The organism is Pseudoalteromonas sp. APC 3691, assembly GCF_030408135.1.
Lineage (GTDB): Bacteria > Pseudomonadota > Gammaproteobacteria > Enterobacterales > Alteromonadaceae > Pseudoalteromonas.
In genome coordinates this window covers 1-57,671 of the sequence record NZ_JASDCB010000004.1, presented here as the reverse complement: position 1 = coordinate 57,671, position 57,671 = coordinate 1, and the positions used below count along the sequence as shown (strand labels likewise).

At 38.3% G+C, this 57,671-nt stretch carries 47 protein-coding genes (1 of these 47 running past the window's edge); 9 read left to right on the top strand and 38 right to left on the bottom strand.

Features of this window, described 5'->3' with window-relative positions; translation table 11 throughout:
- From QL998_RS02335 to fur, 4 genes are all read left to right on the top strand, one after another.
- A protein-coding gene (locus QL998_RS02335; protein WP_002962930.1) for a DUF2788 domain-containing protein crosses the window boundary here: on the top strand, window positions 1-85 show its 3' end. It extends 137 nt beyond the left edge of the window; 85 of the gene's 222 nt are visible here — the last part of the coding sequence; its start codon lies off the left edge, out of view; its stop codon occupies window positions 83-85.
- A gap of 2 nt (window positions 86-87) precedes the next feature.
- On the top strand, window positions 88-366 hold the full coding sequence (ybfE, locus tag QL998_RS02330) for a LexA regulated protein (RefSeq protein ID WP_002962928.1): 279 nt from the start codon (window positions 88-90) through the stop codon (window positions 364-366).
- A gap of 14 nt (window positions 367-380) precedes the next feature.
- Window positions 381-908, top strand: a complete 528-nt coding sequence (fldA, locus tag QL998_RS02325) for a flavodoxin FldA (RefSeq protein WP_007586856.1) — start codon at window positions 381-383, stop codon at window positions 906-908.
- Window positions 909-1,094: 186 nt separating this feature from the next.
- The gene (gene fur / locus QL998_RS02320) at window positions 1,095-1,538 is read left to right on the top strand and encodes a ferric iron uptake transcriptional regulator (protein WP_007586857.1); all 444 of its coding nucleotides are present in this window, start codon (window positions 1,095-1,097) and stop codon (window positions 1,536-1,538) included.
- 308 nt (window positions 1,539-1,846) lie between these two features.
- Here fur and glnS read toward each other — a convergent pair whose 3' ends face one another.
- Window positions 1,847-3,505, bottom strand: a complete 1,659-nt coding sequence (gene glnS, locus QL998_RS02315) for a glutamine--tRNA ligase (protein WP_024604823.1) — start codon at window positions 3,503-3,505, stop codon at window positions 1,847-1,849.
- A 218-nt stretch (window positions 3,506-3,723) separates the two neighbouring features.
- On the opposite strand from glnS, the gene QL998_RS02310 reads away from it, so the two are divergent.
- On the top strand, window positions 3,724-4,794 hold the full coding sequence (locus QL998_RS02310; RefSeq protein ID WP_024604822.1) for a DUF3083 family protein: 1,071 nt from the start codon (window positions 3,724-3,726) through the stop codon (window positions 4,792-4,794).
- A 59-nt stretch (window positions 4,795-4,853) separates the two neighbouring features.
- On the opposite strand, the gene sucD is transcribed toward QL998_RS02310, so the two are convergent.
- The 8 genes from sucD to sdhC all read right to left on the bottom strand — a co-directional run bounded on the left by sucD (window position 4,854) and on the right by sdhC (window position 14,715).
- Entirely contained in the window at window positions 4,854-5,726 is an 873-nt protein-coding gene (gene sucD, locus QL998_RS02305; protein ID WP_024599573.1) for a succinate--CoA ligase subunit alpha, read from the bottom strand.
- Entirely contained in the window at window positions 5,726-6,892 is a 1,167-nt protein-coding gene (sucC, locus tag QL998_RS02300) for an ADP-forming succinate--CoA ligase subunit beta (protein WP_024599574.1), read from the bottom strand. Before sucC ends, sucD begins: the two co-directional genes overlap by 1 nt.
- Window positions 6,893-7,069: 177 nt before the next feature.
- A complete protein-coding gene (gene odhB, locus QL998_RS02295) occupies window positions 7,070-8,581 on the bottom strand; it encodes a 2-oxoglutarate dehydrogenase complex dihydrolipoyllysine-residue succinyltransferase (protein ID WP_182194872.1) in 1,512 nt (503 codons plus the stop codon).
- A gap of 3 nt (window positions 8,582-8,584) precedes the next feature.
- Entirely contained in the window at window positions 8,585-11,404 is a 2,820-nt protein-coding gene (gene sucA / locus QL998_RS02290; protein ID WP_024604821.1) for a 2-oxoglutarate dehydrogenase E1 component, read from the bottom strand.
- Between the two features lie 95 nt (window positions 11,405-11,499).
- Window positions 11,500-12,216, bottom strand: coding sequence for a succinate dehydrogenase iron-sulfur subunit (locus QL998_RS02285; protein WP_007375751.1), 717 nt, complete (start codon window positions 12,214-12,216; stop codon window positions 11,500-11,502).
- Window positions 12,217-12,226: 10 nt separating this feature from the next.
- On the bottom strand, window positions 12,227-13,999 hold the full coding sequence (sdhA, locus tag QL998_RS02280; RefSeq protein ID WP_024594659.1) for a succinate dehydrogenase flavoprotein subunit: 1,773 nt from the start codon (window positions 13,997-13,999) through the stop codon (window positions 12,227-12,229).
- On the bottom strand, window positions 14,000-14,347 hold the full coding sequence (gene sdhD, locus QL998_RS02275) for a succinate dehydrogenase, hydrophobic membrane anchor protein (protein ID WP_007586873.1): 348 nt from the start codon (window positions 14,345-14,347) through the stop codon (window positions 14,000-14,002). It lies immediately after the preceding gene.
- On the bottom strand, window positions 14,338-14,715 hold the full coding sequence (gene sdhC, locus QL998_RS02270; protein WP_076914908.1) for a succinate dehydrogenase, cytochrome b556 subunit: 378 nt from the start codon (window positions 14,713-14,715) through the stop codon (window positions 14,338-14,340). The genes sdhD and sdhC overlap by 10 nt, the downstream gene beginning before the upstream one ends.
- Window positions 14,716-15,134: 419 nt before the next feature.
- On the opposite strand from sdhC, the gene QL998_RS02265 reads away from it, so the two are divergent.
- The 3 genes from QL998_RS02265 (at window position 15,135) to QL998_RS02255 (ending at window position 18,213) form a co-directional block, all read left to right on the top strand.
- Window positions 15,135-16,421 (top strand): citrate synthase, encoded by a 1,287-nt coding sequence (locus tag QL998_RS02265; protein ID WP_024594661.1) that lies wholly within the window; start codon window positions 15,135-15,137, stop codon window positions 16,419-16,421.
- Between the two features lie 115 nt (window positions 16,422-16,536).
- On the top strand, window positions 16,537-17,763 hold the full coding sequence (locus QL998_RS02260) for a SufS family cysteine desulfurase (RefSeq protein WP_182194869.1): 1,227 nt from the start codon (window positions 16,537-16,539) through the stop codon (window positions 17,761-17,763).
- Between the two features lie 33 nt (window positions 17,764-17,796).
- Complete coding sequence (locus QL998_RS02255) at window positions 17,797-18,213, top strand: SufE family protein (protein WP_007586879.1); 417 nt, start codon at window positions 17,797-17,799, stop codon at window positions 18,211-18,213.
- Window positions 18,214-18,219: 6 nt separating this feature from the next.
- Here the strand turns inward: QL998_RS02255 and tcdA are convergent, their stop codons facing one another.
- The 7 genes from tcdA to QL998_RS02220 are packed head-to-tail and all read right to left on the bottom strand — an operon-like array spanning window position 18,220 to window position 25,681.
- Window positions 18,220-19,017, bottom strand: a complete 798-nt coding sequence (tcdA, locus tag QL998_RS02250; RefSeq protein WP_024603405.1) for a tRNA cyclic N6-threonylcarbamoyladenosine(37) synthase TcdA — start codon at window positions 19,015-19,017, stop codon at window positions 18,220-18,222.
- A complete protein-coding gene (locus QL998_RS02245; RefSeq protein WP_024604817.1) occupies window positions 19,018-19,698 on the bottom strand; it encodes a TIGR01621 family pseudouridine synthase in 681 nt (226 codons plus the stop codon). It lies immediately after the preceding gene.
- On the bottom strand, window positions 19,695-20,456 hold the full coding sequence (kdsB, locus tag QL998_RS02240) for a 3-deoxy-manno-octulosonate cytidylyltransferase (protein ID WP_024594728.1): 762 nt from the start codon (window positions 20,454-20,456) through the stop codon (window positions 19,695-19,697). Before kdsB ends, QL998_RS02245 begins: the two co-directional genes overlap by 4 nt.
- On the bottom strand, window positions 20,444-20,641 hold the full coding sequence (locus QL998_RS02235) for a Trm112 family protein (protein ID WP_002961789.1): 198 nt from the start codon (window positions 20,639-20,641) through the stop codon (window positions 20,444-20,446). Before QL998_RS02235 ends, kdsB begins: the two co-directional genes overlap by 13 nt.
- Window positions 20,631-21,611 (bottom strand): tetraacyldisaccharide 4'-kinase, encoded by a 981-nt coding sequence (gene lpxK / locus QL998_RS02230; RefSeq protein ID WP_024594729.1) that lies wholly within the window; start codon window positions 21,609-21,611, stop codon window positions 20,631-20,633. The genes QL998_RS02235 and lpxK overlap by 11 nt, the downstream gene beginning before the upstream one ends.
- The gene (gene msbA / locus QL998_RS02225; protein WP_290192072.1) at window positions 21,608-23,353 is read right to left on the bottom strand and encodes a lipid A export permease/ATP-binding protein MsbA; all 1,746 of its coding nucleotides are present in this window, start codon (window positions 23,351-23,353) and stop codon (window positions 21,608-21,610) included. Before msbA ends, lpxK begins: the two co-directional genes overlap by 4 nt.
- A gap of 60 nt (window positions 23,354-23,413) precedes the next feature.
- A complete protein-coding gene (locus QL998_RS02220) occupies window positions 23,414-25,681 on the bottom strand; it encodes a DNA internalization-related competence protein ComEC/Rec2 (protein WP_024604815.1) in 2,268 nt (755 codons plus the stop codon).
- Here QL998_RS02220 and QL998_RS02215 point away from each other — a divergent pair.
- Complete coding sequence (locus QL998_RS02215) at window positions 25,661-26,167, top strand: DUF2062 domain-containing protein (RefSeq protein ID WP_007586895.1); 507 nt, start codon at window positions 25,661-25,663, stop codon at window positions 26,165-26,167. The genes QL998_RS02220 and QL998_RS02215 overlap by 21 nt on opposite strands.
- Before the next feature lie 119 nt (window positions 26,168-26,286).
- Here QL998_RS02215 and QL998_RS02210 read toward each other — a convergent pair whose 3' ends face one another.
- From QL998_RS02210 to QL998_RS02105, 22 genes are all read right to left on the bottom strand, one after another.
- Window positions 26,287-28,032, bottom strand: coding sequence for a DUF3466 family protein (locus QL998_RS02210; RefSeq protein WP_182194864.1), 1,746 nt, complete (start codon window positions 28,030-28,032; stop codon window positions 26,287-26,289).
- Window positions 28,033-28,043: 11 nt separating this feature from the next.
- Window positions 28,044-29,957, bottom strand: coding sequence for an ABC transporter ATP-binding protein (locus QL998_RS02205; RefSeq protein ID WP_024599586.1), 1,914 nt, complete (start codon window positions 29,955-29,957; stop codon window positions 28,044-28,046).
- 15 nt (window positions 29,958-29,972) lie between these two features.
- Window positions 29,973-30,212 carry a glutaredoxin family protein gene (locus QL998_RS02200; protein WP_024599587.1) on the bottom strand — a complete coding sequence of 80 codons (240 nt, stop codon included), beginning with the start codon at window positions 30,210-30,212 and terminating at the stop codon, window positions 29,973-29,975.
- The gene (gene rlmKL, locus QL998_RS02195; protein WP_182194860.1) at window positions 30,205-32,322 is read right to left on the bottom strand and encodes a bifunctional 23S rRNA (guanine(2069)-N(7))-methyltransferase RlmK/23S rRNA (guanine(2445)-N(2))-methyltransferase RlmL; all 2,118 of its coding nucleotides are present in this window, start codon (window positions 32,320-32,322) and stop codon (window positions 30,205-30,207) included. The genes QL998_RS02200 and rlmKL overlap by 8 nt, the downstream gene beginning before the upstream one ends.
- 91 nt (window positions 32,323-32,413) lie before the next feature.
- Window positions 32,414-32,944 carry a cell division protein ZapC gene (locus QL998_RS02190; RefSeq protein ID WP_007586900.1) on the bottom strand — a complete coding sequence of 177 codons (531 nt, stop codon included), beginning with the start codon at window positions 32,942-32,944 and terminating at the stop codon, window positions 32,414-32,416.
- A gap of 117 nt (window positions 32,945-33,061) precedes the next feature.
- Window positions 33,062-34,072: a quinone-dependent dihydroorotate dehydrogenase gene (gene pyrD / locus QL998_RS02185; protein ID WP_024604811.1), complete on the bottom strand. Its 1,011-nt coding sequence runs from the start codon at window positions 34,070-34,072 to the stop codon at window positions 33,062-33,064.
- A 120-nt stretch (window positions 34,073-34,192) separates the two neighbouring features.
- Window positions 34,193-39,034, bottom strand: coding sequence for an NAD-glutamate dehydrogenase (locus QL998_RS02180; protein WP_290192071.1), 4,842 nt, complete (start codon window positions 39,032-39,034; stop codon window positions 34,193-34,195).
- Window positions 39,035-39,242: 208 nt separating this feature from the next.
- Window positions 39,243-41,564, bottom strand: a complete 2,322-nt coding sequence (locus QL998_RS02175) for an MMPL family transporter (RefSeq protein WP_024604809.1) — start codon at window positions 41,562-41,564, stop codon at window positions 39,243-39,245.
- Window positions 41,564-42,559 carry a YCF48-related protein gene (locus QL998_RS02170; RefSeq protein WP_024604808.1) on the bottom strand — a complete coding sequence of 332 codons (996 nt, stop codon included), beginning with the start codon at window positions 42,557-42,559 and terminating at the stop codon, window positions 41,564-41,566. Before QL998_RS02170 ends, QL998_RS02175 begins: the two co-directional genes overlap by 1 nt.
- A gap of 132 nt (window positions 42,560-42,691) precedes the next feature.
- Window positions 42,692-44,056 (bottom strand): DUF1329 domain-containing protein, encoded by a 1,365-nt coding sequence (locus QL998_RS02165; RefSeq protein ID WP_165743183.1) that lies wholly within the window; start codon window positions 44,054-44,056, stop codon window positions 42,692-42,694.
- A gap of 13 nt (window positions 44,057-44,069) precedes the next feature.
- Window positions 44,070-46,169, bottom strand: a complete 2,100-nt coding sequence (locus tag QL998_RS02160) for a DUF1302 domain-containing protein (protein WP_182194849.1) — start codon at window positions 46,167-46,169, stop codon at window positions 44,070-44,072.
- 253 nt (window positions 46,170-46,422) lie between these two features.
- Window positions 46,423-46,644, bottom strand: a complete 222-nt coding sequence (locus QL998_RS02155) for a DUF2835 family protein (protein WP_033011738.1) — start codon at window positions 46,642-46,644, stop codon at window positions 46,423-46,425.
- Window positions 46,645-49,239, bottom strand: coding sequence for an aminopeptidase N (gene pepN / locus QL998_RS02150; RefSeq protein WP_182194847.1), 2,595 nt, complete (start codon window positions 49,237-49,239; stop codon window positions 46,645-46,647).
- Between the two features lie 47 nt (window positions 49,240-49,286).
- On the bottom strand, window positions 49,287-50,750 hold the full coding sequence (gene nhaC, locus QL998_RS02145) for a Na+/H+ antiporter NhaC (RefSeq protein WP_182194844.1): 1,464 nt from the start codon (window positions 50,748-50,750) through the stop codon (window positions 49,287-49,289).
- Between the two features lie 181 nt (window positions 50,751-50,931).
- On the bottom strand, window positions 50,932-52,956 hold the full coding sequence (prc, locus tag QL998_RS02140) for a carboxy terminal-processing peptidase (RefSeq protein ID WP_182194841.1): 2,025 nt from the start codon (window positions 52,954-52,956) through the stop codon (window positions 50,932-50,934).
- 26 nt (window positions 52,957-52,982) lie between these two features.
- Window positions 52,983-53,633, bottom strand: a complete 651-nt coding sequence (gene proQ, locus QL998_RS02135; protein ID WP_002961909.1) for an RNA chaperone ProQ — start codon at window positions 53,631-53,633, stop codon at window positions 52,983-52,985.
- A 15-nt stretch (window positions 53,634-53,648) separates the two neighbouring features.
- Entirely contained in the window at window positions 53,649-53,927 is a 279-nt protein-coding gene (locus tag QL998_RS02130; protein WP_002961910.1) for a hypothetical protein, read from the bottom strand.
- The gene (locus QL998_RS02125; RefSeq protein ID WP_002961911.1) at window positions 53,927-54,385 is read right to left on the bottom strand and encodes a GAF domain-containing protein; all 459 of its coding nucleotides are present in this window, start codon (window positions 54,383-54,385) and stop codon (window positions 53,927-53,929) included. Before QL998_RS02125 ends, QL998_RS02130 begins: the two co-directional genes overlap by 1 nt.
- 128 nt (window positions 54,386-54,513) lie before the next feature.
- Window positions 54,514-54,894, bottom strand: coding sequence for a hypothetical protein (locus QL998_RS02120; protein ID WP_002961912.1), 381 nt, complete (start codon window positions 54,892-54,894; stop codon window positions 54,514-54,516).
- 173 nt (window positions 54,895-55,067) lie between these two features.
- Complete coding sequence (locus QL998_RS02115; protein WP_182194839.1) at window positions 55,068-55,313, bottom strand: hypothetical protein; 246 nt, start codon at window positions 55,311-55,313, stop codon at window positions 55,068-55,070.
- Window positions 55,314-55,326: 13 nt separating this feature from the next.
- Window positions 55,327-56,154, bottom strand: coding sequence for a CPBP family intramembrane glutamic endopeptidase (locus QL998_RS02110; protein ID WP_290192070.1), 828 nt, complete (start codon window positions 56,152-56,154; stop codon window positions 55,327-55,329).
- A 118-nt stretch (window positions 56,155-56,272) separates the two neighbouring features.
- Entirely contained in the window at window positions 56,273-56,650 is a 378-nt protein-coding gene (locus tag QL998_RS02105) for a LytTR family DNA-binding domain-containing protein (protein ID WP_259365572.1), read from the bottom strand.
- Window positions 56,651-57,671 lie beyond the last annotated feature (1,021 nt).

The window sequence follows — 57,671 nt, the reverse complement described above, 5'->3', positions numbered from 1 at the left end:
CTGGGGCGTGCTCTTTTTAGGTTGTTCGGGCTTTATTGCTAAAGGGCTGATTCAAGTATTTTGGCAAGGCGCAGGTGTAGGTTAAGCATGGCGAAGTCAGAAACAGATAGAACTACACTCGATTTATTTGAATACGAAAAACGCCCAGGCAGACCTAAAACCAATCCCCTTTCACGGGATATGCAGTTAAAGGTAAATAAACGTAATCAAATAAAAAGAGATAAAGCACGTGGTTTAAAGCGTGTTGAATTTAAAGTTTCATCGCAGTTATATCAAGCATTGAGTGATATGGCAGATGCACAAAATATTAGCCGCAGTGCGCTGATTGAAACAATTTTACAAGAAAGATTGGCTATTGATACATAAAAGGTTTTAAATCCATGGCAAGTGTAGGCATTTTTTTCGGAAGTGACACAGGTAACACAGAACACGTAGCAAAAATGATCCAAAAAGAATTGGGTAAAAAGCTAGTGGCTGTTCATGATATTGCAAAAAGCTCTAAAGAAGAGATTGCTGAATTTGATTTGATCTTATTCGGTATCCCTACTTGGTACTACGGCGAAGCACAATGTGACTGGGATGATTTTTTTCCAGAGCTCGAAGAAGTAGACTTTGAAGGTAAACTTGTCGCTATTTTTGGTTGTGGAGACCAAGAAGATTACGCTGAGTACTTTTTAGATGCTATGGGCATGATCAACGATATCGTTACTGAGCGTGGCGCTATTGTGGTTGGTCATTGGCCGAGCGAAAGCTATGATTTTGAAGCATCTAAAGGCATGGCTGATGATAAGCACTTTGTAGGTTTAGGTATCGACGAAGACCGCCAACCAGAGCTTACAGAACAACGTGTTAAAGCATGGTCTGCCCAAGTATATGAAGAAATGTGTTTGAGTGAGCTAGCTGACTAATTTACAACATATATCGCTAACTGTTTAAATAATTATCAAACAGTTAGCGTTTTAAGCTTTAGTGGCAATATAAATCAATTGTTCTTTGCACTTAACGCTTAGGCACGTTATCCTGTTTGTTGCTAATGTGTCGTGTACATCTTTGCAAGATGTCTAGTATAACCAAATAAAATTGAGACAGATTTAATGACTGATCATAACTTGGAACTTAAAAAAGCCGGTTTAAAAGTAACTTTACCGCGTATTAAAATATTAGAGATTTTACAATCTCCAGATAACCAACACATCAGCGCTGAAGATGTTTACAAAATTCTTTTGGATTTAGGCGAAGAAATTGGTCTTGCAACTGTATACCGCGTACTTAACCAATTTGATGATGCGGGTATTGTAAGCCGTCATCACTTTGAAGGTGGCAAATCAGTATTTGAACTTTCTGGAAGCACACACCACGATCATTTAGTGTGTTTGAAATGTGGCAAAGTGGTAGAGTTTGAAGATGAGATGATTGAACGTCGTCAACTTGAAATTTCTGAAGAAAATGGTATTACACTTACAAACCACTCTTTATATTTATACGGTGAGTGTAATGATAAAGCAGCGTGTAAAGAATTTAGCGACGCTAACAGCTAATACCGCTTTTAAAAAGCAATAAAAAACCTGCTGAGTGCAGGTTTTTTTGTGTCTAAAATACGCTTGTAATAAACATACCCAGTAAAAACTGGGGATATTAAACCTGAACTCTGGTTAAGAGATTTACCAACGTATTGAATCATGGTGATATTTAAATTTATTTTCTCTAGCCAGAGATTTTAAGTGAAAACAAGGCGAATTCACGCGTCAATAGCTGGCCTATTGCAAGTAAATTCAACGCAGTTAGCGCTGAAAATAGTTGCTCGAGATAGATTTATTATCCAGAGTTCAGGTTTTTTAGATATTACTTATTGAGTTTTAGACCATGAATCGCGAAGACCCACTGTTTGGTTAAATACAACGTTCTCTGATTTAGAATCACGAGAGAAATAACCTGTACGCTCAAACTGAAAGCCCTGCTCTGCTTGTGAATTGGCAAGCGATGGCTCTAATTTAGCGTTTGATAAAACAACCAGTGACTCAGGATTTAATGTTGTTTCAAATTCCTCTGCAGCTGCTGGGTTTGGCACACTAAACAAACGATCGTATAAACGAACTTCTGCCGTAATACACTCTGGTGCTGAAACCCAATGAATAACACCTTTTACTTTACGTCCGTCACTTGGATTTTTACCAAGTGTTTGAGCATCGTAAGTACAGAAAATAGTTGTGATTTCGCCGTTTTCGTCTTTTTCAACACGCTGTGCTTTAATAACATAAGCGCCACGTAAGCGTACTTCTTTATCAAGCACTAAACGTTTAAACTTGTTATTCGCTTCTTCTTTAAAGTCTTCTCGTTCTATATAGATTTCACGAGTAAATGGTACATCACGGCGACCCATTTCTTCTTTATTTGGGTGATTGGCCACAGATAAAACCTCAACCTTGTCTGCATCGTAGTTTTCAATAACAACTTTAACAGGATCGAGTACGGCCATTACACGCGGTGCATTTTCGTTTAAATCTTCACGGATACACGCTTCAAGCATGCCCATTTCAACCATATTCTCTTGCTTTGTTACACCAATGCGCAAACAAAACTCACGAATTGAGCCAGGTGTATAACCACGGCGACGTAAACCTGCAATTGTAGGCATGCGTGGGTCATCCCACCCTTCTACATGGTTATTTACCACTAAATCGCTTAGCTTGCGCTTAGACATAATTGTGTATTCAAGATTTAAACGTGAAAACTCAATTTGCTGTGGGTGACACTCTAAACTAATGTTATCAAGTACCCAGTCGTATAAACGACGGTTATCTTGAAACTCTAATGTACATAATGAATGTGTAATACCTTCAAGCGCATCAGAAATACAGTGCGTAAAGTCATACATTGGGTAAATGCACCACTTGTCTGCTGTTTGATGATGATGAGCAAAACGTACACGGTAAATAATTGGATCGCGAAGCACCATAAATGAGCTTGCCATATCAATTTTAGCACGCAAGACACATTCACCTTCTTTGAATTCGCCAGCACGCATTTTTTCAAATAACGCTAGGTTTTCTTCAACTGAAGTATCTCTGTATGGGCTGTTTTTACCTGGCTCTTTTAATGTGCCACGATATTCACGTGCTTGATCTGCTGTTAAAAAACAAACGTAGGCTAAACCTTTTTCAATTAACTCAACAGCGTAGCCATATAAAGTATCAAAATAATTAGAAGAATACTTTATATCACCATCCCAATTGAAACCTAACCACTGAACATCTTCTTTTATAGAATTAACGTAGTTAATATCTTCTTTTTCTGGGTTTGTATCGTCGAAACGTAGGTTACATAAACCGTTATAATCTTTTGCGATACCAAAATTTAAACAAATTGATTTGGCATGACCAATATGCAAAAAGCCATTTGGTTCAGGTGGGAAACGTGTATGCGTAGTGGCATGTTTTCCACTTGATAAGTCTTCATCAATTCGGGTTCTAATAAAGTTACTTGGGCGATTCTCAGTTTCCGCCATAGGAGTGCAGTCCTCTAAATATTACGTAATAACAAAACTAATGCATTATTACAAAAACATACACTAACATACAGCAATAGATTAAGGTTTATTTTAGATATTACTTAACTTTAATTCAGCTTAACTCTTGTTTATGAATAAAATTTGTTTTAGCGCAATATTTAAGTCATCAAAGCCAATTATAGTAGCAAAATAACCTACTTTATAAGGATTCGAAGATGGCTACACTTAATCAACATCGTGTATATATTCCAACTAACGCACGCGCAAACCACTACCTTTTAGCAGAAGTCACCCCTAATCAGGATTTTTACAAAAGCTTTAGTAATATAAATTGTTGCTATGAACGTGTTGCGCGCCAACTGTTTGCTTCTTGCGATGAGTATGAGCTTCATAATGTGCACTTATTAGCGAATGATAAATTGCCCGTTGTAAGGTTTAATGATGAGTCTTATCAGTTTGAAACAGATAAACAGATGCTCTTTTTTTATAACCCTTGCTATCATGAAGCGCATAAGATTTATTACACTGAAGGTACACAGAGTAAAAAAATACGTATTCTATTTTTAGCTACAGGCGATGATTTACGAGCCAACTCTGCAGAATTTCATAATAAAGTTCAAAAAGTCTTAAACACTCTACAAGAACAACTTTTAGTAAATCAATCCCAGTTTAAACTTCGCGATCATCAACACTTAACATATGACCTATTTGCTAAAGAAAAAGGCAATAAGGAAAGCTATGGTTACAAATTAAGAAGCCTTTTCCCTCGCTATCAGTCAAGACAATGCAGCATACCCGATGAACACGCAGAGATGACTTACGCGACTTTTACTATACCGGTTTCGCGCGCTATTAAAACGCAATTTCAAACACTAATGAACACAAATGACTATGCTAAATTTTATGACTACTTTGCCTACTCATTTATACGTGCGTGTCAAAATAACAACCTGAATCATGGCGCTATGGTTGCTAATGGCGCAACACCTATTATACGAAACAGTAAAATTGATAAAAGTGAAGGCAATGCAGAACTTCAAAAATTAAGTTTTGATATTGACTCTAATGAAAATCAGATTAAGTATTTTTATGAGGCAAATAAACTAGTAGAGACCCTACATTTTGTAGTGGTTGCTACGCAACAGGATAAACATGAAATGGGGTACGGTCGATTTATGAACCAAGTGGAAAAAACAATTCATTCTCTGTGCAATGAGCTAGCCATAAATAAGCAGCGACAAGATTTATCTGTACGTTTTTTCCAACATATCAGTTACCCGTTCTAAATTTTCAGCTAATAACAAAAAGGCCCGCATATGCGGGCCTTTTTAAAGGAAACAAGCGATTACCAGCCTGTTTTCTCTTTAAGTGCTTTACCGATATCAGCAAGTGAACGTACAGTTTTTACGCCCGCAGCTTCTAATGCAGCAAATTTCTCATCAGCAGTACCTTTACCACCGGCAATGATTGCACCAGCGTGACCCATACGCTTACCTTCTGGTGCAGTAACACCAGCAATGTAAGATACTACAGGTTTAGTTACGTTTGCTTTGATGTACTCTGCAGCTTCTTCTTCTGCAGTACCACCAATTTCACCAATCATTACGATTGCTTCAGTTTGTGGATCTTTTTCAAACATTTCTAGAACGTCGATAAAGTTAGTACCTGGAATTGGATCACCACCAATACCAACACACGTAGACTGACCAAAACCAGCATCAGTAGTTTGCTTAACTGCTTCGTACGTTAAAGTACCAGAGCGAGAAACAATACCTACTTTACCTGGTTTGTGGATATGACCAGGCATGATACCAATCTTAGTCTCACCAGGAGTGATAACACCTGGACAGTTAGGACCGATCATACGAGTACCTGTTTGATCTAGTTTGATTTTAACATCAACCATATCAAGTGTAGGGATACCTTCAGTGATACAAACAATGAGCTCGATGCCAGCATCGATAGCTTCTAAGATTGCATCTTTACAGAAAGGAGCTGGTACGTAGATAACTGAAGCAGTTGCGCCAGTTTCTTGAACAGCATCACGAACTGTGTTGAATACAGGAAGACCAAGGTGCGTTTGACCGCCTTTACCCGGGCTAACACCACCAACCATTTGTGTACCGTACTCAAGCGCTTGCTCTGAGTGGAAAGTACCTTGGCCACCAGTGAAACCTTGACAGATAACTTTTGTATCTTTATTGATTAATACAGACATTATTTGCCCTCCGCAGCAGCAACAACTTTCTCAGCAGCGTCTGTTAGTGATTCAGCAGCAATGATATCTAGACCAGAGTTCTTAAGAACTTCACGACCTAATTCAGCATTAGTACCTTCTAAACGTACAACAACTGGTACGGTTACGCCAACTTCTTTAACTGCACCAATGATGCCTTCAGCAATCATGTCACAACGTACAATACCGCCAAAGATGTTTACTAAAACAGCTTTAACATTGTCGTCAGAAAGAATGATTTTGAATGCTTCAGAAACACGTTCTTTAGTCGCGCCGCCGCCAACATCTAGGAAGTTAGCCGGTTTGCCGCCATGTAGGTTTACGATGTCCATAGTACCCATCGCTAGGCCTGCACCGTTAACCATACAACCAACATTGCCATCTAGAGCAACGTAGTTAAGTTCGAAGCTTGCTGCGTGTGCTTCACGTGCATCTTCTTGAGATGGATCGTGGAACTCACGGATTTTAGGTTGACGGTAAAGTGCATTACCATCGATACCGATTTTGCCGTCAAGACAGTGAAGATTACCTTCGTCTGTGATTACTAACGGGTTGATTTCAAGTAGTGCGAAATCAAAATCAGTGAACATTTTACCAAGACCCATAAAGATCTTAACAAACTGCTTCATTTGTACTGGGTTAAGACCCAATTTGAAGCCTAGCTCACGTGCTTGGAAAGCCTGTGGACCCACTAGTGGATCGATTTCAGCTTTGTGGATAAGCTCAGGTGTTTCTTCTGCAACAGTTTCAATTTCAACGCCGCCTTCAGTAGACGCCATGAAAACTACTTTGCGAGATGCACGGTCAACTACTGCACCTAGGTACAATTCGTTAGCAATGTCAGTACAGCTTTCAACTAAAATTTTAGCTACTGGCTGACCTTTCTCGTCTGTTTGGTAAGTAACTAGGTTTTTACCCAACCAGTTAGCTGCAAACGCTTTTACTTCGTCGATAGTTTTAACTAGCTTTACACCGCCAGCTTTACCACGTCCACCTGCGTGAACCTGAGTTTTAACAACCCACATATCACCGCCGATTTTTTCAGCAGCTGCTGCAGCTTCTTCAGGTGTATCGCAAGCGAAACCTTGAGAAACTGGTAAACCATATTCGGCAAAAAGTTGTTTTGCCTGATACTCATGCAAATTCATGATGCTTTATCCAATTTTTTATACTAAAAGAGCTGAATATTTTTTCAAATAAACAACTATCCCAAATTGCGCACCTAGTATAGATCCCAAGGCTTAACATGAAAACCCCAGTAAGACCAAAGGCGCAAAAAAAAAGCTGTGAATGTTCATTCACAGCTTACATTTCATACAACTAGATTAAACATCTAGCAATAAGCGAGTTGGATCTTCAAGCAACTCTTTAATAGTCACTAAGAAACCAACAGATTCTTTACCATCAATGATGCGGTGGTCATAAGAAAGTGCTAAATACATCATAGGAAGTATTTCAACTTTACCATTTACAGCCATAGGACGGTCTTGGATTTTATGCATACCCAAAATCGAAGATTGTGGCAAGTTAATGATAGGTGTAGATAGTAATGAACCAAATACTCCACCGTTAGTAATAGTGAAGTTACCACCGGTCATATCAGCAAGCGTAAGCTTACCATCACGACCTTTAAGTGCTAACTCACGAATACCTTTTTCGATTTCAGCAACAGATAGTTTGTCACAATCTTTAAGTACTGGAGTAACTAGACCACGTGGAGTAGATACTGCAATGCTGATATCAAAATAGTTATGGTAGACAATATCGTCACCATCGATTGATGCGTTAACATCTGGGAAACGCTTAAGTGCTTCAGTTACCGCTTTCACGTAGAAAGACATGAAACCTAAACGAATCCCATGACGCTTTTCAAACACTTCTTGGTACTGCTTACGAAGGCTCATGATTGGTTCCATGTTCACTTCGTTGAATGTTGTTAACATTGCAGTTGAGTTTTTAGCTTCAAGAAGACGTGTTGCAATCGTTTTACGTAAACGGGTCATAGGAACACGTTTTTGAGTACGATCGCCCATCGGTGCTGCTGGAGCAGAAGCTTCTGCTTTTTTAGGCGCTGGCGCTTTTAAGAAAGTATCAACGTCTTCTTTAGTTACACGACCATTTTTACCCGTGCCATTAATCTTAGAAGCGTCTAAGCCTTTCTCTGCGATTAAACGACGAACTGATGGTGTTAACACATCTGAACTTTCGCTTGAATCTGCTGCTGGCGCTGAGTCTGCTTTTGCAGCTGGAGCCGCTGGTGCACCGCCTGCTTTAACCGAACCAATTACTTGCTCGCCTAATACAGTATCGCCTTCGCCGTGAATGATATCACCCATGATGCCATCTTCTTGAGCTACTACTTCAAGAACAACTTTATCTGTTTCAATATCTACCAAGTTTTGGTCGCGTGTTACCGCGTCACCTGGTTGTACATGCCATGTAGCAATTGTTGCGTCTGCAACTGATTCTGGAAGTACAGGTACTTTAATGTCCACTTCTTTACCTTCTGATGCTGGTGCTGATTGCGCCGCTGGCGCGTCTTCTGATTTAGCTGGTGCTGATTCTTCTTTAGTTGAACCTTCACTTGCTGGCGCTGCATCAGCATCACCAAGTAAACCCATAACTTGATCGCCAAGTACGGTTGCACCTTCTTCTTGTGATATTTCTGTAATTACACCGTCGTGCTGTGCAACCACTTCTAAAACCACTTTATCTGTTTCAATGTCTACTAAGTTTTGATCGCGAGTTACTTTGTCGCCAACACTTACATGCCATGTAGCAACGGTAGCATCTGCAACCGACTCAGGAAGAACAGGAACTTTAATTTCTGTGCTCATTGCTTATCCTTTATTTTCTATAGTAAGCGCGTCGGCTACGAGCGCTTGTTGTTCTTTAGTATGTACTGACATGTAACCACACGCTGGCGATGCAGAGGCTTTACGACCTGCATATTTTAATTTAGCACCTTGTGGGATTGCATCAATAAAGTGATGTTGTGAACAGTACCATGCACCTTGGTTTTGTGGCTCTTCTTGACACCAAACAAAATCAGTTACGTGTTGGTAACGCTCTATAATTGTTTGCATTTCATCGTGTGGGAACGGGTATAACTGCTCAACACGTACAATTGCAATATTATCTTGCTCAAGCTTACGACGTTCTTGTAATAGCTCGTAGTAAACTTTACCGCTACAAAATACAACACGCTCTACTTTCTCTGGCTTAATATCATCGATTTCGTCAATCATATTATGGAAAACACCGTGTGAAAGTTCTTCAAGTGATGAAGTAGCAAGCGGATGACGCAGTAGTGACTTAGGCGTCATAACAATCAATGGACGACGAAGTGGTCGAACTGATTGACGACGAAGCATAGCGTAAACTTGCGCTGGCGTTGAAGGAACACACACTTGCATATTGTGATCAGCACATAGTTGTAAGAAACGCTCTAGGCGTGCTGAACTATGCTCTGGACCTTGACCTTCGTAACCATGAGGTAACAATATTGTAAGACCACATAGACGGCCCCATTTTTGCTCACCAGAACTTAAAAATTGGTCAAATACTACTTGAGCGCCATTGGCAAAATCACCAAATTGAGCTTCCCAAAGTAGTAATGAAGTTGGCTCCGCAGTTGCATAACCATATTCAAAGGCAACAACAGCTTCTTCAGAAAGAACAGAGTCAAATATTTGAAAAGTACCTTGGTCTTCACTCAAGTGTTGAAGCGGCGTATAAGTAGCACCGTCTGATTGGCTATGAACTACCGCATGACGGTGGAAAAAAGTACCACGTCCTGAATCCTGACCCGTTAAACGAATATCAGTACCTTCAGTTGCAATTGTTGCATAAGCAAGCGTTTCAGCCATACCCCAATCAAGTGGTTTCTCTCCAGAAGCCATTAGTTTACGGTCGTCATAGATCTTTTTAACGCGTGACTGTGCTTTATACTGCTCTGGGTAAGAAGCTATCTTCTCACCAAGAGCCTTAAGCTCTTCTAAAGGTACGCTAGCATCATACTCAACGTCCCATTCATGACCAACATACTTTGCCCAATCAGAAGAATGTGAAGTCTCTGGCTGTATTTCAGAAACAACACAGTTACCTTCATCTAATGCATCACGATATTCATCAGCGAGCGCTTTAATTTCTTGTTCAGAGAAAGAACCTTCAGCAATAAGTTGATTTGCATAGATTAAACGCGGCACTGGATGTTTTTTGATTTTTTGGTACATAACAGGCTGAGTTGCATTAGGCTCATCAGCTTCATTGTGACCATGGCGACGATAACAAACTAAATCGATTACTACATCACGCTTAAACTGATTTCTAAAATCAAGTGCAATTTGAGTAACAAATGCAACTGCTTCAGGATCATCTGAATTAACATGGAAGATAGGAGACTGAACCATTTTAGCAATGTCAGTACAGTATGGCGTTGAACGAACGTCATCTTGCTTCGAGGTTGTGAAACCTACTTGGTTGTTAACAACAATACGAATGCTACCACCACAACTAAACGCGTTAGTTTGTGACATATTAAACGTTTCTTGTACAACACCTTGACCAGCAATCGCAGAGTCACCATGAATCGTAATTGGTAATGCTTTAATACCAGAGCTGTCACCTAAGCGATCAAGACGAGCACGCACAGAGCCCATAACTACTGGATTAACAATTTCAAGATGTGATGGGTTAAAAGCAAGCGCCATATGTACATTGCCACCTTTGGTAGCAAAATCAGACGAGTAACCCATATGATACTTAACATCACCAGAACTTAATGTTTCTTTATGAATACCAGCAAATTCATCAAATAGCTCTGATGGGTTTTTACCAAGTACGTTCACAAGAACATTTAAACGACCGCGGTGAGCCATACCAATAACAGCTTCTTGTTGGCCGCTTTCACCAGCACGGTGAATAAGCTCTTTAAGCATTGGAACTAACGCATCACCACCTTCAAGTGAAAAACGTTTAGCACCTGGAAACTTTGAGCCTAAATATTTTTCAAGACCATCAGCTGCTGTAAGCCCTTTAAGGATACGAAGCTTTTCATCTTTTGAGAATTTAGGTCTAGACTGGACAGATTCTAGACGTTGTTGTAACCAACGTTTTTCCTCTGTTGATGTGATGTGCATATACTCAGCGCCAACCGAACCACAATAAGTAGTTTTCAGAGCTTGGTATAATTCACCTAAAGGCATAGTATCGCGCCCAACGGCAAACGATCCTACGTTAAACTCGCGGTCAAAATCACTTGAAGATAAGTCGTGGTACTCTAGCTCTAAATCTCGTACACGTTCTCGCTGCCAAATGCCTAATGGATCTAGGTTTGCATTTTGGTGTCCTCGAAAACGGAAAGCATTAATAAGTTGTAGAACTTTAACCTGTTTAAGGTCACCGCCACTACCCTCTGCTACCACTACTTCTCTATGCTTGTTTTTAGCAAGCTGTGCAAACTGTGCTCGAACCTCTGAATGTTTTACTTCAACATCCACACCATCAACTTTAGGTAATTGTTCAAACACTTCTCGCCATTCGTCTGGCACAGAAGTCGCATCGTCTAAATACGCTTCATAAAGCTCTTCTACATAAGCAACGTTGCCGCCGTTTAAATGTGAAGATTCTAGCCATGCCTTCATCACACCTTCGTGCATTTATAAGCCCTTTTTTTTAGCGCAGAAATTAATAGTTATTATAACAAGATGGCTAATATAATTTTAATATTAGCCATCTTACCTTTACTAAGCTATCAAACCGCTCGGTTTAGTAACATAGATTTGATTTGTCCAATTGCTTTGGTCGGATTAAGACCCTTAGGACAAACGCTAACACAGTTCATGATACTGTGACAACGGAACACACTGAACGCATCGTCTAAATCCGCTAAACGTTCTTCAGTTGCTGTATCTCGGCTATCAGCCAAGAAACGGTAAGCATGAAGAAGGCCTGCTGGACCAATGAACTTGTCTGGATTCCACCAGAACGAAGGACACGATGTTGAACAACATGCACACAAAATACACTCATATAACCCGTCTAATTTATCACGTTCTTCAATAGTTTGAAGACGTTCGCCTGCTGCAGGCTGATCATTAATTAAATAAGGTTTAACTTTTTCGTACTGAGTGTAGAACTGACTCATGTCAATAACAAGGTCACGAACCACAGGTAAACCTGGTAGTGGACGTACTACTATTTTACCTTTGCCATTTTTTTGTAGCGTAGATAAAGGAGTAATACATGCTAAACCATTTTTACCATTCATGTTAACACCATCAGATCCACACACACCTTCACGGCATGAACGACGGAAAGATAATGTAGGATCTTGTTCTTTTAGAAGAATAAGTGCATCCAACACCATCATGTCGTGACCTTCCTCTGTTTGCAAGGTGTATTCTTGCATACGAGGAGCGTTGTCAACATCTGGATTATAACGATAAACTGAAAATTGTACTTGTGCCATCGTCTATCTCCTAGTAAACACGTGCTTTAGGTGGGAAAGCTTCACGCGTTTTAGGCGCATAGTTCACGTCACGCTTACTCATTTCATCCGTTACAGGATTGAATACTGAGTGACATAACCAGTTTTCGTCATCACGATCTGGGAAGTCAAAGCGAGAATGTGCACCACGGCTTTCTGTACGGAAGTTTGCAGCTACTGCAGTTGAGTAAGCTGTTTCCATTAAGTTGTCTAGTTCAAGACATTCGATACGCTGCGTGTTGAAGTCTGATGATTTATCATCAAGACGAGCATGTTGCAGACGTTCACGAATTTCTTTAAGTTCTTGAAGACCTGCTGCCATTGAGTCACCCTCACGGAATACCGAGAAGTTAAGCTGCATACATTGTTGTAGGTCTTTTTTGATTTGAACTGGATCTTCACCTTGGCCAGCCGTTGAATTTTCCCAACGATTGTAACGTGCAAGAGACGCTTCTAAATCTGATTCTGAAGCAGCTTTAGATATTTCAACGTCATTCAGGTACTTACCTAAGAAGTTACCCGCAGCACGACCAAACACAACTAAATCTAGTAATGAGTTACCACCTAAGCGGTTTGCACCATGTACAGATACACAGGCAATTTCACCTACTGCAAATAAACCTTGAACTACTGTTTCGTTGCCTTGAGCATCGATTTGTAGCGCTTGTCCATTTACATTCGTAGGAACACCACCCATCATATAATGACAAGTTGGAATTACTGGAATTGGCTCTTTTGCAGGGTCAACGTGAGCGAATGTTTTAGCAAGGTCACATACGCCAGGAAGACGTAAGTTAAGTGTTTCTTCACCTAAGTGGTCAAGTTTTAACTTAAGATGTGGACCCCAAGGACCATCACAGCCACGCCCTTCACGGATCTCAGTCATCATTGAACGTGCAACAACGTCGCGAGACGCTAAGTCTTTTGCGTTTGGAGCGTAACGTTCCATGAAGCGCTCGCCATCTTTATTTAAAAGATAACCGCCTTCACCACGACAACCTTCAGTTACTAGCGTACCAGCACCTGCAATACCCGTTGGGTGGAACTGCCACATTTCCATGTCTTGCATAGAAATACCAGCACGTGTTGCCATACCAACACCGTCACCAGTGTTAATGTGAGCATTAGTGGTTGATGCGAATATACGACCTGCACCACCAGTAGCTAATACAACAGCTTTAGATTTAAAGAAGGTAACTTCACCTGTCTCAATCTCAATTGCAGTACACCCTACTACATCACCATTATCGTTTTTAACTAAATCAAGTGCATACCATTCAGAGAATACATTTGTTTTGTTTTTAACGTTTTGTTGATAAAGAAGGTGTAATAAAGCATGGCCTGTACGGTCAGCAGCTGCTGCAGTACGTGCGGCTTGTTCACCACCAAAGTTTTTCGATTGACCACCGAAAGGACGTTGGTAAACACGGCCATTTTCAAAACGAGAAAATGGTAAACCCATGTTTTCTAATTCAGTAATAGCTTCTGGGCCAGTTTGACACATGTATTCAATAGCGTCTTGGTCACCGATGAAATCGGAACCTTTAACGGTATCGTACATATGCCATTCCCAGTTATCTTCGTGTGAATTACCAAGCGCAACCGTAATACCGCCTTGAGCAGATACAGTGTGTGAGCGCGTTGGAAATACTTTAGATATTAATGCACACGTTTTGCCAGATTCTGTAATTGCTAAAGCAGCGCGCATACCTGCACCACCTGCACCAATTACTACGGCGTCAAATTCACGAACAGAATATTTCACTTAAACACCCCATAATACGATTAGACCAATAGCTACGTAAGCAACGGCCATTAGGTTTAATACAAAACCTAAAACTGCACGAAGCTTTGCGCACTTAACATAGTCTGTAAGAACTTGCCAAAGGCCAATGCGGGTATGAACCATAATGCAAACAAGGGTAATTAACGTAAACCCTTTCATTGCTAGGTTAGAGAAGAGGCCTGTCCAGGCTTCGAAAGTGACTTCTGGCGTCGCTAAAAAATAGCCGATAATAAAAATCGCGTAAGCGCTGATTATTAATGCCGTGGTACGTAAAGATACGAAGTCTTGTACACCATCACGTTTTAGAGTTGCTTGATTTAAAACCATATCCACACCCCTGCCAATACGGCAAACACAACACCAAGAGCCATTGAAACTTTAGCGCTGAGGTTACCTGATTCAAGTTCTTCCCAATGTCCCATATCCATAATCATATGACGGATACCACCAATAAGGTGATAACCTAATACAGAAACAGTGCCCCAAGCTATAAATTTGGCAATGAATCCGTTAAACAGACCCTTGACGAATTCAAAACTTTCAGCTGAAGAGAGAGACTCAGACCAAGCCCAAATGACAAACGTTAAAGCAAAAAATAATGCAACACCGGTGACGCGGTGAAAAATTGAAGCTTTAGCCGTTGCCGGCATAGATATAGTTGTTAGATCTAGATTTACAGGTCTTTGCTTTTTCACAGTTACTTGCCCATCTTGCTCACAGTGGAGCTCATCTACTTGTTTTTCTAAAAACCCACCAAATATTACTGATGGAACTATCAAAATAAACGTACCAAAACAATTAAAGTTCACAAACCTGTAAATTTTAAGCTGTTAAGAATATGTTTACCCAAATACAATACGGTTTAAAACCACCGTTAGTATATATACCCACAGGGCTTTTTACAATTCTTGTTTATTTAGAGATGTTTGCGAATTAGCCAATAGTATTATATTTAATTAATACCGAATATTTATTATACATATATGCATAATGTTTATAAAAATTGACTTTAACCCCCTCTTTCACGTTAAAATGAAAAGATGTGCTTAAAACAGATTTCAGAACTTTAAAATCTAAAAATCAGAATAGATATCTTAATAGGAGATACATAACGATGGCAGATAAAAAAGCCACAGTCCAAATTGATGGACTAGATCCAATCGAACTTCCAATTTATCAAGGCACTGCTGGCCAAGATGTAATCGACGTACGTACGTTAGGTTCACACGGTCACTTTACTTATGACCCAGGTTTCATGTCGACTGGTTCTTGTGAATCTGCAATCACCTATATCGATGGTGGTAAAGGTGTATTACTTCACCGCGGTTACCCAATTGAGCAATTAGCTGAAGACTCAAATTACATTGAACTTTGTTACTTACTTTTAAATGGTGAGTTACCTTCTAAAGAACAATATGAAGTTTTTAAGAATGAAATCACTACAAGCACTATGCTTGACGAGAAGATTGCTAACTTTTTCCAAGGTTTCCGCTTTGACGCTCACCCAATGGCAATGCTTTGTGGTGTAGTGGGTGCATTATCATCTTTCTATCATGAAGACCTTGATATTACTGATGCTGAACAACGTAAAACAAGCGCAATTAAGCTTGTTGCTAAGTTACCAACAATCGCGGCAATGGCTTATAAAACAAATATCGGCCAACCGTTTGTATACCCACGTAACGATTTAAGCTACGCAGAAAACTTCTTACACATGATGTTCTCTGTACCTGCTGAAGAATATAAAGTTAATCCTGTTACTGCTAAGGCAATGGATAAAATCTTTATGCTTCATGCAGATCATGAACAAAATGCATCAACTTCAACAGTTCGTCTTGCTGGTTCATCTGGTGCTAACCCGTATGCATGTATTGCAGCTGGTATTGCATCTTTATGGGGCCCTGCTCACGGCGGCGCTAATGAAGCATGTTTAAACATGTTAGAAGAGATTGGCTCTGTTGACCGTATTGATGAATACGTAGCTAAAGCTAAAGATAAAGCTGACCCTTTCCGCCTTATGGGCTTTGGACACCGTGTTTACAAAAACTTTGACCCACGCGCTACAGTAATGCGTCAAACGTGTCACGAAGTTTTAGCTGAGCTGAATATCCAAGATCCACTTCTTGATATTGCTATGAAGCTTGAGCAAATTGCGCTTGAAGACCCATACTTTGTAGAGAAAAAACTATACCCTAATGTAGATTTCTACTCTGGTATTATCTTAAAAGCGATTGGTATTCCAACAAGCATGTTCACTGTAATCTTTGCAATGGCACGTACTGTTGGTTGGATCACTCACTGGGATGAGATGCTATCTCAACCTGGTCATAAGATCAGCCGCCCTCGTCAACTTTATACTGGTTACACTCAACGTGACTACGTATCAACTGACAAGCGTTAATTAACGTTGGTTAGTTTAAAAAGGCCGCATTTTGCGGCCTTTTTTATTAACAACACTTGAGAATTATCATAAACCGATTACAATTCCTGCCTTAAAAACACTATGTAGATGAGCCATGCTTGCTTTAAAGTTTGATATAAATAAAATTAGAAACGACTTCCCAACATTAAATCAAACAATAAACGGCTGCCCGCTTGTTTATTTAGACTCAGCAGCAACCTCACAAAAGCCTCAATCAGTTATAGATACAATTACTGAATTCTATACGTTTCAAAACGCTAATGTACACCGTGGACGCCATACACTTAGCGAGCAAGCAACTTATGCATATGAACAAGTACGGGATAAAACTGCAGAGTATTTCAATGTATTTAGTAAAGAGATTGTATGGACTAAAGGCGCTACAGAAGCCATTAACTTGGTCGCTAACGGATTAAAAAAGCGCTTAAATGAAAGTCATACCATAATGATATCTCCGCTTGAGCATCATGCAAACATAGTGCCTTGGCAAATAGTGAGTCAACAAACGGGTGCTAAATTAATAGCGCTTCCACTAAATAAAAATGGCACGCTGAACACCAAAGAATGCTGTGAATTTATAAAAGAAACAAAACCTACCCTATTAGCTATTACACAAGCATCTAACACACTGGGTAATATCACCGATTTAAAACCACTTATTAGAGCTGCAAAAGACGTCAATTCTCTTGTTCTAGTGGATGGTGCACAGGGTGCACTGCATTTAAAACCCAATTTACGTGAATTAAACTGTGACTTTTATGTCTGCTCAAGCCATAAAATGCTCGGTCCAACAGGATTAGGTGTACTTTATGGTCGATATGAGCAATTGAATACCCTTGAGATTTACCAATCAGGTGGGGAAATGATCGATAAAGTGTACTTAACTCACAGTACTTATCGTCCTGCGCCTGCAAAATTTGAAACTGGAACACCAAATATCTCTGGAGTTTTAGGCTTTGGTGCCGCATTAGACTATTTAAATGAATTAGATCACGCAAAAATCCAGCAATATGAGCAAAAATTGTTTAGTTATGCAGCTCAAAAATTGGTAAAGGTTGATGGCATTACAATATATAGCAACCTATCTGACAATATTGGTACACTCTGCTTCAACTTAAATGATGAACATCCTTATGATTTGGCAACTTTACTTGACGGTTACGGGGTTGCAGTAAGGAGTGGACACCATTGTACACAGCCATTAATGACACATTTAGGGCTTAATGGAACGCTAAGAGCGAGCTTTTGTTTTTATAATACCTATGAAGATGTAGATATATTCATTGATTCACTTAAAAAATGTATCGCTTTACTGGACTAAACGTCACTTTAATAGAATTAATTAGGATAACTCATGACAAATACGTTTAACAAAGTCACAGAATCTATAAAAAATGCGCCCGCTTGGCAGCAAAAATATCGTGAGATAATGCTTTTAGGAAAAACTTTACCTGTTTTAGCTGATGTTTTGAAGACTGATGATGCACTTGTACCAGGCTGTGAAAGCAAAGTATGGATGTTTGTTGAATTTGATTTAACAGAAAATACACTTGTTGTAATTGGTGACTCAGATACACGTATAGTAAAAGGATTATTAGCCATTATTTTAGCGCTTTACAATGGCCTCACACCAGAGCAAGTAGTGAATAAAAATGCGTATGAAGAATTTGAAAAGCTCGGCCTTATAAGCCACTTAAGCGCATCACGTGGTAATGGTATTAAAGCCATGGTTGATAAAATACAAACCATGGCACAACAAAAGCTTAGTTAGCAAAAACTAAGCTTGCGAGCGTTGTTTTTTATCTAGATATTTACGCACCGCTTTTGCCGCAACAAAAAAGCCAAAGCTTCCTGTGATCATAGTCACAGATCCAAAACCATTATTACAATCCATATTCATCGAGCCATCAGCACTTTGCTTTGCATGACATACGCTGCCATCGCTTCCTGGGTAAACCAATTGCTCTGTTGAGTAAACACAATCAATATTAAATTTACGTTTAGGATTATTACTAAAATTATATTGCTTACGCAAAATATAACGTACTTTTGCAAGCAATGGGTCTTGCGTAGTTTTGGCTACATCACCAAACGTTATTTGGCTAGGATCTGTTTGCCCGCCAGCACCACCAGTTGTAATTATAGGTAGTTTATTACGTTTACAGTGAGCAATTAACGCTGCTTTTTCTTTAACTGCATCAATACAATCAATTACATAATCAAAACCTTGAATATGCTCTTGAATATTATCAAGCGTAATAAAGTCATCTATTACATTAATTTGGCACTCTGGATTAATAAGCTCGCAGCGCGCTTTCATTGCATCTACTTTAGCTTGACCAATAGTGCCCGTTAACGCATGAATTTGTCTATTGACGTTAGTTGCGCAAATATCATCCAAATCAATCAATGTTATTTTACCAACACCAGTACGTGCAAGTGCTTCTGCTGTCCAGCTCCCTACACCACCAATCCCTACTACACAAAAATGTGCTTCTTGAAGCCAATCAAACTGTTGATGACCATATAAACGTTTAATACCACCAAAACGTATATCTGTAACTTTTTCGCTCATTTACCAATCCAGTTGCCATGGCGATTGCCATGCTTGAAAATCTTGATGTTTAATTAACGCCAAATACTCATCACCATTATCGGGTAATAAAGTTAGCTGTATTTGTTCACCTAGCCATAAAAAGCTCAATGCATATGCATGTAAATAGGTACGATTTGATGGCGTGCCTGAATACATTGCATCGCCTAAAATAGCAGAGCCAATACTTTTTAGTGCCACTCTTAATTGATGCGTCTTTCCTGAATAAGGCTTTAAAATATACCCTCTAAATCCCGGCTTATAACTTAGCGAATAAAATCGGGTGATTGCAGGGTTAAGCTTACTCGTTAGTAACTTAAACGAGCCACGGCGAGATTTAGCCATATCGCCTTTAATCCAACCTTGCTTCTTTTTTGGTTTAGCGTCACTAATCGCTAAATAAAATTTAGCAATCGCATGCTCAGTAAACATAACAGTAAAGCTGGCCGCAGCGGCTTTGTTTCGCGCTAAAATAATCAGCCCTGATGTCACTTTATCTAAACGATGAACGGCATAAAGCTTTTGCGCTAATTGTTGTTCGGCTAACACAACAAAGCCGGGGCCCTCTTCCGAATGAAAATTAAGACCCGCTGGCTTTTCTAAAATATAAAAATCGTTATGTGTAAAAACGATTTTTAATATTTTACTTACTTGTTCACTCACGCGCTTGTACTTTTAATATGCCCTATCACTTTCGCTAAGTCATCGGGCGTATCGACACCTGCATGAGGGGCTATTTGAGCTTGTTCTATTTTGATTTTATAACCATGATACAACACACGTAACTGCTCAAGCGATTCAAGTAGCTCAAGTGGCGATACGCTCAATTCTATATATTGTTTAATAAAACCCGCTCTGTACGCATAAATACCTACGTGGCGCTGAAATGGCGCTAAATTAAGAGCACTGCTGTCATTCATCATTGTGCTTCTATCAAACGGAATACTTGCACGAGAAAAATACAGCGCATTTTTATTTATATCGCTAACCACTTTAACGGCATTAGGATTAAATACTTCATCACGCTCTTCAATAGCAACACTTAACGTTGCCATTGGTGCTGTTGAATCACTTAATAGTGCAGCAACTTGAGATACGTTTTCTGGCGCAAGTAAGGGCTCATCGCCTTGTACATTAACCACAATTGTATTGCTGTCGAGATCAAGTAAATCAACTACTTCGGCTAAACGCTCAGTACCCGATTGGTGATCTTCGCGAGTCATTACAACATCACTAGTAAATAAACTTACTGCATCAAACACTTTTTGATGATCGGTTGCTATAACCACTTTACTTGCACCTGATAAACATGCTTTTTCGTAAACATGTTGAACCATTGGCTTACCGCAAATATCAGCAAGCGGCTTACCAGGTAGTCGGGTTGATGCAAAACGTGCAGGAATTACAACTACGAATTCCACTTTTCAACCTCTTCTAAAGATAACTCACGTGCTTCGTTTTCAAGCAATACTGGAATATCATCTTGAACGGGGTAAGCAAGCTTAGCTGCAGTACTAATTAGTTCGTTGTTTTCTCTATCAAAGCGTAATTTACCCTTACAAACTGGGCAGGCAATTATCTCGAGTAATTTTGTATCAAAGGCCATTGAGTATTCCTTTTTCTTTTAATAATGAATTTAATGTGTTTATTACGCTATCGGAAGGCTCTGCATCTACAGGTAAATAATACCAATTAGGTTTTGCAAAGGACTTACATTTAACCGCGTCTTTTTCGGTCATTATAATGCAATCATCACCAAACTGAATAAAATCATCTGCTGTATAAGCATAATGATCTCTAAAGTGATGAGTCGACAATAGCTTAATATTTTGTGCTTCTAATGAGTTTTCAAACCGTTTAGGGTTCCCAATTGCACTTATTGCATGCGCCTCGCTTACGTTACTTTTTGCATCATCACTTGAATTAACTAAGCGAAGGTTACTTACTTGCAGCACGTAGCTATTATTAGCCTCACCGCCATTTTCAATTACTATATCAACACTTTGTAAGCGTTTAGTTGTTTCGCGTAGTGGCCCTGCGGGCATAACAAAACCATTACCAAAGCGGCGTTCACTATCAACAATACAACACTCAATGCTACGAGGCATTTTATAATGCTGCATCCCATCATCAGAAATAATGACATCTAGCGTATAATTTTTTTCTAATAAATCGATATTGTGTTGTCTATTAGGGCCAACTGCTATTGGGCACTTTAAACGATGGTATAAAAGTACAGGCTCATCTCCAGCCTGTTGGGCGTCAACAACTGAAGTGACTAACAGCGGGTAATTATCTGATTGCCCACCATAACCTCTACTAATAATACCCACTGATAAACCTTGCTGTGTTAAATGACTATACAGCCACAAAACAAAAGGCGTTTTACCATTACCGCCAACGCTTATATTGCCAACTACAATTACAGGCGTTTTGCACTCAAAAGATTTAAGTATTTTAGCGCTGTATAAGTATTTTCGAAATGACGATACAACCCAAAACAAAGCACTTAATGGTAATAACAGTAAAGTAATTAGACCAAATGGTTTATACCAGCTTTGCTCTATTTTGCTCACGCCTGATCACCAAACTGCATTTTGCAAAGTGCTGAATAAGTACCGTCATTTGCTAATAAGCTACTATGATCGCCACTTTCTATCACACGACCGTTATCAATAACATAAATTCTGTCACTGTTTTCAATAGTAGATAAGCGATGTGCTATAACAATAGAGGTTTTATCTTTCATTAGCGTTTCTAACGCTTGCTGAATAAGCTTTTCTGATTCGGTATCAAGTGCTGATGTTGCCTCATCTAAAATCAAAATAGGTGCATCTTTTAATATTGCACGCGCTATCGCTATTCGCTGGCGTTGGCCACCGGAGAGCATTACCCCATTTTCGCCTACCATGGTGTTTAATTGCTCAGGCAGGTCTTTAACAAATTCCCACACGTGCGCTTGTTTGGCAACTTGCTCTAACTCTGCAACAGACACATCGTGCTTTATGCCATAACAAATATTATTGGCAATCGTATCGTTAAATAACACAACTTGCTGAGACACTAAAGCAAATTGGCGACGCAGATCAGTTAATTTATAGTCCTGCAGTGCTATGCCATCAAGTAAAATTTCACTCGGTAGTTCTAAATCATAATAGCGGGGTAACAAGTTAGAAATTGTTGACTTACCAGAGCCTGAGCGCCCTACTAAGGCAATACTTTCACCCGCCTCAATCGTTAGCGACAAATCGTTTAATACGGCTTCATCTTTAGTTGGGTACTTAAAGGTTACGTTCTTAACTTCAATTAAACCTTTAACTTTATCAACCGAAACAGTGCCTGTATCTTTTTCCATTTCTTCGTCTAAAACTAAAAATATACTTTGCGCTGCAGAGATACCACGTTGCATATCACTATTCACATTGGCAAGTTGTTTTAGCGGACGTAATAACATCATCATTGAGGCAATTAATGCCATGAAGTCACCAGATGTAATCGTATCAATCATTGATGGCAACGACACCGCCCACAAAATAACTGCCATGGCACTTGCCGCTAAAATTTGAATTATAGACACACTAAGCGCTTTAGTTGCATCCATTTTAATACGCTGTTGGCGATTATGATTGTTGATTTTTGAAAAGTGATTTATTTCTTGTTCTTGCCCGCCAAAGCCATGAATGACTTTATGTCCACTGAGCATTTGTTCTGAACTACGGGTAACTTGCCCCATGGCCGATTGAATATTTTTAGAAATGTGGCGAAAACGTTTAGAAACGACAGCGACAATAATAGCAACAAGTGGGATGATCACTAAAAATATCAGTGATAATTTCCAGCTGGTATAAAACATAACTGCAAGTAAAAATACAACAAATGCCCCTTCACGTACAACTATTAGCAAGGCTTTAGTAATCGCTTGTTGAACTTGTTCTGTATCAAATGTGATTTTTGAAATTAAATCCCCCGTTGAGTTTTTGTCATGAAAAGAAACGGGTAAGTGCAATATGTGCTCAAATAACTCTTGGCGTAAAGAGCGTACAACTTGGGAGCCTACATAACTTAAGCAGTAAGAAGACATAAAGTTAAAAACACCACGCCCTAGAACTAACGCGATAACGACAAAAGGAGCGTACTTTAAAACTTCTGTATTACGCTGGTTCAAACCTTGATCAATAAACGGCTTCATTAATTGAATAAATAAAGCATCCATTGCTGAATAGCCTATCATCCCAATAATTGCGACAAATGCGACGCTTTTGTAGGTGCCAACATACGAGACAAGACGTTTATAAATTTGTGTAGTACTTTGATCCATAACACTCTCTAAATACAGTAACAATCTGTATTGTATCCTCCGATGAGATAAAACTAAACGTCAATCTTTGATAAACCAGTAACTTTCCTGCCTTCTTGCTGTTTCTATAGCCAAATTCTTTGCATAAAATTTAATACTAATTTGCCCTTCAACGCCTGTCGTAAATTGCTGAGCGTTTATTTGGTTATAACGTTCGACGACAAGAGGCTTGGGGAATTCCCATTGCCCTTTATAGGCACTTGAATGAATAACTACTTGGGGAGCAACGTTATTTATAAAATTAACACTTGATGATGTATCGCTGCCATGATGCGGGCTTAACATTACTGTACTTTTCAACGATTTATTATCCGCTAATAGCGATGCTTCACGCGCCTTTGATATATCACCGGTAAGTAACACGCTATGAGTATTATCTGATACCCTAACAACGCATGAATCATCATTTTCATTTCCAAACCCTTTTGTACTAAAGCTTTGTACTTTTAATCCAGCAAAATCAATGTTTATGACTTCACATACATTATGTGTATTTTTAGGATGAAATTGTTGTAATGTTTCACCAAAGCCAGCATCTATGAAATGCTGTAATCCCCCAGCGTGATCATTATCTTCATGACTTAGAATCGCCGTTTTCACTGTTAAATTATTTGCTTTAATATAAGGCAATAAAATACTTCGCGTACGGCTAAAGCGATTGAAATAACTGGGGCCAAAATCATAAATAAGCACTTGTTTATCTTTTTCAATTAATGCCATAAGCCCATGCCCTACATCAAATACATGTAGTTGCCACTTAGACTTTTCTGTTAGCCAATAATTTAATAAAAGCGTTATTGCTGGAATAAAAGCGAGCCATTTATAAGGAAGAAAATAAACCATCAACATAATAATATAAGTAAAAACGACAAATATTGAGTCAATTCTGCCAGTCGTTATCCATCTTAACGATTCTGGTATTTCATAAAGTAATTGAAATAATGCGTATAAACCAGTATCGAACAAATTTATTAAAATACTTATATCTAAAAAGATACTCAGTAATGTAAAAACAATTAAAAAAGGTAAGATAATGATTGAAAGCAGCGGTATAGCAATTAAGTTTATTATCAAACCTGCAATACTTACCCCATTAAAAAAATAGAGTGAAAGTGGCAATAAACCAATAAATAACGCTATTTGAATAACAAACAGTGAAATAACTTTATTTTTTATCCGTGTATTTAATATTGGTAATTTATTAATAACAGTAAAAATTATAGCTACCGCTAAAAATGAAAAATAGAGTCCTGGGTTGAGTAAATTAAATGGGTTAACAATAAGAACAATAACTAAGGCAAATAAAATACTACGCCAACGCAATGGCTGCTTAGCTAGGAAATAAAGTAAAAGATAACATCCGAGCATAATAAGCGCTCGCGTTGCCGATACTATAAATTCACTTAAGTATACATAAACAAGGGCAGCTAGAAATCCGAATAGACTGTAATAAAGAGTAAGGTTAGATGATTGCTCAATTGATAAATTAATTTTTGAAAATATGAATCGAGTAACAAGATAACCGAAGCTAAAAATCAAACCAATATGTAACCCCGATATAGCAAGTAAATGACTTAACCCAAGAGATTGCATTAATTGTTTATCAGCGTAGCTCATCAACGATTTTTCACCGCTCAGCAATGCATAATAGAGCCACTGTAATTTTGTATCCGTATAAGTGTTTTTAAGGAAGTGTTGATAATCTAAAATTATGCTTTGTTTGTCGCTATTTATAATATTAAGATTTTTATTAAGCACTTTACCTTTAAATAATATTCTATTTATAAAAGCATAACGTTCATTATCAAATACATTAAAATTTTTATTACTACGAAAATGTTTTAAATGAATTAAAGCAGAAAATTCATCACCTACTATTAAAGGCTGTGCAGAATTAACACTGAGCATTGCTTTGGGTGCTCTAAAATCCAAAAAATTACTCCCTTCTAATGCCACTATTTTAACTTTAATATATTGAGGTTTTTTGTCAGAAATAACCTCTTCAACAATTAATGTAGAATCAAGTGCATACTTTTCATCCGGTTTTGGTATTTCAAAACTATAAAAAACGTAATAATGCATACCAACGAAGCAAATTGCACAAATAAAGCCTAACAATACGGTTAAAAACGGCTTAAAATAAGCGCTCACTATAACAATGAAAATTGTGAATACTGTAAATTCGAGAGTTTGATAATAAAATACGGTTGCTATACAGCCAATTACAAACCCAAGACTTATCCACACTGATGTAAATGGTTGCTTTAAATGGCTAAAAAAACGATCCAAAGATTTTTACCTGATCCAAATAAAATTAGACATCATAAATCACTAAGGATATTTGGACGCCTTTTACAAGATGCAAATCTTTGGCATTTAAATAGACGTTCTGCTCGGGGTGCATTTGCAGTCGGGTTATTTTTTGCTTTCATCCCTGTTCCTTTTCAAATGGTTTTAGCAGCAGCCGGCGCTATATTATTTAGGGTTAATTTACCTATCTCAGTTGCATTAGTATGGCTTACAAACCCTCTGACTATGCCACCTATTTTTTATGGCTCATACTTAGTCGGGACATTAATACTTAATCAGCCGGAGCAACACTTTGTATTTGAAGCTAGTTGGTCTTGGTTTCTAGAGAGCATAGAAACTATTGGTCCTGCTTTTTTACTCGGTTCATTAGTATGTGCTTCTATTGCATCAATTATCGGCTATTTTGGTATTGATATTATTTGGCGCCGTTCTGTTAAGAAGGCATGGTTATCGCGAAATAATTAGTAGCGTTAAAGCTAAATAATAATTATAAGATTCACGGCAATCCTAATCTTATAAAATATTATAGACGAAAAAAAACCAACTTTATTAAGTTGGTTTTTTATAATCAATATTAGTAAACTTTAAAAGCGAAATATACGTCTTAAGCCAACTAATGGTAATAGCAATAATGTATACCAAGGGAAGCTAGCAGAGTTACGCTCATAGACTTCAGCCTCTGGTGGAGCACAGTTTTCTACTTCACCATTTGCGATTGGCGTTAGTTTAACTGCAACTGCAATGCTCTCATATTCAATTTCACCATTTACATCAGTTACTACACCACCTAAAGAATCTAGCTTTTCAACTGTCTTGGTCGCAGTACCAAATATTTCATTATTTTCGTTAATAGATGTGGCTTCGGCCATTGTATAAGCGTAATTAGTTTCGCCATCGGTATCAAAACAAGGCAGTAAATCGTTTAAATTAGTGATTTTATCTTCACCAATTTTATAAATAAATGCTTCTTTACGACGTGTATTATCGGAAACCCCCACTTCACCTTCACCAACAATATAACCTTGATTATTTATATCGTTACCGTAAGAGCTTGAACTTGAAAAGTAGTCGGTTGGAAAAACGGTATTACCGGTTGCTATATCATGATAGAAAAGTTTATTACGTAGAGTGCCTTCAATACGCTTAGTCGCATAACCTGTAATTACATCATTATCATTAATTGCAATTGATTTACCAGCCTGCCAATCATCTTCTTGATCAATAAAATCAGTAACTGCACCGTCTTTAAAATAAACTGGCATTGTAAGGATCGTATCGTCATTTTTGTAATAACGCGTATTCGATGAACCTACAATTATACCGTTACTATTTACTGCTAAAGCAGTACTTGTAAAAGCGTCATCTTCAGTCTCACCTTCATCAGGTGTAAGCGCTAAACCAAGCTCTTTAACAGAAATAACATTCAGTGATTCGTCAAGCTCCCATTTAACAGCACGTTTATTAAATAAACCTCGTGAAATATTAGTATTTAATAAATTAATACACACTGATGCCGGTTCACCTTCATTATCACAGTTATCATCAATATTATCTTGTCTGTCGTCAGGGATACTTGTAGACATATTACCTACAACAGTATATCCACTGTTTGTTTTAACAATATCGTTAGCACGACTTGTGCCGCCGTATTCATTAAACTCTGGTTCTAATGGAACTTTGATCATGCCATCAGCGCTTATTACAATCCCACGCTCTATAAATTCATGAGTAAACCATGTTTCTGCTTCATCATCACCATCGGGTGTAAAAGACACTTTATCGTATGGAGCGCTACCCCAACCAACCGTAACGCCGTCTTCACTTACAGCATTAAAAAGGTTAGTCGTAGAACGTGTTAACCCATCATAATCAACAGATTCAACATCAAATAATGGTTGCTCTGTAACTTGTGTGTCATTGTACTTTATGCCAACTAATGAGCTTAATTTCTGATATTCAAAATTTGTAGAAATTGAAGATAAAAAACTAACCATGAAAGTATGCGCATCAGCATTAGTGAGTACAGCATCATTATTTTCAATGTCATCAAGTGTAAAGGTAATTTCTTTATCACTTAATTCAAATGCAGCTTCTGTATTGTCGTAGTTATTTTCAATAATATTTTCTGTGAAATCAATATAGCTGATATCAATAGGTAAATTGTATAAACCATTTGCAAAACCAATAATATGCCCGCTTTCGCTTACATCTGTTACATAAGAGTATTTAGCGTCTTCAAGAGTCCCTAATTCACTTAACTGGTACGTTGCACTTGTTGCTGTAGTGCTTAATGTCGCTAAAATACTGGCAGCGAGTAATTTATATTTCATTTTAGTCCTTACTACTGATTCTGTAATTCTTCAAGTTCTTCCCAGCGCTCAAGCGCAGCTTCAAGGTCAGACTCAAGTTGTGCCAAATGGTTCAATGCTTTAGTTGTTACATCACTCTCTTGTTTAAAAAAGTCTGAGTCACTAACTACAGCTTGTTGAGCTTCAATTTCAGCTTCTAGTTTTTCCATTTTATTCGGTAGTTGCTCTAATTCAAGTTTTAATTTGTAAGAGAGTTTATTAGTCTTAGCTGCTGGCTTGGCAACTGGAGCGACCACTTTTTCAACTTTTTTTACTGGTTGTTGCTGAGTTTTTTTTTCTTGTTCAGCTAAGTAGTTAACGTAAGCCTCATAGTCGCTATAACCACCTACAATATCTGTAACTTTACCGTTACCTTCAAACGCCCATACACTTGAACATGTATTATCAATAAATTCACGGTCATGGCTTACAATCAGCACTGTACCTTGGTATTGATTAATGATGTCCTCTAGTAACTCTAACGTTTCAATGTCTAAGTCATTTGTTGGCTCATCGAGAACAAGTATATTAGACGGTTTTAAAAACAATTTAGCTAATAGTAATCTGTTTTTTTCACCACCAGAGAGTGCTTTAACAGGGGTTCGAGCACGTGCTGGCGGGAATAAAAAGTCTTGCAAATAACCTAAAACATGACGTGAGCGGCCGCCCATCATCACTTCTTGTTTACCTTCGGCGACGTTATCTTGAACTGTTGCTTCTTCATCAAGCTTTTCACGATATTGGTCAAAGTAAGCAAATTCTAAATTAACACCTTGCTTAGTTATACCGCTATCTGGTTCTAAATCACCAAACATTAGCTTTAATAGTGTTGTTTTACCAATACCATTTGGGCCTACTAAGCCGATTCTATCACCACGCATTACAAGTGTAGAAAAATCATCAGCAATAACTTTGTCTTTAAATGCATGACAAAGATGTTGAGCTTCAAATACTAACTTGCCAGAGCGGTCTGCTGTTTCAATATTGAAATCAGTTTTACCAACTTGGTCAACACGTTGTTTGCGCTCGGTACGAAGCTGCTTTAACTCACGAACTCTACCTTCGTTACGCGTTCTACGTGCTTTAACACCTTGTCGAATCCACGTTTCTTCTTCGGCTAAGCGTTTATCAAACAATGCATTTTGAGCTTCTTCAACTTTCAGATCATGCGCTTTTTGTTCTAAATAAGTAGCGTAATCGCCTGGGTACGAAATAAGCTTACCACGGTCTAAATCTAAAATACGCGTAGCAACAGCACGAATAAACGCACGGTCATGCGATATAAATACAATACCGCCTTTAAATTCTTTTAAAAACTGTTCAAGCCACATTACACTTGCCATGTCTAAATGGTTTGTTGGCTCATCTAGTAATAATAAATCAGGCTCACTTACAAGTGCACGTGCAAGTGCTACTTTACGTAACCAACCACCAGAAAGAGACTCAAGTTTAGCTTCTGGGGTTAGTTCTAATTGTGTCAAAACTAATTGAATGCGGCTATCAAAGCGCCAGCCATCAGCTGCTTCTAGTTGATTTGATAAACGTTCAAGTTTATTTAATAACTTATCGTTACACTCTGTTTGAAGCTCGTTACTAACATGATGAAAATCAATTAGTAAGTTTGCAATCTCAGGCATACCTTGTGCAACGTAATCAAATACGGTGCCGCTTGCACCTTTTGGTGGATCTTGCTCTAAGCGAGAAATTCGAATGCCACCTAGCTGATTTATTTCGCCATCATCTAAAACAACTTGTCCATCAAGTACTTTTAATAAAGTTGATTTACCTGCGCCATTTCTACCAACAACACACACTCTTTCGCCACTTTCTATAACGGCATCTGCTTTGTTAAGCAAAGCATGTGTACCAAAAGCAAGTTGTGCTTTTAAAATTCTAATTAAATCCATAGTTCTTATTTGCTCTTATTCTGCTTGTGCTAAAAATTCGCGCACAGAGTTTAAAGTAAAAGGCCAAAATAATTGCTCGCCTTTTTCACTTTTTAATACAGGAATAGTAATTTGATACTCAGCTATAAGCTGCTCATCAGTCATAATATCGATTAGTAATAACTCGCTAGTATCACAAAGTACCTCAGTGATAAGTTGCTCAGCTTGCTCGCACAAGTGGCAACCATCAGTGTGGTATAAAACCCAATTAGCCATGTGTGATTAGCCAGCTATTATGGATTTTTTTATTACGTTTAAAGTCTGGTGATAACGTTTTATCTGAAATATTAACGGCTTTTAAACCTAAACCAATCAGACCAACTTCATCTATAACAAAGCCACGTTTGTTATTAGAGAAAATCAACGTACCCGATGGGCTTAAAATCTTTTTTACCCACGTTAATAATTTAATATGATCGCTCTGAACATCAAATGCATCTTTCATTCGTTTTGAGTTTGAAAACGTTGGAGGATCTAAAAATATCAAATCGTATTGCGCTGTTGCGTGCTCTAACCATTTTAAACAATCTGCTTGTTCAAAGCGGTATCGTGTATTACTAATACCATTTAAATCAAAGTTATCTTGGCCCCATTTTAAGTAGGTCTTTGATAAATCAACTGTAGTAATGGCTTTAGCACCACCAAGAGCAGCATGTACAGAAGCTGTACCTGTGTATGCAAAAAGGTTTAAGAAACGTTTATCTTTAGCATTTTCTTGAATGTAGCGGCGCATTAAACGGTGATCTAAAAACAAGCCCGTATCTAAGTAGTCAAATAAGTTAACTTTGAACTTAGCACCAAACTCTTCAACAACCATAGTCCGGTTTTGTTTGGCCATCGCTGTATATTGATCTTCGCCCTTTTGCTTTTTACGTACTTTTACAGCAATGTTTTCAGGTGAAATCTCAAGCTGTTGAGCCGTTAAACTTATTACGTCTTGCAGGCGTTTTTCTGATGTTTTTTCATCAATTTCTTTAGGCGCTGCATATTCAAAAATTACAGCAGAGTCGCCATAAATATCTACAGCAACATTGTATTCAGGGATATCCGCTTCATAGACGCGATAAGCATCTATTTTATTTTGTTTAAGCCAGTTTTTTAAGCCTTGCTTATTTTTTTTCAATCTATTTGCAAATGACGTTGACCCTTCAAAATTGAGTGCTTTTTTGTCATCTGTGGTCAAACTTACTTGCTTATCATCTAATTGATATAAGTTAAGTTCTACATCAAGCGGGCCATTTTTAAATTTATAACGCTTAAGGCGCACAAGTTTTAAAAGTTTAAATAGGCTCTCGTCCATACCAAGTAAGGCAAGTTTCCAGTGATTGAAGTGTTTTTTAAAGCCAACGCCTAAATTACGGTGTAAATCAACAAGCTCAGCCATAGAGCCAATACGCTCACCATAAGGTAAGTTTGAAATTACAACACCCGGTAATTTTGCAACAGCTGTAAGTTTAGTTGCATCACTTTGCTTAAACTTAATAACGTCGTCAAGCTCTGCTCGTTTAGCATTATCAATTGCTTTACTTAATACTTGCTCATCGTAATCGTGGCCAATTAACCACAATTTAGGATCAGTAATATTAGCGAGTAACTCTTCTTTAAGCTCTTTAAACTTAGCGGCTCTAAAACTGGGTAAACGCTCAAAAGCAAAACCTTCACGGAATAATCCTGGCGCTTCATTTCGCGCCATACCGGCAGCTTCTATCAAAATAGTACCCGCACCACAACATGGATCAAATAAAGGCTGTTTTACATTTTCAAGCCAGCCACTTCGCTTAATTAATGCAGCAGCTAAGTGCTCTTTAATTGGCGCTTTACCTTGGCCTTGACGGTAACCACGTTCTGACAAACGAGGACCTGAATAGTCAATATACATCGATACGCCGTAACGATTTAATCGTGCAACTACGCGCACGTTAGCATCTTGCTTATCAACGTTAGGACGTTGCTCGTATAAATCATTAAAATAGTCAACAATTGCATCTTTGATTACAAGACCCGAAAATTGCGTGTTTTTTAATGAGTCATTGGTACCGTTGAAGTCGACAGCGAATGTTTGCGTAGGTCCAAACCATTCTTGCCAAGGTTGCGAGCGCGCAAAATTATACAGGCTATTTTTGTCATCTACGCCTTCTTTTTCTTCAATAAGCATAAGCACACGCGTTGCAAAACGAGTTGATAAACAAACCTTTTGCGCAAGTAATGAGTCAGCCTCAAAACGAACAGAACCAACAGTTTGCTTAGACACGGTTGCGCCAAGTTCTGTTAGTTCATCAACCAATAAATTTTCGATTCCGATAGAAGTAAGTGCGATAAATTGCAAAGTAATAACCCTTAATAGCTAATTGCGCAGGATTATAACATAGGTTGGGCGACAAACACGCCATAAAGACACGCTTAAGACTTAAATTTGGTTAGGCGGTTTGACTTTGATATTGCTGATTTAGGATGGGGTGGACTCGATTATTCAAAATACGGATTACTTCAAATTGCGCTAAAGATAAGTTTTCGTCTAATTTAAAGGTTTCACTTAAATTCAAACAAATAGATGCATCAGGACAATGCTCTACAATTAAAAAATCACCTGACTGCGCTTTAGATGTTAATTTTACTATTGCCTCTACACTTGGCTCTGTCCCTGTGTATTCTTCAAAAAACCAACTTTTTGCTAAAACGGGTTTTAAGTGATACTTAACAGCAGTTGCATTTAATGATATTTGACAAATTTGAGCCGCTGACCACAATTCAAATCCGTCCAGATAATTATAAACTTGTTCGTAAAATGCAGCATCTTCGAGACTAAAACGTGGATTTTTAAAAACAGAATCGGTGAGCTGTCTTAATTTATAAGGCGTGCATAATTGCATGTCGTCATTTAAATCAAGTAACAAACGATTTTTATCAGGACAAGTAATCCACTGCCATTGCTTTGATGCTTGTAACATTTACTCCTCCTTGGGTATGTTGAATAATTATTGCTCAGAGTATAACCGCTTTTGACCACTTTTAAAATGTTTGCTTAGAACATTTAGCTAACGATCAAAAGCTTAGATAACTGATCCTTATAAGCCGTTAACGATCGACTTTACCAATTGTGGACCTTTGTAGATGAACCCAGTATAAACCTGAACTAAATTTGCGCCTGCATCTAACTTTTCTTTTGCAGATGTAGCATCATCAATACCGCCGACTCCGATGATTGGTAGCTTACCTTGTGTTAAGCGTTTTAGTTCACTTACTACCTCTGTAGAGCGCATTCTAACAGGGTGACCTGATAAACCGCCCGCCTCTTGTGCATATTGCTGCCCCATGACTGCGGCTCGTTCAAGCGTTGTGTTTGTGGCAATTACACCATCAATTTTATTATTTAAAAGTGATTCACTTACTTGCTCTATTTGTATTTGATCGAGATCCGGTGCAATTTTTACAAGCATAGGCACTTGCTTATTATGCTTTGCAATTAAATCTAACTGTTCATTTTTAAGACTTTGCAACAAATCGTCAAGTGCAGCACCATATTGTAAATCACGAAGCCCTGGGGTATTTGGTGATGAAATATTTACCGTAATGTATGAGGCATGCTCAAATACTTTACGCATACAATGAATATAGTCATCTTTACCTTGCTCGTTAGGCGTATTTTTATTTTTACCAATATTAATACCGAGTATGCCACTGTACTTTGCTGCTTTTACATTTTCGACTAAATTATCAACACCTTTATTATTAAAACCCATACGGTTAATAATTGCGTTTGACTCTGGAAGTCTAAAAATACGTGGCTTATCATTACCAACTTGAGGACGCGGTGTAACCGTTCCAACTTCAATAAAACCAAACCCCATTTGGCTAAATGCATCTATACATTCTGCATTTTTATCCAGGCCAGCGGCAAGCCCTACTGGATTTTTAAATTCAAGACCTAAAAAGTTTACGGGTTTATCTGAAACACTTTGTGACCAAGCTATATTTAGAGGCGTATTAGCAAAACGACGAAGATTATTAAGTGCAAACTCATGCGCCCACTCCGCATCACGGGTAAACATAAAACGGCGAGCTAAATCATAAAACATCAATATAATCCTCTTTTTAAATTTTAGACAAAAAAATACCTCAGACAAGGCTGAGGTATTGTATAACAATTTTAACAATCAGTTATTTATTTACTAAACAATTAACTGATTAAAGCTAAATTATTTTCCTGACGTATCACAATTGTGGCTTAACAACATAAGTTCACGAAGTGCAACCGAGAACTTAGCAAAGTCGTGGCTTTGTGATGTTTTAAACTCAGCCAGCATTTGTTTCCAGCGTTGAAGTAATAAATCTTGGCTATCCATCCACTCGTCTATTTGACTATCAACATCGCTCTCATCACCTTCAAAGCTATTTAATACAACTTCAGATAACGTACGTTGCTGCCAATCAAGCTCTTCTCGATAAGACGAGCGAGCAAGTGCTTGCCAATGATTTGCTACTGGTTGCTTAGTTATTTGCTCTAAGAACCAATGCAGACCCATTCTTGCACCTAGTTTAAAGTAAGTATTGGACACCATCGAAATACTCTTACCTGAACTATTCGCAACTTCTGCTAAATCCATCACAGAGAATAAGCTTGATAAAGAAACAATACGATTAGCTATATCTGTTGGAACGCCCGCGTCAATTAACTTATTGGCCTCAATTACAATACGATCATTTTCTTTTTCAATCATATACGTATTTAAGTTATCGCTTAAATCTTTAAAGGTTGGCGCAAAGAATTCAATTCCTTGTTCAATCGTTTGTGACTTATTACGATGACGTAAGAACCAACGCGTTGCTCGGCGCACAGTACGACGAAGTTGGTAAAGCATTTCAGTTTGAACTGCTGCTGGTATTTTATTATCAAGTGCACTAATAGAAGACCATGTTTCACGCATTTCAAATATTTCGCTAGCAATTGAGTAACACATTGCTATCTCAGCTTCATTAGCACCAGTTTCTTCATGCATACGTACCATGAAGTTTAAACCCATATCATTAACAATGCTGTTAGCTAGCTTAGTAGCGATAATTTCTTTGCGTAATGGGTGATTATCCATCGCATCGTTAAACTTCTCACGCAATGGACGTGGGAATGACTTAACAAGCAATTGGCGATAGTAAGGGTTTTCAGTAATTTCATCACTTACTAAAGACTCTTTTAATACCATTTTTGCGTAAGACACTAGCACTGAAAGCTCAGGACGAGTTAAGTCTTTACCTGCAGCGGCGCGTTCTGCCAATTCTTCATCACTTGGAATAAATTCGATAGCACGGTTTAACTTGCCTTCTTTTTCAAGCGCATGAATAAAGCGAATCTTTTCTTTGAGCGTTGAAGTTCCTTTAGACTGCGTAATTGAAATAGTATGTGTTTGACGGTAACAGTCTTTTAATACTAATTCAGAAACTTCATCTGTCATTGAGTAAAGTAGCTCATTACGTTGTTTACGTGTTAGGTCACCTTCAGCTACTAGGCCATTAAGTAAAATCTTTATATTTACTTCGTTATCTGAACACGCAACACCACCTACGTTATCAATGAAGTCAGTATTAACACGACCGCCTTTAGCTGCAAATTCAATTCTGCCAAGTTGAGTAGTACCTAAGTTACCCCCCTCACCTAAAATTTTAGCGCCTAAATCTCTACCATTAATACGTAACGCATCGTTTGCACGATCCCCTACATCTGCATCAGTTTCTTTAGAGTTTTTAATGTATGTACCAATACCGCCATTCCACAGTAAATCAAACTCCATCATTAACGATGCTTTTATTAATTCGTTTGGCGTCATACTCGCTTTTTTAGTGCCCAACATTTTTTTCATTTCTGGGCTAAGCGTAATTGATTTAGCTGCACGAGAGAAAACACCACCACCGGCAGAAATTAACTCTTTGTTATAATCATCCCACGATGAACGCGGCATATTGAATAAACGTTCGCGCTCAGGGTAAGAAGTAGCAGCATCTGGGTTTGGATCAACAAAAATGTGCATATGGTTAAAGGCAACTTGTAACCGAATATGCTTAGATAACAACATACCATTACCAAATACATCACCAGCCATATCGCCTATAGCTACCACTGTAAAGTCAGTCGTTTGACAATCGATATCCATTTCACGGAAATGTCGTTTAACTGACTCCCATGCGCCTTTAGCTGTAATACCCATTTTCTTATGATCGTAACCAACCGAGCCACCTGATGCGAATGCATCGCCTAGCCAGAAATTGTATTCATTAGCTATGCCGTTTGCGATATCAGAGAACGTAGCTGTACCTTTGTCGGCTGCAACCACCAGGTATGCATCATCTTCATCGTGGCGAACAACATCTCGAGCTGGCACTACTTCACCGCGCTCTATGTTATCTGTAATATCTAGAAGACCACGGATAAAAATTTTGTAACACTCTTGGCCTTCTTTTATAAACGCTTCGCGCTCACTAGGTAATTGTTTACATACAAAACCACCTTTAGAGCCAACAGGTACAATTACTGTATTTTTAACTTGTTGCGCTTTAACTAAGCCAAGTACTTCAGTACGGAAGTCTTCACGACGGTCAGACCAACGCAGACCACCACGCGCTACTTTACCGTAACGTAAATGCACACCTTCAACGCGCGGAGAATAAACAAAGATCTCAAACGCAGGAAGTGGAAGTGGTACATCAGGAATTAAGCTAGGCTGTATTTTAAACGAAACATAAGATTTAAACTGACCTGCATCATCTTTTTGGAAATAGTTGGTACGTAGCGTCGCAACAATCATATCTACGTATAAACGTATAATGCGGTCATCATCAAGGTTTGCTACATTTTCAAGTTCTAAGTAAATTTGCGTACTTAACTTTTCAAGTGTTTTAGCACTTGCTGGGCTCTTAACTGAGAACTTTTTAGCAAATAAATTAACAATTTGCGCTGCAATGTTTGGATAATTTGCAAATGTGCTTTCAATGTAACTTTGTGAGAACGTTACACCAATTTGACGCATGTACTTAGCGTAAGCACGTAAAATAGAGGCTTCGCGGCCAGTTAGGCCACCCATTAACACTAAACGGTTAAAACCATCGTTTTCAAGGCGGTTGCCCCACACATTTGTTAATGCAGCGCGAAAACGTGCTGAAATTTTATCAAAGTCTGCCATCCCTTTGCTGTCAATAAGCATCGAGAAGTCCATGATCCAGTTGATACGACCATCGCTAGTTTTAACTGAATATGGTGTTTCACCAACAACGCGAAGGCCAAAGTTTTCAAGCATTGGCATAACATCAGATAAATGAATCGGCTCATCTTTATGGAATAAGCTTAATCGTACAATATTGCTGTTTGCTTCTTCTTGAGGACGGTAAAACAGCATTTCTAGTTTGTTTTCATCGCTAAGTAGTTCTAACTTTTCAATATCAACAACCGCAGCACTTGGAAGCACTTCATCTTTGTACGAGCGTGCAAACGCGTTACAGTATTTACGATTTAAATCGTTACCACGAGCTTCACCAGCAGACTCTAAAAGAGCAGATTGAAGTTTATCTTCCCACGTACGTGCAGCTTCTACTAAATTGTTTTCGATGTCTTTCACGTTATATTCGATCTTGTTGTCGGTCACACGAACGGTGTAATGAGTACGCGCCAGTGTTGACTCAGAGAAATAAGTAGTAAATTCGACTTTATCGTCAGAATTAAATGCATTAGCTAATATATCTTGCGTTTCACGACGAAGAGCCGTGTTATAACGCTCACGAGGTACATAAACCATACAAGATAAAAAACGACCATACGCATCTTTACGTACAAACAAGCGGCACATATCGCGCTCTTGTACTTGTAACACACCCATAGCAACTTCAAGTAGCTCACCTTCGCGCGCTTGAACTAGCTCATCACGTGGGTAGGTTTCTAAAATATTTAAAACAGCTTTGTAAGCGTGAGTACCTTTAGCAAAATCACACATTTCCATAATGCGATTAATTTTACTTTTTAACACAGGTACATCAGTAGCACTGTTATTGTAAAAGCTTGATGAGAATAAACCGATAAAGCGGTCTTCACCAATTACATTGCCTTCATCGTCAAAACGCTTAATGCCTACATAATCGATGTAAGCTGGACGATGAACACGAGAAACAGAGTTAGTTTTTGTTAAAATCAGTAGGTTGCTGCTACGAGCTTCTTGACGTGCAACTTCAGGTAATTCTGATAATAAGCGAGTGTGTTCTTCAGTCGAGTTTTTCATCAAGCCTAGGCTTGTATCCATTTTACCTTTTAGTTGGTAATCACCTTGAACTGGGCTTAACTCATATTCACGGTAACCCATTAGGGTAAAATTATCTTTAGCTAACCAATCTAAAAACTCAGTTGTTTCTGAAACTTCATCTTTACTTTTATTATGATGACGTTTAGGTAACTCTTTAGTCACTGCAATCAATTTTTTACGGATTGGTTGCCAATCATCAACAGCAACAGATACATCAACAAGCACAGACTCTAATTCTTTTTTGAAAGACTCAATCACAGAAGAATCTGTCTGACGGTCGATTTCAATAAAGAACACTGTTTTAGTAGATGAAGATTCTTGCTCTGCTTTTAAATTTGATAATCCAGAAATTTTAGCGTTTGTATCGCGCTTAATTTTTAATGGGCAGTGAAGTAATAAGTGAGAGGCGATATTTTCACGAGTCATGGCCATACGAACAGAATCAACTAAAAACGGCATGTCTTTAGTAATAATTTCTACAATTGTATGCGATGACTGCCAGCCATCTTTTGCCACTTCAGGATTGAAAACGCGGATAACAGCGTCGTCGGTAGTATTTTTTTCTAGCGAGTTCCAAAGGCTTAATGCTGCGCCATATAGGTCACTATCGTTGCGATTTGCCAAATCCTCTTTAGACATGTTGCTGTACAAGGCTTTGGCGAATTTCTCAACGAGTAACACATTATCAGCGCGAACTTTTTTCTGGATCAGCTTACAGACATTATCTAGGATAACCGAGGCTTGGCCTTCATTTCGTGTCATTGTATGTTCCTTAATCTATTACTGCTCAGGAGCAGAAATTTGTACAGCTATTCATTAGCGTGGAGTCAATCAAATTCTAACCCTTTTGCAGCTAATAAACAGCCTTTTCGATGAAAACATTTTAAGCATTTCAGCTATTTGGTCATCTATTCACAAATTGTAGATATAAATGGCCTTTACAGGCCATTTAGGAGCAAAATTATTCACATTATTTTTTCTGGTCAGTCCAGAGAAGGCTACCAATCGCCGGTAATAACAACACTGCACCCAACATATTTACTAAAAACATGAAGGTTAGCAATATACCCATATCAACTTGGAATTTAAGATCTGAGAATATCCACGTACTCACACCAATAGCTAATGTAATCCCCGTAAACAATACAGCACTACCACGCTCAACAAGTGCATTACGATAAGCAACACTTAATGGTACGTTTTGCTTAAGCTGCCCCATCATCGACGACAGTATATAAATGCCGTAATCGACCCCAATACCAACACCTAGCGCAATTACAGGTAGTGTAGACACCGTTAAGCCTATTTCTAGTTGAACCATAAGCGCTTGTGCAAGTGTTGATACAATATAAAGCGGCAATACTACGGCTATTGTTGCTTTTACGCTTCTAAAGCTCATTAAACATAAAATAATAACGGCACCATAAACGTAAAGCATCATTGGTATTTGCGCCTCTGCAACTGACTCATTAGTCGCTGCCATTACACCAACAGGCCCAGACGCTAATTTAAATGCTAATTCATCAGTGCCCTCTTCTTTAGCAAATTGCTTAACACTTTTAATCACAGTATCGATAGTTTGTGCTTTGTGATCATCTAAAAATATTATCACAGGCATAACGGAGCAGTTACCGTTAAGTAAACCTGTACTTGTTTCAACTCGAGATGTTGATTGTACTAAGCTTGCTGAATTTCGTGGCAAACTCTGCCATTTCAGATTGCCTTCGTTGTACCCTGCGTTAACCGATTGAGCTACAGAGCTCAAACTAACAGCAGACTGCACACCGGTCACATTTTCTACTTTATATTGAAAACGGCTTATGCGCTCCATAACATCATGTTCAGTACATGCTGCAGGATATGCCTCTACTATTACTTTTAAGATATCTGACGAAATAGTGTACTTGTCTGATATTAAAAATGTATCTTGGTTATAACGCGCATCTTGATGCAGAGACGGTGCGCCTGCGTGTAAGTCGCCTATACGCATTTTATCTGCTTGCCAGTAACCTAGAGCAAATAAAACAAGGGTAAAACCAATAATCATTTTAGCTACTTTAGGGTCTGTTGCTTTTACAAGTAAGTCGCGGATTTTATCAAGCATGTTAGGCTTTGCAGCGTCACCAGATTGAATATGTACACTGTTTTCAAAATTCATGTACGAAGCCCAGACCGGCAATAATATTAAATTAGTAAATATAATGACGGCTACACCTAAACTCGCTGTAATAGCAAGTTCACGGATAATACCAATATCAATGGTAAGTAATGTTAAAAAGCCAACGGTGTCTGAAAGTAGTGCAATACCACCGGGTATTAATAGAGCCCTAAAACTTGACTGACAACAGATACGGGTACTTTTTCCTTCACCTACTTTTTTACCAATCGCATTGATCATCTGCACACCATGACTTACACCAATAGCAAATACTAAAAACGGCACCAAAATAGACATCGGATCAAGACCAAATCCTAAACTTGAAAGCAGGCCTAATTGCCAAATAACAGCAATAATGGAACATGCGATAGGCAAAATAGTCAGCTTTAAACTGCCACAAAATAGCCAAACCATAACGAAAGTAAAGGCGATAGCAATGGCAAAAAATACGACCACACCTTTTGCGCCTTCAGCTATATCGCCTGCCATTTTTGCAAAACCAATAATATGAATACTTACTTTATCTGTACTCAAAGGTTCTCTTAAATCACTTTCTAGCTTTTGTGCAAAAGCTAATGTGTCTAACTTTTGTTGTGTTTGTGGATCTGTTTCTAAAAGCTGGGCCGTTACCATTGCACACGAGTAATCGCTGGCAATCATACGCCCTACCACTTTTGCTTTTTCGATGTTTTCTTTTACAACACCTAAACCACGCGTATCCGCTTTAAAGTTAGCAGGAATAATTGGACCGCCTGCAAAGCCATCCTCGACTACTTCAACAAAACGAGCACTTGGTGAAAATATAGAGTTAACTAATGGACGATTTACGCCAGGAATAAAATAAAGCTGATCGTGAACCGCTTTTAATTGAGTGAAAAACTCTGGATTAAATATATTGCCGCTGTCATCACACACTGAAATTAAAATACTATTTGCACCACCAAATTGTTTTTCGTGCTTGGTGTATACTTTCATATAGTCGTGATTTAACGGAATGTTTTTATTAAACGATGCATCTAATTGAATTTGAGTTGCTTTGAATACGAGTAAACAGGTTATAAGCGCAAAACTTATAAGCATAATTAAGCGATGTCTAAAAATCGCCTTTTCTATAAAATCGAGTAACTTATGCATTAAGGGGTTAACTCCTTCACTTTAATGCCATCTTCTGTCGCCATGATTAGTTTGTTATTTAAAATCACGCCATCCAAAATTGCTTTACCATCGGCTAACTGCTCATGGGTAAGTAATCCATCTTGAAGGTGAAAAATAACACCACTATTGGCGAGCATGAGCCATTGCTTATCATTGTAATTAATGATGTTGTTAATTGTCGCTGTTTTAATATTTTCAAAATGTAGCCACTCTTGCTCATTATTTTTCTTTGCAAACACGTTACCGCGAAGCCCTGCTACAATTTCTTGCGTACTATCTGATGCAACTGCAAAGAATGAACCTGGGTAAATCTCCTCAATCCTTTGCCAAGTTTGACCATCATCAATGCTTCTGGCCATTAAACCCATCTCACCAACGAGCATTAATCCGTTATCTGTTTTTTCGATTCGATTAAAGTGCGGTAAAATTGAAGCTGTTTCTGCTTCGTACCCTTCGGGATCATTTTCTTTTAAATCGTTTAAGTAATCTCTGTCATCACTAAACAGTAACGAATCTAAAAAGCGCTTTTGCCAATGTTTACCACCGTCGGTGGTTTGATAAAACATGCCATAGGCCCCCACTGCAAAACCTTTTAAATCATCTTCAAATAGGATATCAAGGCAGGGTTTATCTAGTTCTGGTTTAACTTGTTGTAACTGCCAATTAATACCACCATCGGTAGTATTGATAATGGTGGCATCGTGTCCACATGCCCAGCCATTATTTTCATCGCTAAAGTCAACAGCTGTTAATAGCACTTGAGTTGGTACAAGTTCAGCTTGTTGCCATTTATTACCAGTGTCACTTTTAATAACGGTACCATGCTTGCCTACTGCAATTAGCCCGTTACCTGTGTTTGTTATATCAGTAAGTAGGGTTTTATCTGCTTTAATTGCACTGATTGCATTTTCAGGGACATCCTGAGCAACACTCGCACCACTTATGATCAGGCTGGCATATACTAAATACTTCATAAATTTTAATCGCCTTGAACGAGAGAATTGTTTGTCTTTATATACTGAGGAAAGCGTTGCGCGATTTGGTATAAGACAAACGCGATGTGAAAGGAAAAGGCACTTAACATGCGTTAAGTGCCTAACTTCTAACTATCTACCTGCGCGACGTAATGCGCTTGACGTAAACTCGTTATCGTTAAACGATTGTGAAAAATCGTACATTTTTTCTTGGTTATCTAAACCAATTGCTAAATAACGACGTGAATTTAAATCATGATAAACTTCAAGCGTACTCCACTGAGTAGGTACTTCGTAGTAGTTAAGGCCATAAGCCATTGCTACACGGTAAAGTTGGTCGCGGTTATCATAAATATCCGTAACCTGTACTTGCCAGCTATCTTCATCAATGTAAAACACACGTTTTTTATAGATATGGCGTGTATCGTCTTTTAAGTTAGCTTCAACAACCCAAACACGGTGTTTTTCGTAGCGTGTATGCTCTGGGTTTATGTGGCCAGGCATTAAAATGTCATCGTATTCTAACTTATCACTATGAAGCTTATAGCTGTTGTAAGGAATGTATAATTCTTGCTTACCTTTCAACGTCCAGTTGTAACGATTAGGTGAGCCATTGAACATGTCAAAATCATCAGTAGTACGTAAGCTATCCGCTGCTGTTCCTGGTGCATCATATGCAACATTAGGTGCACGACGAACGCGGCGTTGTCCCGAATTGTAAGTCCATGCTTGGCGTGGCGTTAATATTTGGTCCATCGTTTCATGAACAAGCAGTGCTGTACCTGCTAAGCGTGCAGGCTCTGTAACACTTTGTTTAAACTTAAACAAAATGTTTGAGTCTTGCAGCTCTGCGGGTGTTGCACTCGGATCTGAATATTTAACCAATAACTGCTCATCAAAGCCAACATAGTTATAAGAACCCGATGCTGTTGGCGCTGCTTGACCGGCAAAACGCTCAATAGACTGTCCACGGTAACGTAACAAATGATTCCAAATAGCTTCTAAACCCGTTTTAGGAATAGGGAAAGGAATACCAATTGCCGTATTTTTGATCCCATTCCCGTCTTCAACTAGCTCAGCTGTTGGTGCAAACTTTTTAGTTGCGTCGTACACAAACTGTGGATAAGACGCAGAGCGACGTGTTTCATACACTGGCATTTTAAATGTATCTGGATATGCTTCAAATAAAGCAATTTGACCCGGACTTAAATTTGCTTTGTACTTTTCAATATTATTTTTATCAATAGTGAATAGCACTTTATCAGTTGAAAATGGGTCAAGGTGATGCATACCCGGTTCATAGCCTGCTGGAGCAGATATAATGCCATTATTCCATGCTGGAATAGAGCCATCAGCATTCGCCGCTTTTTCTGCGCCTAATGGCGTTAAGTTTTGACCTAATTGAGCTACCTCAACTGCGCTCATTTTTGCCAAAGCAGCGCTGCTTGCAAATAAGCTACAAAAAGCAGTAGCAATGAGGGTAGGTTTTTTAATCATAGTAATGTTACCCCTAAATAGAATATTTTAAGTTAAAAGAAACGTAATCGCGATCTGAGAAAGTATTAATATCGCCGCCGCCCCAAAACGAGTTGTAGCTCACGTCAAGTGACCACGCATTTTGGTAGTTAAAGTTCATGGTCGCACCTAAAGATTTACGGTCTTCAATAAATAAGAACATAGGATCTGGTGTATTACCATTTACGTCATGAGAAAATACAAAACGAGGAGAGAAATTAATACCATCGTAAAGGTCATAATAATCACCTTTAGCAATTAAGCGATATCCCCAAGAAGATGCAGTAGCAAATGATTTTTGCTCTGCACCATTTGAAAGACCAAGTTGCAATGTAGTGTAATCAGTTGTGCCAGGCCCAGTAATAACGCCACTTCGCCCAGTACCCGATACGTTTAAACGCATCTCGTCGTATTCAGGCATGTTATGAATTTTTACAGCACCCACTTCACCAACAACAGCCCAACTATCAGCCCCTAATGAAGGGCCAAATAAATGTGTTGCAGTAAACTGTAATTGTGATGTATTACGTTCAATATACCCTTGAGCAACTTGACCAGGTCCTACAACACTGATGTCGTCGCCTAAACTCATTTGTGAAATACCCGCAAAATCAGGACGGATACCAGCAACCGCTAATTGCTCAGGCATCGCTGCATACAAAAGCTCAACATCATCAATTTGCAGAGGCTCGTCTTGACGAAAAGCAAATTCACCCGCAAAAGCTGTTTCACCAATAGTGGTGTTAAAGCTCAAACCGTATAGTTTAATATCTTCTGGGTAGTCGTTTTCAGCTTTAGAAAAGGCAGTTAAATCAGCAACATTATCAGAGGTAATTTCTGTCGTCATAATCATCGCTAAATCTTGCGCAATTGCTTCGTTTGAAAAGTTTGATACGCGACCAGAGATAAGCGGACGACGACTGTGGTAGTTCACATGGTATAACGCAATTTCAGTATCATTAAACTCAGGTAAAAACACCCCTAAACGAAGACCGTACTGACCGCCATCTTCAGGTTCTGTTTTACCATTATCTCCTTTACCTTTAAGCGCGACCTTAGTTGGATATGCAAGGTACATTTGAGCTAATAAAGCACTCCCTTCGGCACTTGAAGGATCAATTCCTTGAGCAGCTGTTGCTAGTGCAAAGTCAGATTTTAAGTTATTTAAACTATCCGTTAAAAAAGCAACATCAATATCAGGATTAGACGTAAAGCCTAACTGAACATTTTGTTGGTAACCATTTTCTGCAGCAAAGTCATTAGTAGAAAAATACGTGCCAGCTGCTGGTAGACGCGTTTCTTGCCATTGATATTGGTAGAAACCTTCAAGCGTAATATTTTCAGTAATACCAAGCGATGCCCAAAGCATACCGATTGGTATAAATGCTTCTTTAAGCTCAGCGCCTGGTGCTTTTAATCGGTCAATATCAACTGGGTTTACGTTAATACCATGAGATATAAGCGTACTTTCACCCCAGTTAACTACTTGCTGACCTAAGCGAATTGATAATGGGTTATTCCCGTCGTTTAAATCAAAATTAGCCCAAACGTATGCATCTAGTAAACGGATATCTGCACAGCTTTGCTCTTTTGTATCTTTATCGTCACACGGGTCAACACCTTCACCAGAAGTTGGGTTTGAATAAGCGCGATCGCCATCCATCAACTCAAAATCATAAAAGTACATAAAACGTGTAAACAAACCGTAATTATCTTTATTTATTGAAAGGTCGTGTGTTCCCTTCAATAGTTTTGAGAATGAGTCACCACTGTCAAAATTTAAATTACCCGCATCACCATTGTTTGAGTAAGAGCCGGGTTGTGCCCATACATCTTGTGATGAGTAAATAGTGTTACTTAGTGCAGGGTTGTAACCTGTCCAGTCAAAAGCTGGATTATTACTTTTACCAATTAAGTTAAAGTCCCTGTCTTCTACACGGACGCTTTGCCCATATGAAAAGGTTGAGTCGAAGGTAATATCAAAACCCCCAGCTTCAAATGTTACAGCTTGAGTACTGGCTGCAGATAAACCTAAACTAGCGGCTGCTAAACCTATAGCGATTTTATTTTTAACAAAAAGCGATCTTCTTATCATTTTGGTTCCCCCCTGTCGCGGGTCATTTTGTGTGATCAAGTTATTGTTTTTAGTGTCATCGTAACGATAGAAGCGAATCATTGAAATTACAAATAGTCGCATTCAATCTGTCATATATTTCTTATTCTGGTTGACGCTTACGTATTGGTAAGACGTCGTACCAGATAATTTATACACGTTATTTAACAATAGGACAAATTGAAATTAACAAAAAGACAATATTTTTATGCTTTTATAACATGAAAACAGGGAGCTAAGCCACGCGCTCAATACGAATGAATTTATTTTCGGGGGTTAATAATATTCTAAAACGCCCTCTTATACCTAGGCTGGTAATAAAAGGTCTTAAATGATTAGCAGAAAAACGTACCGTTTTCCCGCCATCTTCTACAACTTGTAAAGAGCTAAAACGGCCATGGTAGTAATCCATGCACTCGTTATAGCTCAATCTTAAGGTAAAATAATACTCAATCATTTATACGAGCGCTTTTTCAACCTTTTCATACAAATCAGCACTTAGCCCATCTAGATTAGCTAAGCGTTGTAATTGCAGTTTCATTGCTTGAGAGCGAACATCATCGTAACGTTTCCATGACATGAACGGTGTTAACATACGAGACGCATTTTGTGGATTAATTGCATTAAGTTTTATTAATAAGTCACCTAACAACGTATAACCTTGGGCGTCTGAACGATGAAATTGTGCTGTATTAAAGTGACTAAAGCTTCCTACAAGTGCACGTACACGATTCGGGTTTGAAAAATCAAAACACGGATGTTCGTAAAGTGCCTTAATATTGTCTATAGCATTATTGCCTGATTGCATAGCTTGCAGTGCAAACCACTTATCCATCACTAAAACATCATGGCGCCATTGACTATCAAAATGACTCAAAAGCTCTTCTTGTAAAGGGTGGGATGCTTTTACCACTGCGCTTAGTGCACCAAGTACATTGGTCATATTAGTAGAACTTGCGGCTTCTTTAATAAAGCTTACAGCCTCTGGCTTTTGAGTTTTAGCCAAATAATGCAAGCATATTTGTTTTAAAGCGCGCTTAGCAACGGAGCTTGCACTTATACTGCCATCATCTTCAAGAGATTCGTAACAACTAAGCAGTTCATCAGCAAGTTCGTCAGCAATTTGTTGCTCGAACTTTTCTGTTATTTCAATAATCTCATCAACAAGTATTACTTCAAATTCAGCGGCTAATGTATCAAAACTTGGCAGTTTAAACAGCTCTGCAATTAAGGCTAAATCGCCCTCTTTTGTGTTTATAAGTACACGTAGCGCATTTATAATTTCGCTGCTTAACTCGCTATTAGTTGTGTCGGTAATCTGAGATTTAATCGCTTTAATAAATAGCTGCTGTTGTGCATCCCAACGTGAAAAATCACTGCGTGCAAAACGCATAATATGTAATAGTTCGGGCTCTGTTGTTTGCTGATTTAAAATACAAGGTGCAGAAAAATCTTCGAGTAAAACCGCAACGGGCTTTTCTAAGATATTATCAAAGCTAAATGTTTGAGTCGCATTAGTTACATCGAGTACATGATCTAGTTTTTTACCTTTATATTGCAGAGCAATACTTTGTCCATTGGCATCAAGTAGTTCAATAGCAAAAGGTATATGAAGCTTTTTATTCTCTGGCTGATTAGCTGACGCTGTTTGCTCGATTGTCAAAGTGTATGTATTTGAGCTGCTATCAAATTTTTGAATTGCATTTAAACGCGGTGTACCTGATTGGCTGTACCATTGTTTAAATTGCTCTAAATCAACACCTGATGCATCGCTCATCGCACTTACAAAGTCATCACATGTAACTGCTTGCCCATCGTGGCGCTCAAAGTAAAGCGTCATCCCTTTTTGAAAGTTAGTTTCACCCAGTAATGTGTGCATCATACGGATAACTTCAGCACCTTTATCGTATACAGTTACTGTATAAAAGTTATTCATTTCAATAACTTTCTCAGGGCGAATTGGGTGAGCCATAGGGCCTGCATCTTCGCTAAACTGATGCGTCCGCATAACTTTGACCGCATCAATTCGGTTAAGTGCACGAGAGCCTAAATCACTACTGAACTCTTGGTCTCTAAATACAGTTAACCCTTCTTTTAGCGATAACTGAAACCAATCTCTACAAGTAACTCGGTTACCTGTCCAGTTATGAAAGTACTCATGCCCTACAATGGATTCAATCGTATGGTAGTCTTTATCTGTGGCTGTTTCTTGATTAGCTAATACGCATTTACTGTTAAAAACGTTTAGCCCTTTATTTTCCATCGCGCCCATGTTGAAAAAATCGACGGCAACAATCATATAAATATCAAGGTCATACTCTAAATTAAAGCGTTCTTCATCCCATTGCATTGCTTTTTTAAGTGAAGCAATAGCATGAGGTGTTTTAGATAAATTCCCCTTATCAACAAATAATGCTAACTCTACGTATTTGCCGCTTTTAGTCGTGTACGTATCTTTTAAAACATCAAAATCGCCCGCTACAAGTGCAAATAAATAGCTCGGCTTTTTAAATGGGTCTTGCCATTTCACAAAATGACGACCATCTGATGTTTCACCGCTATCTACTTGATTACCATTAGAAAGAAGTTGTAGATACTTTTTATCGGCAATAATAGTTACATCAAACGTGGCAAGTACGTCAGGGCGATCCATGTAATAAGTGATTTTTCTAAATCCCTGCGCTTCGCACTGTGTGCAATACGCACCGCCCGATAAATATAAACCTTCTAAAGAAGTATTTGTCTCAGGTGATATCTCGGTCACAATACTTAATTGGCAACTATCCGGTAGGTTATTGATTATTAGCTGCTCGCCAATAATTTCATAATCAGTTATATCAACCGTATCAATAGATAAAGACAGTAAGCGTAAATCAATACCATCAAGCACTAAAGGTGCTTTTTTATCACCAACACGCGTAAGCGTTAGCAAAGAGCTTACTTTCGTTGATAATGGCTGTAAGTCAAAGGTTAGCTCTGTGTGGTCAATTAAAAAATCAGGAGCTTTATAGTCTTTAAGATATTGTGCTTGAGGTTTACTTGATTCAGTCATAGATACTCCAAAACAGCTCCTTTTAAGTTAAAAGGAGCTGTTTAAAATTAGGCGGATTGTTTTGGCTTAATACGTAAAATTTTAATGCCCAAGTAGGCATAAACCACCGCTAAAACAGGGTTAATTAAGTTAAAGAAAGCGTAGAGTGCATAATCAAAAGGATTTATTAGTAAAACGCTTTGCATATATGCGCCACACGTGTTCCATGGAATTAGTGGGCTGGTAATTGTACCGCCATCTTCCAATGTACGAGATAAGTTAACAGGCTTCAAACCACGTTTTTCGTATTCATCTTTAAACATACGTCCAGGTACAACAATCGCGATATACTGATCGGCTGCTATAACGTTTGTACCAATACAGGTTGCAATTGTTGCTGTAATTAATGAACCCGTACTTTTAGCTATTTTAAGTATGCTTTTAACAAAAATGTCCAGAAGACCCGTTTTTTCCATGATGGCACCAAACATCAGTGCAGTCATAATCAACCACGTAGTTGTAAGCATTCCTGACATACCGCCACCACTAAGCAGCGAGTTCATTTTATCATCACCTGTGCTTATACTAAAACCATCAAAAAACGTCGTCCAAACAAGCTTAAAGTAACCTACTAACTGTCCTTGAGAAACATCAATTTGGCTAGCAATTAGATCAGACTGAAACAACATAGCCCAAACAGCGCCCACAACAGCACCAATTGAGATAGCAGGAAATGCTGGCATTTTTTTAATAGCTAAAACTAAAAGTACGATTAACGGGATCAGCATTTCAAAACCAATATTAAAGTTTTGCTGTAAAATAGCCGTTATTTCATCAATGCGCCCTGCTTCGCTTGAAGCTGTTGCATTAAACCCCATGAATATAAATATAATCAGTGCAATTACAAAACTCGGTACTGTCGTCCACAGCATATGTTGAATATGCTCAAACAAATCAGCGCCAACAACTGCTGGTGCCAGATTGGTTGTTTCTGACAGCGGGCTTAGCTTATCACCAAAGTACGCGCCAGATATAACTGCACCTGCGGTTACTGTTTGCTCAAGTCCAAGACCCGTAGCAACACCTAATAAAGCAACACCTATCGTAGCAGCCGTGGTCCAAGAACTACCAATACTCATTGCTACAATGCCACAAATTAAACAACTCGCTGCATAAAACCAACTTGGGTTTATAACTTGCAAGCCATAATAAATTAAAGTTGGTACAGTTCCAGAAAGTAGCCAAGTGCCAATTAACGCACCTACCATAAGTAAAATTAGGATAGCGCCAAGTGAAAGCGTTATACCTTCGATCATGGCTTGTTCTAATTTTTTCCATGTATAACCGTTTTTAAGCCCAATTAAAGCCGCTGCAAAAGTAGCAAATAAAAGTGCAATTTGGTTAGGGCCTGATGAAGAGTTATCACCAAATAAGTAAACTGCAGCACCAAGTAAACAAATTAATACAGAGATAGGAATTAATGCATCAAAAAACGAGGCGGGCTTGATTGGTTTGTCATCCAATAGCTTCAAAGTAGAGACTCCTAGACACACTTACTGTGTGTTTAATTATTATTTTTAGCACGTAAAGCGCATTAATTGAGCATGATTGATCTAGCTCAACTTTATGTAATCAAATATTATAACAATTTAGTAAATTTTAGGTAGTAAAAAAGGCGCTAATGCGCCTTTTTTATAGAGGTAAAACCAGTTGTTACTTCTTAGCTATACGACCATAATTAATATAATCTTGAGTAATTAATGCAGCTTCTTCCAAAAATGGGTCAAGCTCTTCAATTACTTCAGGTAAATCGTCTAAGTTTTCTACCGGATCTTTACCTAAACGCTTAAGACGTTCGTTAGTACGTACAAGTGCACGTGCTTCACCTTCATCTTTTTCTTTAATACGCGTAGCTTCAACTAAAGAGATAGTTTTACGGTCTTTCTCTTCGTTGTATAAGGTAATGTCATTAAATACATAACCAAATTCTGGTTCTGATTTAATTCGTACTTCGTGTTGTTTCTCAAGGTACGTAATAATAGGTGTTAAATTACCTAATTTTTTGTATTTTGCTTTAACAATGCTATCCCAAGGAAGTGCATTATCTTGCTTACTTTCGCCCCACTCTGCAGGATCGATTGCTGATGGAAACGAAATATCAGGGATCACACCTTTATGTTGCGTACTACCACCGTTAATACGATAAAACTTAGCAATCGTATATTGTACGCTACCCAGCGCATTATCATATAAATCGTAAGCGCGGCCTAAGCCTTTGTGCTGCTGTACTGTACCTTTACCAAAAGTTTGCTCGCCAATAATAACTGCACGACCGTAATCTTGCATAGCTGCTGCAAATATTTCAGAAGCAGAGGCACTGTAACGGTCAACTAAAACAGTTAAAGGACCATCGTAATAAGTTATACCATCGCGATCTTTTTGCTCTTCAATACGGTTATTTAAGGTATGAATTTGAACAACTGGACCTTGGTCAAAAAACAAACCAGACAGTTGTGTTGCTTCATATAAAGAACCACCTCCATTTTGGCGTAAGTCGATAATAATACCATCAACTTTTTCTTCTTTAAGCTTAGCCAGCTCAACTTTTACATCTTTCGAAAGATTATTGTAAAAGCCCGGAATTTCAATCACGCCAACTTTACTTGTTAAATCAGAGTATTTGGCTTCAAATACTTCTGATTTAGCCGCTCTATCCTCAAGTCGAATTTTATCGCGAGTGATTTCTACAACTTTCGGAGCGCCGTGAGCATCAACACCTTTTAAATACTGTAAACGTACTTTAGTCCCTTTAGGACCTTTAATTAAATCAACTACGTCATCTAAACGCCAGCCAATTACATCTACAAACTCTTCGCCATCTTGAGCAACACCAATAATGCGATCATCAGCTTTAATTTGATCTGTTTTATCTGCAGGGCCTCCCGGCACTAAGCTGCGAATAACAGTGTAATCTTCATCAGGGCTTAATACGGCACCAATGCCCTCAAGCTCTAAGTCCATATCCATTTTGAATTGCTCTGCACGACGTGGCGATAAATAAGACGTATGCGCCTCAATACTGCGTGCTAGCGAATTCATAACAATTTGAAAAGCATCTTCTGAATTTGATTGTACTAAACGTTTTTCTGCATTTTTGTAGCGTTTGGTCAGCACCTCTTTAATGCCTTCCCAATCTTTACCCGTCATTTTTAAACGCAGTGCGTCGTACTTTACACGCTCACGCCAAATTTCATCAAGCTCAGCTTGTGACGCAGGCCATGCTGAATCTTCACGGTCAAAAAAGTATTCATCTTCTTTATCAAACGTCATCTCTTTTTCAAGCAGAGTAAGTGAATACTCGTAACGTTCAAAACGGCGTTTAAGACTTAAGTTAAAAATATCAAACGTAAAGTCTAATTTACCGGTAGTAATAGCGTTATCAAAGTCATCACGATATTGCTCAAATGAGGCGATATCGCTGGCTAAGAAAACGCTTTTATTAAAATCAAGGGATTCGATATAACGATCGTACACTTTACTAGAAAGCTCATCGTTAAATCGAACCGGTGTATAGTGTGAACGAGCAAATAAGCTAGCCACTCGTTTGCTAGCAGTACCATGTTGACTCTCTTGCTTGAGCTGGGGTAAATCGTCAATAGTAACGGCTTCTACAGCAGCAAATAATGAACCTGAAAACAGGGCAGCAACTAACGGAATGAGCGTAAACTTTTTACTCATACACAACTCCTTAATTTATTTACAACTTAAACAATGTATAAGCTGTCAGCTTTGGTTTTAACTTGCATACCTGTTACTAACTCAACATGAACATCATCTTTGTTCACTTCAGTTATTACTGCATTTACAAGTGCTTGGCCAAGTTTAACCTTAACCTTATTATTAACCTTGACCTCAGTTGCTGGCAAAGGTTCAATTTTTCCTGAACGCTTAGCCGGCGCTGCTTTAGCAGGTTTGTTAGCTGCAGGAGCGTTTTTATCGCCTGGTTTGCTAGCATGAGCTGGTTTTTTCTTGAAAGATTTAGAATCTGAATCTTGGCGAGGACGCTGTTGTTTTTTGCGTTTAGCCATTTTAGCGCGGCTTTCTTCCAATGCTTTTTGTGCATGGTCGATATGCTCTTGCTCAACTTTTTCACCTTGATTACCATCAAGATCAATACGAAACTCTGACTTGGTCACAGCTTCTAAATAACGCCAGTTAGACGTGTATTTTCTAAGCGCTTGACGAACTTGAGTCTTACTTACTTTTTCAGACCCTTCAATACGCTCAGCAATATCTTTAAAAATACCTACTTTAAGCGGCTTGATGCCATCTTTTTGTTTAAAACATTGTGGGAATTCTTGATATAAAAATTCCAACACTTCATTAATATCTTTTAGCTTGTTTGTGGTTTCCATTTTAGAACCTATTTTTCACATCTTTTCATCAAGGGACGAATCGACGTAGTGTGTTACCCAGTCGACCAACTCTTCGAAATCGGCTTCAATTACAGCCATATCACCCCGAAGGTGTTCCCAAATACCATTAATTGTTTCATCAATAAATTCACATTCTGAATCATCAGGAAGACGATCCCATGCAATATGAATTAAATCATTGAGCGTTTCCGCTACATGCTCTTCTTCGCCTTCCCAGTCGCCAACATCTTGCACAGCAAATAGGTAGTCTTGAACATTTAGCAAATCTTTCATTACAGGCTCGCCTCTAAGCATTTCACTAATGCTTCAAGGCCAGCTTTATCATCAGCATCAAATCGGCCAATACTTGGACTATCAATGTCTAGTACAGCAAATACTTTACCATGTTTCATGATAGGTACAACCACTTCAGAATTAGACGCTGCATCACAGGCTATGTGGCCGTCAAAAGCGTGAACATCTTCAATTAATTGTGTTTCTACGGTTGCCGCAGCAGTTCCGCATACACCTTTTCCTACTGGAATACGAATGCATGCAGGGTTACCTTGAAACGGACCAAGTACTAATTCAGTAGGAGAATCCATAAAGTAAAAGCCCGCCCAATTTACATCCTCTAAAGAGGTAAATAACAGCGCGCTTATGTTTGCCATATTGGCAATTACATTGGATTCACCAGCTATCAGCGATTCAGTTTGCTTAACTAATGACTGGTAAAAATCGTGCTTTTGCATACCAAACTACTTCTTATTAAACATACAGTAGCTAAAGGTACTCTTTGTCGTGAAAAATTGGAACCTTTTGGAGGTAAAAAAAAGGAAATCACACCGTTTATCAGTGCGCTTGGTTAATAATGCTGCGATTATTTTTTTGCCGTTTTACGAAGACCAAACAAAAACAGCCCAGCAGCGAATGCTGACATTACACTATTGATCAAAAATATCTCCCCTGTTGTGGCACTTAATAAGTAACTAAATATCGCTCCGCCTAGTAGTCCAAGAGTTAATACCCCTGAATAATTAACTTTAGAATACTTAAACATGAGTAAATACCCAGGCACAACAAAAGCAGCCATTGTTAAGCCTACTATGTGTGCATTTGATATAGCAGTCATTAATAAGGTAAGAAATATTGATACAAACTCGCCTTCAAGCGTAAGTGAGTAATAAACACCAAGTAAACTGCCTACAATAACAGGCGATAATAACGAAAGCCCTACGCTTTTTGCTAGCTGATGTTTCATTTAAAATCCTTAATACACAAATCTAAATTCTATGTATAAAGCATGCACCAAGATCTAAAGGTTAGAAACAGAGACTATGGTCGTAATTTATGATTAAAAATAAACCTTATTGCAGTATGAGCCTATTACTTTATTAATAGGCTCATAAGTTTGGGTCACACTTATCAAAATGCTTATAACTTAGCTATTTTATTTGATAACTCAAAATGGCTAGATGTTACTATTTCCTCAAGCACTGCCACCCTTTTGCTCAACATCGCTGTTTGTTCCTCTAATTTTGTTATCTTGTTATTATTTAGTCCTTTAAATTTTGCGTGCGCTGCCATTATTGTAGTTTTATAGGTGAAATAACGTTTAGTAATAGTAAGAATCAAAAAGGGTGTGCTAAATATAATTATTACAATAAATAATTCTAGCATGGTCGTTTCCCAATCAATTTAAGTTAGCTTGTTGCGTGTAAAGGCCATTTTTAGTGCATTGAAATAATTTTGATAATGTAACTTCGCGCTGCTTTCCTCGTCGAATTAGCATCTCAACATACACAATACTTAACACAATGGCTGTTGCTTTAAATAAGTTACCTTGTAGATCACCTACTGCGCCACCCGACATACCAAATATTCCGTAAGCTGCATTCATAAAAATATGCATCCACATAGGAAACCAAATACGATAACCACATTCACAATATAGCCACGCAAACCATGTACCTGCTACAGTAGTGATTGCAACCGCCATCAATGCAGAAATCGCATCATTGCCTTGATAAATATGGCCCAGACCAAATATTACTGAACTAATTAATGCCGCAGGCACAAAGCCCCATCTACAATATTTAAATAAAACACCAAACAATGCAGCCCTAAAAATTAGCTCTTCAAAAAACCCCGCATAAACTGAGCCAGTTATTATTGCTGGTATTGATAGGTTAAGTTCATCACTCAAAAATCCATAACCTATTGCCATAGGAGTACAACAAATAATTGCTGCGAGTGCATAGTTAATAAAACCAGAGGAATTAAGCCCTATAGATTCAAAAGGCTTACTTTGTTTAAACAAAATAATAGCCGCAATAACTAACGGTCCATATAAAAAAATATATTTAGCGGGGGTAAATAAAATGCCAGTTAGATTATCAAGTTCAGACAACCAGCTAGACCAACCTTCTCCCCTAAACTGCCTCATTACATAGTGGCAAAATACATAGTGGCAAAATACAAATATAGAAATTATTGCAAGTGCCTTGATAGCGTATTTCATATCTACTTTTCTCGTTAAGTTGTAAATTTCAACTTAATCTTGGCAATAGTAAAAATACAAAGCGACCTATTAGGTATCAATTACAAGATGAGGTATAAAGCCCATGTTTTAGGGGGGATTAACATGATTTTGGGATTAATGACAAAGCATCTTTGATTACTTTTACATAAGAACGAGACACAGGAATTTTAATATCAATTGTATGTAGCGATAATTGCAACCCTCCAGCATTACCACTGTAGTGTTGAATGTTTTGCAGGTTAACCGCATAAGAACGGTGGCATCGTAATATAATTGTTTTTTCTGGAAGCTGCTTTAATAAACCGCTAAGAGATACACGTGATAGTTTACGTGAAGTTGAAGCTCCTTCTTGTATTGTTATTTCACAATAGTTGTCTGAAGATTTAATAAATAAAATATGGTGAGGAGCCGCATTAATTTCGTCGTTTTTGTTATCACCTTTGAGAGTAATTGTCTTTAATTCAACTTCTCTCAACTGCTCTTGAGCAACGCTAACTTTACTTGGCTTAGTTAAATCTATTACATGCCTATTTACCACAAGTAAAAAAATAAGAGGAAATACACCAATACAAAAAATATACCCTACAAAAAGTAATTGATTCTGCCAATGCTAAGATCCAAGTACAGCAACCACAAAATACCCATGATTGAATATCGCAGTAATTAAAATATATGTGATAGGAATAATAATTAAACGGTTTAATTTACTTAGCTTAAACTTAAGTAACACTATTTCTATGAAACCTGACAATAGCAAAGCACAAAAGGTTACTAACCCATAGCCAAAAAGTCGCAGAAACTTGTAAGACTCGGTATCGCTTGAAGTGCCAAAAGGTTGAAATACAAAAAGTACAAAAAGCGTTATAAACGAAAACATGGCGGCACGATATACAACTAACTTTCTCGAATCTAGATCATCTTTGAGCCACAACATCCTATTTTGCATACCTTTAATCCACCAATATTTAAAAATAACACATATTAATATGTGCATTCCAACTCATTTAAAGTTTTTTGTGATGGTAGTTTTATTAAAAACAAAAATAGGAAGAGAACATCAACGTTTTTTAACATCAGAAGATGATGTGTGAGCAATTCTATCTGCTTTTAAGGTTTTACTAATAAGAGATAAGAGATGTAATACCAATTCGCTTAATTAAGTGATCTATTTAGAGGGCGGATAAACGTGTTTACAGCTAGCCAATAAATTCGCTATTTAGTTGTTCAAAATGAGAATTTTTTAACGCAGGGAGCGACACGTTTAGTCCCGCAAAATGATTAAGTATTATTGCGGGTTGGTATAAGTGTACTGATATTGTTCCAAACACATCGAGTAGGGTGAGGCTTATGCCTCATCCCTCTCACAGAACCGTACGTACGGACCTCGTATACGGCTCCTGTACCCTTCACATTTTATCAACTTATTTCCTAAACGCTGATAAAGCAAGCCATCCCGTATTCACTTTTTCTATTGGATATAAACCAAGCTCCTCAAA

What these genes read in the sequence shown, in the direction of transcription:
- sucC (WP_024599574.1), bottom strand. Translation starts at nt 6,892, where the DNA reads ATGAATTTGCATGAGTATCAGGCAAAACAACTTTTTGCCGAATATGGT.
- QL998_RS02215 (WP_007586895.1), top strand. Translation starts at nt 25,661, where the DNA reads ATGGCTAAAAAAACGATCCAAAGATTTTTACCTGATCCAAATAAAATT.
- QL998_RS02190 (WP_007586900.1), bottom strand. Translation starts at nt 32,944, where the DNA reads ATGTTACAAGCATCAAAGCAATGGCAGTGGATTACTTGTCCTGATAAA.
- QL998_RS02115 (WP_182194839.1), bottom strand. Translation starts at nt 55,313, where the DNA reads ATGCTAGAATTATTTATTGTAATAATTATATTTAGCACACCCTTTTTG.
- fldA (WP_007586856.1), top strand. Translation starts at nt 381, where the DNA reads ATGGCAAGTGTAGGCATTTTTTTCGGAAGTGACACAGGTAACACAGAA.
- prc (WP_182194841.1), bottom strand. Translation starts at nt 52,956, where the DNA reads ATGAGTAAAAAGTTTACGCTCATTCCGTTAGTTGCTGCCCTGTTTTCA.
- QL998_RS02265 (WP_024594661.1), top strand. Translation starts at nt 15,135, where the DNA reads ATGGCAGATAAAAAAGCCACAGTCCAAATTGATGGACTAGATCCAATC.
- glnS (WP_024604823.1), bottom strand. Translation starts at nt 3,505, where the DNA reads ATGGCGGAAACTGAGAATCGCCCAAGTAACTTTATTAGAACCCGAATT.
- QL998_RS02170 (WP_024604808.1), bottom strand. Translation starts at nt 42,559, where the DNA reads ATGAAGTATTTAGTATATGCCAGCCTGATCATAAGTGGTGCGAGTGTT.
- QL998_RS02210 (WP_182194864.1), bottom strand. Translation starts at nt 28,032, where the DNA reads ATGAAATATAAATTACTCGCTGCCAGTATTTTAGCGACATTAAGCACT.
- QL998_RS02235 (WP_002961789.1), bottom strand. Translation starts at nt 20,641, where the DNA reads ATGGCCTTTGATACAAAATTACTCGAGATAATTGCCTGCCCAGTTTGT.
- QL998_RS02160 (WP_182194849.1), bottom strand. Translation starts at nt 46,169, where the DNA reads ATGATAAGAAGATCGCTTTTTGTTAAAAATAAAATCGCTATAGGTTTA.
- QL998_RS02200 (WP_024599587.1), bottom strand. Translation starts at nt 30,212, where the DNA reads ATGGCTAATTGGGTTTTATACCACACTGATGGTTGCCACTTGTGCGAG.
- QL998_RS02180 (WP_290192071.1), bottom strand. Translation starts at nt 39,034, where the DNA reads ATGACACGAAATGAAGGCCAAGCCTCGGTTATCCTAGATAATGTCTGT.
- QL998_RS02205 (WP_024599586.1), bottom strand. Translation starts at nt 29,957, where the DNA reads ATGGATTTAATTAGAATTTTAAAAGCACAACTTGCTTTTGGTACACAT.
- QL998_RS02165 (WP_165743183.1), bottom strand. Translation starts at nt 44,056, where the DNA reads ATGATTAAAAAACCTACCCTCATTGCTACTGCTTTTTGTAGCTTATTT.
- QL998_RS02310 (WP_024604822.1), top strand. Translation starts at nt 3,724, where the DNA reads ATGGCTACACTTAATCAACATCGTGTATATATTCCAACTAACGCACGC.
- QL998_RS02285 (WP_007375751.1), bottom strand. Translation starts at nt 12,216, where the DNA reads ATGGCACAAGTACAATTTTCAGTTTATCGTTATAATCCAGATGTTGAC.
- QL998_RS02175 (WP_024604809.1), bottom strand. Translation starts at nt 41,564, where the DNA reads ATGCATAAGTTACTCGATTTTATAGAAAAGGCGATTTTTAGACATCGC.
- pepN (WP_182194847.1), bottom strand. Translation starts at nt 49,239, where the DNA reads ATGACTGAATCAAGTAAACCTCAAGCACAATATCTTAAAGACTATAAA.
- pyrD (WP_024604811.1), bottom strand. Translation starts at nt 34,072, where the DNA reads ATGTTTTATGATTTAGCTCGCCGTTTTATGTTTACCCGTGATGCGGAG.
- msbA (WP_290192072.1), bottom strand. Translation starts at nt 23,353, where the DNA reads ATGGATCAAAGTACTACACAAATTTATAAACGTCTTGTCTCGTATGTT.
- sucD (WP_024599573.1), bottom strand. Translation starts at nt 5,726, where the DNA reads ATGTCTGTATTAATCAATAAAGATACAAAAGTTATCTGTCAAGGTTTC.
- tcdA (WP_024603405.1), bottom strand. Translation starts at nt 19,017, where the DNA reads ATGAGCGAAAAAGTTACAGATATACGTTTTGGTGGTATTAAACGTTTA.
- sdhD (WP_007586873.1), bottom strand. Translation starts at nt 14,347, where the DNA reads ATGGTTTTAAATCAAGCAACTCTAAAACGTGATGGTGTACAAGACTTC.
- QL998_RS02255 (WP_007586879.1), top strand. Translation starts at nt 17,797, where the DNA reads ATGACAAATACGTTTAACAAAGTCACAGAATCTATAAAAAATGCGCCC.
- QL998_RS02120 (WP_002961912.1), bottom strand. Translation starts at nt 54,894, where the DNA reads ATGAAACATCAGCTAGCAAAAAGCGTAGGGCTTTCGTTATTATCGCCT.
- QL998_RS02125 (WP_002961911.1), bottom strand. Translation starts at nt 54,385, where the DNA reads ATGCAAAAGCACGATTTTTACCAGTCATTAGTTAAGCAAACTGAATCG.
- QL998_RS02130 (WP_002961910.1), bottom strand. Translation starts at nt 53,927, where the DNA reads ATGAAAGATTTGCTAAATGTTCAAGACTACCTATTTGCTGTGCAAGAT.
- ybfE (WP_002962928.1), top strand. Translation starts at nt 88, where the DNA reads ATGGCGAAGTCAGAAACAGATAGAACTACACTCGATTTATTTGAATAC.
- QL998_RS02260 (WP_182194869.1), top strand. Translation starts at nt 16,537, where the DNA reads ATGCTTGCTTTAAAGTTTGATATAAATAAAATTAGAAACGACTTCCCA.
- QL998_RS02155 (WP_033011738.1), bottom strand. Translation starts at nt 46,644, where the DNA reads ATGATTGAGTATTATTTTACCTTAAGATTGAGCTATAACGAGTGCATG.
- QL998_RS02110 (WP_290192070.1), bottom strand. Translation starts at nt 56,154, where the DNA reads ATGAAATACGCTATCAAGGCACTTGCAATAATTTCTATATTTGTATTT.
- proQ (WP_002961909.1), bottom strand. Translation starts at nt 53,633, where the DNA reads ATGGAAACCACAAACAAGCTAAAAGATATTAATGAAGTGTTGGAATTT.
- odhB (WP_182194872.1), bottom strand. Translation starts at nt 8,581, where the DNA reads ATGAGCACAGAAATTAAAGTTCCTGTTCTTCCTGAGTCGGTTGCAGAT.
- fur (WP_007586857.1), top strand. Translation starts at nt 1,095, where the DNA reads ATGACTGATCATAACTTGGAACTTAAAAAAGCCGGTTTAAAAGTAACT.
- sucA (WP_024604821.1), bottom strand. Translation starts at nt 11,404, where the DNA reads ATGCACGAAGGTGTGATGAAGGCATGGCTAGAATCTTCACATTTAAAC.